Source organism: Amycolatopsis sp. NPDC043885 (genome assembly GCF_056435685.1).
This window is the reverse complement of the sequence record NZ_JBWKEA010000019.1, coordinates 1-56,678: the sequence shown is the minus strand read 5'-3', so window position 1 is coordinate 56,678 and position 56,678 is coordinate 1. Positions and strand designations below refer to the sequence as shown.

At 69.2% G+C, this 56,678-nt stretch carries 55 protein-coding genes (1 of these 55 running past the window's edge); 32 read left to right on the top strand and 23 right to left on the bottom strand.

Features of this window, described 5'->3' with window-relative positions; all coding sequences use genetic code 11:
• Both AC069I_RS36370 and AC069I_RS36365 read right to left on the bottom strand, forming a co-directional pair.
• Positions 1–241, bottom strand: partial view of a CoA transferase subunit A gene (locus AC069I_RS36370; protein WP_478227771.1) — the 5' end (the start) only. The gene continues 620 nt to the left of window position 1, outside the view; the window shows 241 of its 861 coding nt (coding positions 1–241); the start codon lies at positions 239–241; its stop codon lies off the left edge, out of view.
• Positions 241–990 (bottom strand): enoyl-CoA hydratase family protein, encoded by a 750-nt coding sequence (locus AC069I_RS36365; protein ID WP_478267406.1) that lies wholly within the window; start codon positions 988–990, stop codon positions 241–243. Before AC069I_RS36365 ends, AC069I_RS36370 begins: the two co-directional genes overlap by 1 nt.
• 91 nt (positions 991–1,081) lie before the next feature.
• Between AC069I_RS36365 and AC069I_RS36360 the strand changes: the two genes are divergently transcribed.
• Both AC069I_RS36360 and AC069I_RS36355 read left to right on the top strand, forming a co-directional pair.
• On the top strand, positions 1,082–1,879 hold the full coding sequence (locus tag AC069I_RS36360) for an SDR family oxidoreductase (protein WP_478227773.1): 798 nt from the start codon (positions 1,082–1,084) through the stop codon (positions 1,877–1,879).
• Positions 1,876–2,781 carry an SDR family oxidoreductase gene (locus tag AC069I_RS36355; protein WP_478233705.1) on the top strand — a complete coding sequence of 302 codons (906 nt, stop codon included), beginning with the start codon at positions 1,876–1,878 and terminating at the stop codon, positions 2,779–2,781. The genes AC069I_RS36360 and AC069I_RS36355 overlap by 4 nt, the downstream gene beginning before the upstream one ends.
• A gap of 146 nt (positions 2,782–2,927) precedes the next feature.
• Here AC069I_RS36355 and AC069I_RS36350 read toward each other — a convergent pair whose 3' ends face one another.
• Positions 2,928–3,797, bottom strand: coding sequence for a GNAT family N-acetyltransferase (locus AC069I_RS36350; RefSeq protein ID WP_478267405.1), 870 nt, complete (start codon positions 3,795–3,797; stop codon positions 2,928–2,930).
• A 63-nt stretch (positions 3,798–3,860) separates the two neighbouring features.
• Here AC069I_RS36350 and AC069I_RS36345 point away from each other — a divergent pair, with 63 nt between their 5' ends.
• On the top strand, positions 3,861–4,706 hold the full coding sequence (locus tag AC069I_RS36345) for an SCO6745 family protein (RefSeq protein WP_478267404.1): 846 nt from the start codon (positions 3,861–3,863) through the stop codon (positions 4,704–4,706).
• A 40-nt stretch (positions 4,707–4,746) separates the two neighbouring features.
• The gene (locus AC069I_RS36340) at positions 4,747–5,232 is read left to right on the top strand and encodes a pyridoxamine 5'-phosphate oxidase family protein (protein ID WP_478227777.1); all 486 of its coding nucleotides are present in this window, start codon (positions 4,747–4,749) and stop codon (positions 5,230–5,232) included.
• Here the strand turns inward: AC069I_RS36340 and AC069I_RS36335 are convergent.
• Positions 5,229–6,392, bottom strand: a complete 1,164-nt coding sequence (locus tag AC069I_RS36335) for a steroid 3-ketoacyl-CoA thiolase (RefSeq protein ID WP_478227778.1) — start codon at positions 6,390–6,392, stop codon at positions 5,229–5,231. The two genes, AC069I_RS36340 and AC069I_RS36335, sit on opposite strands and share 4 nt — an antisense overlap.
• Positions 6,393–6,635: 243 nt before the next feature.
• Between AC069I_RS36335 and AC069I_RS36330 the strand changes: the two genes are divergently transcribed.
• From AC069I_RS36330 to AC069I_RS36315, 4 genes are all read left to right on the top strand, one after another.
• Entirely contained in the window at positions 6,636–7,862 is a 1,227-nt protein-coding gene (locus tag AC069I_RS36330) for a cytochrome P450 (protein ID WP_340685168.1), read from the top strand.
• Positions 7,863–7,903: 41 nt separating this feature from the next.
• Positions 7,904–8,692 (top strand): transglutaminase-like domain-containing protein, encoded by a 789-nt coding sequence (locus AC069I_RS36325; RefSeq protein ID WP_478233710.1) that lies wholly within the window; start codon positions 7,904–7,906, stop codon positions 8,690–8,692.
• A gap of 223 nt (positions 8,693–8,915) precedes the next feature.
• Positions 8,916–9,938, top strand: coding sequence for a YhjD/YihY/BrkB family envelope integrity protein (locus tag AC069I_RS36320; protein WP_478227781.1), 1,023 nt, complete (start codon positions 8,916–8,918; stop codon positions 9,936–9,938).
• A 15-nt stretch (positions 9,939–9,953) separates the two neighbouring features.
• Positions 9,954–10,160 carry a hypothetical protein gene (locus AC069I_RS36315; protein ID WP_478227782.1) on the top strand — a complete coding sequence of 69 codons (207 nt, stop codon included), beginning with the start codon at positions 9,954–9,956 and terminating at the stop codon, positions 10,158–10,160.
• Between the two features lie 7 nt (positions 10,161–10,167).
• Here AC069I_RS36315 and AC069I_RS36310 read toward each other — a convergent pair whose 3' ends face one another.
• Genes AC069I_RS36310 through AC069I_RS36300 form a run of 3 tightly spaced genes read right to left on the bottom strand, consistent with a single transcriptional unit; the run spans position 10,168 to position 13,417 of the window.
• Positions 10,168–11,328, bottom strand: coding sequence for a thiolase domain-containing protein (locus AC069I_RS36310; protein ID WP_478267403.1), 1,161 nt, complete (start codon positions 11,326–11,328; stop codon positions 10,168–10,170).
• The gene (locus AC069I_RS36305; protein ID WP_478267402.1) at positions 11,325–12,380 is read right to left on the bottom strand and encodes a thiolase domain-containing protein; all 1,056 of its coding nucleotides are present in this window, start codon (positions 12,378–12,380) and stop codon (positions 11,325–11,327) included. Before AC069I_RS36305 ends, AC069I_RS36310 begins: the two co-directional genes overlap by 4 nt.
• Positions 12,381–12,388: 8 nt before the next feature.
• On the bottom strand, positions 12,389–13,417 hold the full coding sequence (locus AC069I_RS36300; protein WP_478267401.1) for a Zn-ribbon domain-containing OB-fold protein: 1,029 nt from the start codon (positions 13,415–13,417) through the stop codon (positions 12,389–12,391).
• Positions 13,418–13,470: 53 nt separating this feature from the next.
• On the opposite strand from AC069I_RS36300, the gene AC069I_RS36295 reads away from it, so the two are divergent.
• Complete coding sequence (locus tag AC069I_RS36295) at positions 13,471–15,030, top strand: acyl-CoA synthetase (protein WP_478267400.1); 1,560 nt, start codon at positions 13,471–13,473, stop codon at positions 15,028–15,030.
• 68 nt (positions 15,031–15,098) lie between these two features.
• Here AC069I_RS36295 and AC069I_RS36290 read toward each other — a convergent pair whose 3' ends face one another.
• Entirely contained in the window at positions 15,099–15,887 is a 789-nt protein-coding gene (locus AC069I_RS36290; RefSeq protein WP_478233715.1) for a crotonase/enoyl-CoA hydratase family protein, read from the bottom strand.
• A 70-nt stretch (positions 15,888–15,957) separates the two neighbouring features.
• On the opposite strand from AC069I_RS36290, the gene AC069I_RS36285 reads away from it, so the two are divergent.
• Both AC069I_RS36285 and AC069I_RS36280 read left to right on the top strand, forming a co-directional pair.
• Entirely contained in the window at positions 15,958–17,574 is a 1,617-nt protein-coding gene (locus AC069I_RS36285) for an acyl-CoA synthetase (RefSeq protein ID WP_478233716.1), read from the top strand.
• A gap of 8 nt (positions 17,575–17,582) precedes the next feature.
• Complete coding sequence (locus AC069I_RS36280; RefSeq protein WP_340685176.1) at positions 17,583–18,689, top strand: NAD(P)H-dependent flavin oxidoreductase; 1,107 nt, start codon at positions 17,583–17,585, stop codon at positions 18,687–18,689.
• Positions 18,690–18,918: 229 nt separating this feature from the next.
• On the opposite strand, the gene AC069I_RS36275 is transcribed toward AC069I_RS36280, so the two are convergent.
• Entirely contained in the window at positions 18,919–19,725 is an 807-nt protein-coding gene (locus AC069I_RS36275; RefSeq protein ID WP_465452166.1) for a S1 family peptidase, read from the bottom strand.
• 349 nt (positions 19,726–20,074) lie between these two features.
• Here AC069I_RS36275 and AC069I_RS36270 point away from each other — a divergent pair, with 349 nt between their 5' ends.
• The 9 genes from AC069I_RS36270 (at position 20,075) to AC069I_RS36230 (ending at position 27,624) form a co-directional block, all read left to right on the top strand.
• Positions 20,075–20,851: a GntR family transcriptional regulator gene (locus tag AC069I_RS36270; protein ID WP_007033614.1), complete on the top strand. Its 777-nt coding sequence runs from the start codon at positions 20,075–20,077 to the stop codon at positions 20,849–20,851.
• 182 nt (positions 20,852–21,033) lie between these two features.
• Positions 21,034–22,146 (top strand): TIGR03364 family FAD-dependent oxidoreductase, encoded by a 1,113-nt coding sequence (locus AC069I_RS36265; protein WP_478227789.1) that lies wholly within the window; start codon positions 21,034–21,036, stop codon positions 22,144–22,146.
• Complete coding sequence (locus AC069I_RS36260) at positions 22,140–22,814, top strand: phosphonatase-like hydrolase (RefSeq protein ID WP_478267437.1); 675 nt, start codon at positions 22,140–22,142, stop codon at positions 22,812–22,814. The genes AC069I_RS36265 and AC069I_RS36260 overlap by 7 nt, the downstream gene beginning before the upstream one ends.
• A 16-nt stretch (positions 22,815–22,830) precedes the next feature.
• The gene (locus AC069I_RS36255) at positions 22,831–23,850 is read left to right on the top strand and encodes a 2-aminoethylphosphonate ABC transporter substrate-binding protein (RefSeq protein WP_478227790.1); all 1,020 of its coding nucleotides are present in this window, start codon (positions 22,831–22,833) and stop codon (positions 23,848–23,850) included.
• The gene (locus AC069I_RS36250) at positions 23,847–24,908 is read left to right on the top strand and encodes an ABC transporter ATP-binding protein (RefSeq protein ID WP_478233719.1); all 1,062 of its coding nucleotides are present in this window, start codon (positions 23,847–23,849) and stop codon (positions 24,906–24,908) included. Before AC069I_RS36255 ends, AC069I_RS36250 begins: the two co-directional genes overlap by 4 nt.
• Positions 24,905–25,759, top strand: coding sequence for a 2-aminoethylphosphonate ABC transporter permease subunit (locus AC069I_RS36245; protein WP_125675330.1), 855 nt, complete (start codon positions 24,905–24,907; stop codon positions 25,757–25,759). Before AC069I_RS36250 ends, AC069I_RS36245 begins: the two co-directional genes overlap by 4 nt.
• The gene (locus AC069I_RS36240; protein ID WP_478233721.1) at positions 25,737–26,534 is read left to right on the top strand and encodes an ABC transporter permease; all 798 of its coding nucleotides are present in this window, start codon (positions 25,737–25,739) and stop codon (positions 26,532–26,534) included. The genes AC069I_RS36245 and AC069I_RS36240 overlap by 23 nt, the downstream gene beginning before the upstream one ends.
• A gap of 36 nt (positions 26,535–26,570) precedes the next feature.
• Positions 26,571–27,041 carry a hypothetical protein gene (locus tag AC069I_RS36235; protein WP_478227793.1) on the top strand — a complete coding sequence of 157 codons (471 nt, stop codon included), beginning with the start codon at positions 26,571–26,573 and terminating at the stop codon, positions 27,039–27,041.
• Between the two features lie 172 nt (positions 27,042–27,213).
• Positions 27,214–27,624, top strand: a complete 411-nt coding sequence (locus AC069I_RS36230; protein ID WP_478227794.1) for a hypothetical protein — start codon at positions 27,214–27,216, stop codon at positions 27,622–27,624.
• A gap of 75 nt (positions 27,625–27,699) precedes the next feature.
• On the opposite strand, the gene AC069I_RS36225 is transcribed toward AC069I_RS36230, so the two are convergent.
• From AC069I_RS36225 to AC069I_RS36210, 4 genes are all read right to left on the bottom strand, one after another.
• On the bottom strand, positions 27,700–29,358 hold the full coding sequence (locus tag AC069I_RS36225) for a fumarate hydratase (protein WP_125675324.1): 1,659 nt from the start codon (positions 29,356–29,358) through the stop codon (positions 27,700–27,702).
• A gap of 587 nt (positions 29,359–29,945) precedes the next feature.
• A complete protein-coding gene (locus AC069I_RS36220; RefSeq protein WP_255632714.1) occupies positions 29,946–30,977 on the bottom strand; it encodes a sigma-70 family RNA polymerase sigma factor in 1,032 nt (343 codons plus the stop codon).
• A 246-nt stretch (positions 30,978–31,223) separates the two neighbouring features.
• A complete protein-coding gene (gene dtd, locus AC069I_RS36215) occupies positions 31,224–31,649 on the bottom strand; it encodes a D-aminoacyl-tRNA deacylase (RefSeq protein ID WP_478267399.1) in 426 nt (141 codons plus the stop codon).
• Complete coding sequence (locus tag AC069I_RS36210; protein WP_478267398.1) at positions 31,649–33,145, bottom strand: DUF7782 domain-containing protein; 1,497 nt, start codon at positions 33,143–33,145, stop codon at positions 31,649–31,651. The genes dtd and AC069I_RS36210 overlap by 1 nt, the downstream gene beginning before the upstream one ends.
• A 27-nt stretch (positions 33,146–33,172) precedes the next feature.
• Here AC069I_RS36210 and AC069I_RS36205 point away from each other — a divergent pair, with 27 nt between their 5' ends.
• Positions 33,173–34,438: an amidohydrolase gene (locus AC069I_RS36205; protein WP_478267397.1), complete on the top strand. Its 1,266-nt coding sequence runs from the start codon at positions 33,173–33,175 to the stop codon at positions 34,436–34,438.
• Between the two features lie 17 nt (positions 34,439–34,455).
• Positions 34,456–34,809 (top strand): DUF3099 domain-containing protein, encoded by a 354-nt coding sequence (locus AC069I_RS36200; RefSeq protein WP_340688462.1) that lies wholly within the window; start codon positions 34,456–34,458, stop codon positions 34,807–34,809.
• Positions 34,810–34,889: 80 nt separating this feature from the next.
• Here AC069I_RS36200 and AC069I_RS36195 read toward each other — a convergent pair whose 3' ends face one another.
• From AC069I_RS36195 to AC069I_RS36180, 4 genes are read right to left on the bottom strand one after another with little or no spacing between them, the layout of a single operon-like run.
• The gene (locus AC069I_RS36195; protein WP_340685186.1) at positions 34,890–35,762 is read right to left on the bottom strand and encodes a carbohydrate kinase family protein; all 873 of its coding nucleotides are present in this window, start codon (positions 35,760–35,762) and stop codon (positions 34,890–34,892) included.
• A complete protein-coding gene (locus AC069I_RS36190; RefSeq protein ID WP_478227798.1) occupies positions 35,759–36,676 on the bottom strand; it encodes a pseudouridine-5'-phosphate glycosidase in 918 nt (305 codons plus the stop codon). Before AC069I_RS36190 ends, AC069I_RS36195 begins: the two co-directional genes overlap by 4 nt.
• Before the next feature lie 9 nt (positions 36,677–36,685).
• Complete coding sequence (locus tag AC069I_RS36185; RefSeq protein ID WP_478227799.1) at positions 36,686–37,330, bottom strand: HD domain-containing protein; 645 nt, start codon at positions 37,328–37,330, stop codon at positions 36,686–36,688.
• Positions 37,330–38,136 carry a sporulation protein gene (locus AC069I_RS36180; protein WP_478227800.1) on the bottom strand — a complete coding sequence of 269 codons (807 nt, stop codon included), beginning with the start codon at positions 38,134–38,136 and terminating at the stop codon, positions 37,330–37,332. The genes AC069I_RS36185 and AC069I_RS36180 overlap by 1 nt, the downstream gene beginning before the upstream one ends.
• Before the next feature lie 58 nt (positions 38,137–38,194).
• On the opposite strand from AC069I_RS36180, the gene AC069I_RS36175 reads away from it, so the two are divergent.
• Positions 38,195–38,437 (top strand): DUF3039 domain-containing protein, encoded by a 243-nt coding sequence (locus AC069I_RS36175; protein WP_007033595.1) that lies wholly within the window; start codon positions 38,195–38,197, stop codon positions 38,435–38,437.
• A gap of 120 nt (positions 38,438–38,557) precedes the next feature.
• The gene (locus tag AC069I_RS36170) at positions 38,558–39,394 is read left to right on the top strand and encodes a hypothetical protein (protein WP_478227801.1); all 837 of its coding nucleotides are present in this window, start codon (positions 38,558–38,560) and stop codon (positions 39,392–39,394) included.
• A 218-nt stretch (positions 39,395–39,612) separates the two neighbouring features.
• Here AC069I_RS36170 and AC069I_RS36165 read toward each other — a convergent pair whose 3' ends face one another.
• Complete coding sequence (locus tag AC069I_RS36165; RefSeq protein ID WP_478267396.1) at positions 39,613–42,741, bottom strand: efflux RND transporter permease subunit; 3,129 nt, start codon at positions 42,739–42,741, stop codon at positions 39,613–39,615.
• Between the two features lie 121 nt (positions 42,742–42,862).
• Positions 42,863–43,987, bottom strand: coding sequence for a YihY/virulence factor BrkB family protein (locus AC069I_RS36160; protein ID WP_478227803.1), 1,125 nt, complete (start codon positions 43,985–43,987; stop codon positions 42,863–42,865).
• 264 nt (positions 43,988–44,251) lie between these two features.
• Here AC069I_RS36160 and AC069I_RS36155 point away from each other — a divergent pair, with 264 nt between their 5' ends.
• The 5 genes from AC069I_RS36155 (at position 44,252) to AC069I_RS36135 (ending at position 50,994) form a co-directional block, all read left to right on the top strand.
• Positions 44,252–46,006 (top strand): DEAD/DEAH box helicase, encoded by a 1,755-nt coding sequence (locus AC069I_RS36155; RefSeq protein ID WP_478233730.1) that lies wholly within the window; start codon positions 44,252–44,254, stop codon positions 46,004–46,006.
• A 324-nt stretch (positions 46,007–46,330) separates the two neighbouring features.
• Complete coding sequence (locus AC069I_RS36150; protein WP_192745403.1) at positions 46,331–47,464, top strand: sugar ABC transporter substrate-binding protein; 1,134 nt, start codon at positions 46,331–46,333, stop codon at positions 47,462–47,464.
• A 79-nt stretch (positions 47,465–47,543) separates the two neighbouring features.
• The gene (locus AC069I_RS36145) at positions 47,544–48,317 is read left to right on the top strand and encodes an ATP-binding cassette domain-containing protein (RefSeq protein WP_005164482.1); all 774 of its coding nucleotides are present in this window, start codon (positions 47,544–47,546) and stop codon (positions 48,315–48,317) included.
• Positions 48,318–48,340: 23 nt separating this feature from the next.
• Positions 48,341–49,801, top strand: a complete 1,461-nt coding sequence (locus AC069I_RS36140) for a sugar ABC transporter permease (protein WP_478267395.1) — start codon at positions 48,341–48,343, stop codon at positions 49,799–49,801.
• A gap of 11 nt (positions 49,802–49,812) precedes the next feature.
• The gene (locus AC069I_RS36135; RefSeq protein ID WP_051972592.1) at positions 49,813–50,994 is read left to right on the top strand and encodes an ROK family transcriptional regulator; all 1,182 of its coding nucleotides are present in this window, start codon (positions 49,813–49,815) and stop codon (positions 50,992–50,994) included.
• Between the two features lie 57 nt (positions 50,995–51,051).
• On the opposite strand, the gene AC069I_RS36130 is transcribed toward AC069I_RS36135, so the two are convergent.
• The 3 genes from AC069I_RS36130 to AC069I_RS36120 form a co-directional block, all read right to left on the bottom strand.
• Positions 51,052–51,657, bottom strand: a complete 606-nt coding sequence (locus tag AC069I_RS36130) for a TetR/AcrR family transcriptional regulator (RefSeq protein ID WP_478227807.1) — start codon at positions 51,655–51,657, stop codon at positions 51,052–51,054.
• The gene (locus tag AC069I_RS36125) at positions 51,638–52,501 is read right to left on the bottom strand and encodes an alpha/beta fold hydrolase (RefSeq protein WP_478227808.1); all 864 of its coding nucleotides are present in this window, start codon (positions 52,499–52,501) and stop codon (positions 51,638–51,640) included. Before AC069I_RS36125 ends, AC069I_RS36130 begins: the two co-directional genes overlap by 20 nt.
• A gap of 104 nt (positions 52,502–52,605) precedes the next feature.
• Positions 52,606–52,785: a DUF7455 domain-containing protein gene (locus AC069I_RS36120; protein WP_016332937.1), complete on the bottom strand. Its 180-nt coding sequence runs from the start codon at positions 52,783–52,785 to the stop codon at positions 52,606–52,608.
• 339 nt (positions 52,786–53,124) lie between these two features.
• Between AC069I_RS36120 and AC069I_RS36115 the strand changes: the two genes are divergently transcribed.
• From AC069I_RS36115 to AC069I_RS36105, 3 genes are read left to right on the top strand one after another with little or no spacing between them, the layout of a single operon-like run.
• Positions 53,125–53,919, top strand: coding sequence for an EamA family transporter (locus AC069I_RS36115; protein ID WP_478227925.1), 795 nt, complete (start codon positions 53,125–53,127; stop codon positions 53,917–53,919).
• Positions 53,920–53,965: 46 nt separating this feature from the next.
• Positions 53,966–54,382, top strand: coding sequence for a GNAT family N-acetyltransferase (locus tag AC069I_RS36110; protein WP_478227809.1), 417 nt, complete (start codon positions 53,966–53,968; stop codon positions 54,380–54,382).
• Positions 54,382–55,050 (top strand): DUF6885 family protein, encoded by a 669-nt coding sequence (locus AC069I_RS36105; RefSeq protein WP_340688464.1) that lies wholly within the window; start codon positions 54,382–54,384, stop codon positions 55,048–55,050. Before AC069I_RS36110 ends, AC069I_RS36105 begins: the two co-directional genes overlap by 1 nt.
• Here the strand turns inward: AC069I_RS36105 and AC069I_RS36100 are convergent.
• A complete protein-coding gene (locus AC069I_RS36100; protein ID WP_478227926.1) occupies positions 55,025–56,464 on the bottom strand; it encodes an APC family permease in 1,440 nt (479 codons plus the stop codon). The two genes, AC069I_RS36105 and AC069I_RS36100, sit on opposite strands and share 26 nt — an antisense overlap.
• Between the last annotated feature and the right edge of the window lie 214 nt (positions 56,465–56,678).

Here is a 56,678-nt window from a genome sequence, read left to right as displayed (position 1 = left end):
AGGGGATCGAGTCCAGCGTGACGAAGCCGAAGACGAGATGCTTGATCTTGCCCGCCGACGCCAGCAGGCCGACGTCCGGGCCGCCGTAGGAGACCACGGTGAGATCCTTGACCGGAGAACGCAGGATCGCGCGCACCAGCGCCATGGGCTTGCGCCGCGAACCCCAGCCGCCGATCCCGATCGTCATGCCGTCCTTCAGTTCGGCGGCGATCTCGTCCGGCGTCATCCGCTTGTCGGCCATCACTTCCCCTTACCGTCCAAGAACTCCTGGCGCGCGCCGTCCGAGACGCCCGCCAGGTTGAGTTCGAAGGTGAATCCCTGCTCGAAGCGGTAGCTTCGGTGCACGGGCTGGACGTCGATTCCGTTGATGGCCTGTTTCGCGGCGCGGATCACGCGGGTGTCCTTCGCCGCGATCTGCCGCGCGACGCCGAGCGCGGTTTCGTCGAGTTCCTCTCGCGGGACGACGGCGTAGACCGAACCGTGGTGGTGCAACTGAGCCGCGGTGATCGTCGAAGCCGTGTAGTACAAGGCCCGCATCAGATGCTGGGGGACCAGACGCGCGAGATGGGTCGCCGCGCCCAGCGCGCCGCGATCGACCTCCGGGAGCCCGAAGGTCGCGTCCTCACTGGCGATCACCACGTCCGCGTTGCCGACCAGGCCGACCCCGCCGCCGAGGCAGAAGCCCTGCACCGCGGCGATCACCGGGACGGCGCAGTCGTACACGGCGGAGAACGCCGCCGCGCAGCCCTCGTTCGCGCCGATCAGCGCGCCGTACCCCGGGTCGCGCTGGATCTCCTTGATGTCGACCCCGGCGTTGAACCCGCGGCCCTCCGCGCGCAGCACCACCACGTGGGTCGCCGGATCGCGTCCGGCGTCGGTGACGGCGGAGGCGAGGGCGAACCATCCCTTCACTCTCAGCGCGTTCACCGGGGGCGCGTCGACCGTGACCACGGCGATGCCGGGCTCCGGTGAGTGGGTGGAAATGGCCATCGTGCACCCTTCGCCGCTACCAAACCTAGCACTTGCTTGGTACGTTAGCAGGACGTCCGGCCTGGGTACAGCGACGTGAAGGAGGCCCGGCATGGCACTCGAACTCCGGCTCGACGGCGCCGTGGTGCTGGTGACCGGCGGGGTACGCGGCGTCGGCGCCGGTGTCACCAGGACTTTTCTGCGCGCCGGAGCCGAAGTGGTCACCTGTGCGCGCACCGAACCCGAGCGGCCCGTCCGCGCCGGGGACAGGGCGTCGACGTTCATCTCCTGCGACGTCCGCGACCCGAAAGAGGTCGACGCGCTCGTCGAAGAGGTCGTCCGGCGGCACGGCGGGCTCGACGTCGTGGTCAACAACGCGGGCGGCGCGCCGTACGCCGAGGCGGCGAACGCGTCGCCGCGGTTCCACGAAAAGATCGTCGCGCTGAACCTGCTGGCACCGTTGAATGTCGCCCGTGCGGCGAACGCGATCATGCAGCAGCAGGAAAGCGGCGGCGTCATCGTGAACATCAGCAGCGTCAGCGCGACGAGACCGTCGCCGGGCACGGCGTCCTACGGCGCGGCGAAAGCGGGACTCGACAACCTGACCGCGTCGCTCGCCGTCGAGTGGGCGCCGAAGGTGCGGGTCAACGGGCTCGACGTCGGCATGGTGCGGACGGAGCACTCGTATCTGCACTACGGCGACGAGGCGGGTCTCGCCGCGGTGGGCGCGACTGTCCCGTTAGGACGGTTGGCCGACCCGGACGAGATCGGTTCCTGCGCGGTGTTCCTTGCTTCTTCGCTGGCTTCCTACGTCAGCGGCGCCTGCCTGACCGTACACGGCGGGGGAGAGGTGCCTGCCTTCCTCGCCGCTTCCAATTCCCTGGTGAAAGAACGAAAGGAGCCGGTGTGAGCGGGATCGCCGACGGCCGGATCGTGGTGGTGACCGGAGCCGGTCGTGGCATCGGGCGGGCGCACGCGCTCGCGTTCGCCGCCGAGGGCGCGCGGGTGGTGGTGAACGACCTCGGCGCCGGGATCGACGGAAGCGGAGGATCGGCCGGGCCGGCGCAGGACGTCGTCGACGAGATCGAGGCGCTCGGCGGCAAAGCGGTCGCGAACACCGACGACATCGCCTCGTGGGACGGCGCCGCGGCGCTGGTGCGGACGGCCGTCGAAACCTTCGGCGGGCTGGACGTCCTGGTCAACAACGCGGGTTTCCTGCGCGACCGGATGCTGGTGAACCTCGGCGAGGACGAATGGGACGCGGTCATCCGCGTCCACCTGAAAGGGCATTTCGCGCCGACGCGGCACGCCGCCGAGTACTGGCGAGCCGAGGCGAAGGCAGGCCGGACGCGGGCCGCACGGGTGATCAACACCAGTTCGGGCGCGGGTCTGCTCGGCAGCGTCGGGCAGGGGAATTACGCGGCCGCGAAGTCCGGGATCCTGGGGCTCACGCTGGTCGCCGCCACCGAATTCGCGCGCTACGGCGTCACCGTGAACGCGATCGCCCCGGCCGCCCGCACCCGGATGACCGAAGTCGCCTTCGCCGACGACATGGCCGCGCCGGAGGACGGTTTCGACGCCATGGCACCGGAAAACGTGTCGCCGCTGGTGGTGTGGCTCGGCAGCGAGGAATCGTCCGGGGTCACCGGCCGGGTGTTCGAGGTCGACGGCGGACGCGTCTCGATCGCGCAGGGCTGGCGGCACGGCGCGGTACGGGACAAGGGTTCCCGGTGGTCGCCGGGTGAACTCGGCCCGGTGGTGGCGGAGCTGCTGGCGGAGGCTCCGGTGCCTGAACCCGTTTACGGGGCTTAGGGTTTCGGTCCTGTCTCGTGAGTGGTAAAGACCGTTCTAACCGCCGCTGGTGCCTAAGACCCGGTCGGCAGTTAGTGAAGGCCTCCTTACCAACCCTGAGGGTAGGCAAGGAGGCCTTCACGGACAGTCTCAACCGTCCTTGCCACTCACGAGGCGTCCCGTGCCAGGTCCCGGACCTCGGGAAGCCGCTGGAACCCACCCGATTCGTACGTCGCGACGGCGGCGACGTTGGAACTCGGCGTGTTCACGCCCGCGCTCGACGAGCCGAGCTCCCGGAGCGCGGCCGCCGCGGCGACGGTGATCGCCCTGCCATGACCATGCCCGCGATGGTCCCGGTGCACGCCCATCGGCTCGAGTATCCCGGGCTTACCCGGACCTGCCGACCACACCGCGACCGCCGCGACGGCGTCGCCCCGCTCGTCGTACCCGACCAGGCACCGGCCGTCGGCGTACGGCGCACTCGCCGCCATCGTGCGCCACTTCTCGGGGGTGAACTTCGAACCGTCGAACGCCCCTCGCATCACGTCGGCCCATACGTGGCACTCGTCCGGCCCGATGGTCTCGATCCGCAGGTCCGGGGCCTTCACCGGTTCGGTGAGATCGCGGCGCAGCGGGGTCCACGGTTCGTCGGCGCGCCAGCCGTGCTCGGGCAGGACGTCCTGGAGCAGCGCGTCCATCGGGGCCTCGACGGCCACCTTCCCCACCGGCAGCACACCGCGTTCCGGCGCGACGATGTCTTCGGTCATCCGCCGCGCCAGGTCTTCGTCCCGGCGGACGCCGGGTGCGGTCGTCAGGCGCAGCAGATCGGCCCCGTCCAGGAGCCCGACGGCGAGAATCCGCCCGTCCCGGCGCCAGATCCGGACCGCCGCGGCCGTCGCCTCCGCCCCCGAGCGCCAGAACCAGCCGAGGTCACCGGGATGCAGCTGCCAGGCCACGCCCTCGGCTTGCCACTCCCGCAGCGCGTCCACGGCCTCGGGCAGTCCGTCGGGTCCCGGCTTCTCCGCGGTGATCGCCATGCCGTGATCACACACCACGCCGCGCTCGGCCGCATCCGGTTTTCGCCACGGCAAGATGGAGCCGTGAAGTCACTTCAGCGCCGTCTCTGGGAAGCGGTCGAGCCGCTGCACGCCGTCGTCTACTTCGCCCCGGAAACGGCGGCCGCGGCCAAAGCGGTGGGCCTGCCGAGCTGGTGGATGGGCTACTTCGCCGGCCGGGTCGCGCCGCTCGGGCCGCTGCCGGAACCGCCCGCGACCGCGATGCTCTTCGGGTTCGCCCCGAGAATGGTCGCGCGGTCCTTGCCCGACGCGTGGAAATACGCGGAGCCCGCGGCCGTGCTCCGGAGCCGGATGGACGCCGTCGAGGAAGCCCTGAACCGGATCTTGCCCGCCGACGCGCCTTTCGCTGAGCTCGCCGACCTCCTGGAAAAGGCCGTCGCCGGTGCCGACTACGCGGCCAGGCCGCTCGCCGCCGCCTGGTCCTCGGTCACCAGGCCCGCCACGGCGGCCGGCCGGGTGTGGCTCGCGGCGACGGTGTTGCGCGAGCATCGCGGGGACGGTCATGTGCTCTCCGCCGTCGCCGCCGGGCTGCGCGGGCTCGACACCACGCTGACCCATATCGGCAGCGGAGCGGTGACCCGCGAGGTCGTCCAGATCAACCGCGGCTGGTCCGACGACGAGTGGGACGAGAGCGTCGCGCGGTTGTCCGAACGGGGCATCCTCGACAGCGATCTGAGGCTCACCGGCCTGGGAATCGCGCTGCGCCAACGGATCGAGGACGAGACCGACCGTCTCGCCGCCGGCCCGCTCGAAGCACTCGGCGAGGACGGGGTCGCCGAAACCGTGCGGATCGCCGTCCCGCTGAGCCGCCGCATCTTCGACGCCGGGGCGATTCCGCTGCCGAACCCGATGGGGGCGCCGCGGCCCTGATCGCTCGAAAGTGTCGGACCCCGGTGGGACGCTGTTCCGCATGGCGACGTGGCAGCAGTTCAGTGAAGAGGCACCCGCGCTGGCGGGGAAGATCAAAGAGCGGTTCACCGCGGCGAAGTCGCATGTGCTGGCGACGGTCCGGCGGGACGGCTCGCCCCGGGTCAGCGGCAGTGAGGTCGATTTCCGTGAGCGGGACCTGCTGATCGGTTCGTTGATCGGCGCGATGAAGGCGAAAGACCTGCAGCGCGACGGCAGGTTCGCGATCCACGCCGCCTCGGCGATCGACGAGGGCGGCGCGGACGCGAAGGTGTCGGGAAAGGCCGTCGAGATCACCGATCCGGCGGAGGTCGCCCGCCTGCAGGGCGATGACGGGGAGGCGCACGTCTTCCGGCTCGACCTCACCGAGGCGGTGCTGACCTGGGTCGAGGGCGACACCGTCTATTTCGACTTCTGGAAGGAGGGTCAGGGGAGCAAACGGCTCGCGAGGCCGGACAACGGTCCGGTGGTCGAGGTCGGCTTGGGCTAGATCCGTTCGATGATCGTGCCGGCGGAAAGCGCGCCGCCGGCGCACATCGTCACCAGCGCGGTGCTCGCGTCCCGGCGTTCCAGTTCGTGCAACGCCGTGGTCAGCAGGCGGGCGCCAGTGCTGCCGACGGGATGCCCGAGCGCGATCGCGCCACCGTTCACGTTGACCTTGTCCTCGTCGGGCCGGTGCACCCGCTGCCACGACAACACAACCGAAGCGAACGCCTCGTTGACTTCGAAGAGGTCGAGGTCGCCGATCGACATCCCCGCCTTGGCCAGGACACGTTCGGTCGCCTGCACAGGGCCGTCGAGGTGGTAGTACGGTTCCGCGCCGACCAACGCCTGCGAGACGATCCGCGCTCGCGGCTTGAGGCCCAGTGCCTTGGCCCGGTCCGAGTCCATCAGGAGGAGCGCGGCCGCGCCGTCGGAGATCTGCGACGAAGTCCCGGCCGTGTGCACGCCGCCTTCGAGGACGGGCTTGAGCCTGGCGAGGCCTTCGACGGTCGTCTCACGGAGTCCTTGGTCGCGGGACACCAGCCGTGTCTCGCCGGTCGGCGCGCCGTCTTCGCCGAGCACGGGGGCCTTCACCGCGACGACCTCGCGGTCGAAATGGCCCGCGGCCCACGCGGCGGCGGCCTTGGCCTGGGACTCGGTGCCGAACCGGTCGACGTCGTGGCGGGTGATCCCGCGGCGTTCCGCGATCCGCTCGGCCGCGCCGTACTGGTTGGGCATGTCGATCGACCACGATTCCGGACGGGGCGTACCGATGCCCTCACCGCGGTTCGCGCCCAGCGGGACGCGGCTCATCGCCTCGACTCCGCAGGAGACGCCGGCGTCGATGGCACCGGCCGCGATGAGCCCGGCGATCAGGTGCGTCGCCTGCTGCGCCGAGCCGCACTGGGCGTCGATGGTGGTCGCGCCCGTGGTCTCGGGAAGCCCGGCGTGCAGCCACGCGGTGCGCGTGACGTTGCCCGCCTGCTCGCCGGCCTGGGTCACGGCGCCGCCGATCGCCTGCTCGACCAGCGCGGGATCCAGTCCCGCGCGTTCGAGCAGGGCGCGCTGTGCCGCGCCGAGGATCTCGGCGGCGTGCAGCCCCGCGAGGTGACCCCTGCGCTTGCCGATAGGGGTGCGGACCGCCTCGACGATCACCGGACTACCCACGTTCGCCTCCTGGGAAACACCGTTCACTACCTCAAAAAGTAGAACACGTTCTTGATTTGGGCAAGTCGCCGCAGGATCGTCTCGATTTTGATCACTGGTCGCCGTTCCTGCTCCATGCTGCGGTCGCGCGATCCGCGGCAGCCGAGTTAACAGGTTTCACTGAAACTCTTCACTTGGTAAACGCCGTATGCTTCAATCGGCTCTAGAACGTGTTTCATTGGCGAACCGCGTAGGAGGTAGCCCGTGGCCGCTCCCCTGATCCCCGCCGGTTTCGATTTCACCGATCCGGATCTTTACGCCACCAGACTGCCTCTGGAGGAGTTCGCCGAACTCCGCCGCACGGCACCGGTCTGGTGGAACCCGCAGCCGCACAACACCGCGGGCTTCCGCGACGACGGCTATTGGGTGGTCAGCCGGCTCGAAGACGTCAAGGCGGTGTCGAGGGACAGCGAGCTGTTCTCCTCCCGGGAGAAGACCGCGATCATCCGGTTCGACGAGAACATGACCGACGATAGTCTCGAAGCCAACCGTCTGGTCCTGCTCAACATGGACGCCCCGCAGCACACGAAGCTGCGGCGGATCGTGTCGAAGGGCTTCACGCCGAGGTCGATCGCGAAGCTCGAGGACACCCTGCGTGATCGCGCGGAGCGCATCGTCAGCGAGGCAAAGAAGAAGGGCTCCGGCGATTTCGTCGTCGACGTCGCGTGCGAACTTCCCTTGCAGGCCATCGCCGAACTGATCGGCATCCCGCAGGAAGACCGGCTCAAGGTCTTCGACTGGTCCAACCAGATGGTCGCCTACGACGACCCCGAGTACGAAGTCGAACCGCTGGCCGCGTCCGCGGAGATCGTCGGTTACGCCTGGAACATGGCCGAAGAACGGCGCAAGTGCCCGATGGACGACATCGTCACGAAGCTGGTACAGGCCGACGTCGACGGCGAGTCGCTGGCCTCTGACGAGTTCGGGTTCTTCGTCATCCTGCTCGCCGTCGCGGGCAACGAGACCACGCGCAACGCGATCACCCACGGGATGAAGGCGTTCCTCGATCACCCCGATCAATGGGAGCTGTACAAGAAGGAGCGGCCGAAGACCGCCCCGGACGAGATCGTCCGCTGGGCCACCCCGGTGGTCGCCTTCCAGCGCACCGCGACCCGGGACACCGAACTCGGCGGGCAGCACATCCGCAAGGGCGACCGGGTCGGGATGTTCTACAGTTCCGCGAACTTCGACCCGGACCATTTCGACGAGCCGGAGAAGTTCGACATCCTCCGCGAGGACAACCCGCACGTCGGCTTCGGCGGCACGGGTTCGCACTACTGCATCGGCGCCAACCTCGCGCGGCTGGAGATCGACCTGATCTTCAACGCCATCGCCGATGTCATGCCGGATATCGCCGAAGTCTCCCCGCCGGACCGGCTCCGGTCGAGCTGGCTCAACGGGATCAAGCACTACCAGGTCCGCTACGCCTGACCTGATCGGCCGGACGCGACCCCGTGGGGCACCATGGGGCCATGGGTCCCCACGTTCAGGTCGATGTCGAAATGTCCTTCCGGGTCACGAAATCCGGCCCCGCCGCGTTCGTGGTCGCGCTCGCGGGCGGGGCCGCTCAGGAGGAGTTCGCCTACCCCGCGCCGCCGCGCCAGGTGGCGTTCGAACACCGGACCCGTGCTCAGGTCGTCGACCTGCCGTCCGGGGAGCACGTCGTGCGATACCGGGCCGAACGCGCACTCGATCCGGCCGACGCCGAGCCGGTCGGCCAAGACGATCTGATCCGCTACACCAGGCCCAGCCGGTACTGCCCCTCGGACCGGATGGGCGGGCTCGCGTTGTCCCGCTTCGGTGGTTTGCCCGGCGCGCGCGCCAAGGTGGAGGCGATCGTCCGGCATGTGCGCGAGCACCTGTCCTATGTGGTCGGTTCTGGCTCGCCGACCGATGACGCCGTCGACACCTACCTCGCCGGGGAAGGGGTTTGCCGCGACTACGCGCACGTCTGCATCTCGCTGTGCCGCGTGCTCGACATCCCCGCCCGGTTCGCGGCGGTCTACGCGCCCGGACTGTCCCCAATGGACTTCCACGCCGTGTTCGAGGCCGCGATCGACGGCCGCTGGTACGTGTTCGACGCCACCGGCCTCGCGCCGAGGCAGAGCCTGTGCCGGATCGCGACCGGGCGGGACGCCGCCGACACCGCGTTCCTCTCCACCCTCGGCTGTGAGCTGGACTTTCTCGGCAACACCGTGCTGGCGACCGCGGGCCCGTCGCTGCCGGAGGACGACGGCTCGGAGCTGATCGCGCTCGCTTGATCGCGTGTTGACCACGAGCCGTGACCTCGCTGAGTGTCTGGTGGTGAACCCGCGTCCGCGATCGACGTCGGCAGGGCACGGCTGGGTGGTCACGTCACGATGGGTGAACGGGTGCCCTGCCACCGCGATAGCGGGGCCTTCGGCCGGGGCGGGTTCACGCGTTCGGCCGCTTTTGAGGTGAGCCTTCAGCTCCGCCAACAGGCTCTGAGGTAGACATGGGCGTGTGAGGGAGAAGCAAGCACCGACGAAATGGCAGCGGCTGCGTGCCCGCTACCGCTGGCTGGACCACGTGGCCCGGGCGGTGAACCGCTACATCGAGTACGCCGGTTACCACTACGTCGCGTCGATCACCTACTTCAGCCTGTTCTCGCTGGTGCCCATCCTCATGGTCGCGGTGTCGGTGGCCGGTTTCGTGCTGGCGAGCCAGCCGCAGCTGCTCGAGTCGATGCTGGGCGCGATCACCGGCACCCTGCCCGGGGGACTCGGTGACAAGGCCGGGGAGCTGCTCACCGGGTTCGTGGAGCAGCGCACCAGCGTCGGGGTCATCGGTCTGATCATCGGGTTGTACTCCGGCTGGAACTGGATGAACTCGCTACGCGACGCGCTGACCGCGATGTGGGGTCAGAACCGGTCGGACCTCCCGCTGCTGCGCACGATCGCCGCGGACCTGCTCGCGCTGCTCGGCCTCGCCAGCGCGCTGCTGGTCTCGTTCGCCATCACCATTTCCGGGTCGGCGCTCGGCCGGTATCTGCTGGGGCTGGCTGGGGTGGACGACACCGCCTGGGGGCACAACGTGCTGTCGGCGATCTCGATTCCGTTGGCGCTGCTGGCCAACTGGCTCGTCTTCCTCTGGGTGCTCACCCGGCTGCCGCGGAAACCGGTCGGGGTCCGTAGCGCGATGCGCGGTGCCGTCGCGCTGGCACTGGGTTTCGAACTGCTGAAGCAGGCCGGTGGGATCTACCTGCGCTTGATCGGGAACTCGCCGACCGGGGTCGCGTTCGGCTCCATCATCGGTCTGATCTTCTTCATCTCGCTGGTGGCTCGTATGCTGGTGTTCGTCACGGCCTGGACGGCGACCGCGCGGGACGCGCCGCCGGACCCGGTCCGGCCGCCACCTCCCGTGGTGGTCCGGCCGGTGGTGGCCCAGCCCGATCGGCATGGTCTCAAGCCGATGCTGGTGGGCGCGGTGACCGGGGTGGTCGCGACCCTGGCCGCGCAACGCCTCCGGCCGCGCCGGCGCCCCTGACCAAAGGAGAAGGCGATGTCCGGTGATCGAGCACCGTCGTTCACGCTGACCGAACTCGTGGGTTCCCGGGCGGACGAGGCGCGCTCGCGATGTGAGGCCGACGGCTTCGAGGTTCAGGTCGTCGACCTGGAAGGACACGGAGCCGTGACACTGGACTACCGGCCGAACAGAATCCGCCTGTACACCCGGCGAGGGAAGGTCGAGGAAGCCAAACGCGGCTGAATCGCGGTCAGCTCGGTTTGGCCGATCCCACCACCCACATCGAGAAGAACTGCGAACCGCCGCCGTACGCGTGCCCGAGCGCGATCCGCGCGCCGTCGACCTGGTAGTCCCCGGCCCGGCCCATCACCTGCTTGGCCGCTTCGGAGAACCGGAGCATCCCGGAAGCCCCGATCGGGTTCGACGAGAGCACGCCGCCCGAAGGGTTGACCGGCAGGCGTCCGCCGAGCGCGGTTTCGCCGGCTTCGGTGAGCTTCCAGCCCTGGCCCTCGTCGGTGAACCCCAGGTTCTCCAGCCACATCGGCTCGAACCACGAGAACGGCACATAGATCTCCGCGGCGTCCACTTCGGACAGTGGGTCGGTGATGCCCGCGTCCCGCCACAACGCGGCCGCGGCGTCCCGTCCGGCCTGAGGGTTCACCTGGTCGCGTCCGGCGAACGTGGTCGGCTCGGTGCGCATCGCGGTCGCGTGGATCCACGCCGCGCCACCGGGAACTGCGTCGCCCGAGGCTTCGTCTCCGATCACCATCGCGCAGGCGCCGTCCGAAGACGGGCAGGTCTCGTCGTAGCGGATCGGGTCCCACAGCATCTGCGACGCCTGCACCGACTCCACCGTGATGTCGGACTGCCGCAGATGGGCGTACGGATTGAGGGCGCCGTTGCGGCGATCCTTGGCCGCGACGATCGCGCCGACGTGGTCGGGCGCGCCGGACCGCCGGATGTACGAGCGCACGTGGGGTGCGAAGTAGCCGCCCGCCCCGGCGCCCACCGGCATCTGGAACGGCGGCAGGATCGACAGGCCCCACATGGCGTTCGATTCGGACTGCTTCTCGAAGGCCACGGTCAGCACCCGCTTGTGCACGCCTGCCTGCACGAGCGACGCCGCGACGAGCGCGGTCGAGCCGCCGACCGAACCGGCGGTGTGCACGCGCAGCAACGGTTTCCCGGTCGCGCCGAGCGCGTCGGCGAGGAACAGTTCGGGCATCATCACGCCCTCGAACAGATCCGGCGCCTTGCCGAGGACGACGGCGTCGATGTCGTCCCAGCCGGTCCGGGCGTCGTGCATCGCCCGGTCGATGGCCTCCCGGAGCAGACCGGGCATGGACACGTCGGTGCGTTTGGCCTTGTGGTGGGTCTGGCCGGTTCCCAGTACGGCGGCGAGGTGCTTCACGAAAGGACCTCCAAGGTCGCGACCAGGTTCTGCTGGAGGACGGGGCCGCTGGTCGCGTGGGCGAGGGTCTTGCGCGCGCTGCCGTCGAGGATGCGGTTCGCCGCCTCGCCGATCCGCGCCAGCCCCGCCGAGAACATCGGATTGCCGGTCAGGACGCCGCCGGAGGGGTTGATCCGCACCTGGTCGCCGAGGCCCAGCGCGTCGCGCAGGATCAGTTCCTGATGCGTGAACGGCGCGTGCAGTTCCGCGACTTCGACGCCGTCGAGGTCGAGCGCCCGCCCGGCGGCCGCCGTCGAAGGCGACTTGGTGAGGTCTCGGACGCCGAGCGCGGGGGAGTCGACGCGGTGTTCGATCCCGGAGATCACCGCCGGGCTGTCGACGAGGTCCGCGGCCCGCTCGGCCGACGCGAGCACGAGCACGGCGGCGCCGTCGGTGATGGGAGCGATGTCGTGGGCCCGTAAGGGATCCGCGAAGTAAGGGGCGTCCAGGAGCTCGGCGACCTCGACCGTTCCGGAGAGCTGCGCGGCCGGGTTCCCGGCGGCGTCCGCGCGGCTGCGCGCGGCGACCTCGGCGAGATCCTTTTCGGACCAAAGGCCGGATTCGAGCCCCAGCCTCGCCTGGATCCCGGCGACGCTCACCGAGTCCGGCCAGAGCGGCGCGACGACGTACGGGTCCATTTGCAAGGCCAGCACCCGGCGCAGTTGCCCGGCGGAAGACTTGCCGAAGCCGTAGACGAGCGCCGTGTCGACCTCGCCCATCCGGATCTTCAGCCAAGCCTCGTACAACGCCCAGGCGGCGTCCATCTCGACGTGCGATTCGTGGATCGGCGGGAAGGCGCCGATGGCGTCGACCGCGGCGATGAACGAGAACGCGCGGCCGGCGAGGTAGTCCGACGAACCCGAGCACCAGAACCCGATGTCCTCTTTGGACAGACCGGTCCGCTCGAAGACCTCGGCGAAGATCGGCACCAGCATTTCCACGCCGTTGGTGGTGCCCGGGGTGCTGCGGACGTTGGGGGCCTGCGCGAAGCCCACGACTGCTACATCTGGCACTGTGGTCCTCACAGATGGTGGGCGAAGGATTCGTACGGTGCGTCGGGCTCGCCGGTCGGCTCGAAATGGCCGATGTTCTCCAGCGACGTCCACCATTCGTCCCGCGGTTTCCAGGCGGCCCGGACCCGCATGCCCATCCGGACGTCGGCGGCGTCGCAGCCGAGGACCAGATGCAGGAACGCGATGTCCGCGCCGTCGAGCAGGATGTACGCGGCCACGTAGGGCGGTTTGATCTTCTGGCCGAGGAACGGCACGTTCACGATGCAGAACGTCGTGACGATGCCGGTGTCGGGCAGTTCGACCTCATCGGTGGTCGGGATGCCGTCGGTCGGGCAGGCGCCACGCGGCGGGATGTAGACCTTCTCGCAGGACGGGCAGCGCTGGCCGATCAGTTTTCCCTCGGCGAGCCCGCGCAGGTACCGGCTTTCCTCCGGTGACGCGGAATGTTCGTAGCGCAGGTGGATCGGTGTGATCACCACGCTGACCGGCGCGCCCTCTTCGCGTTTCGCGACCGGCGGAGGCGCCTCGGTGGCTTCTGTGCCGGGGCCGTCGGCGGGGACGAAGTAGGCGATGTCGCGGATGTGGCCGACGGTCTCGTCCGCCCAGCGGATCCGGACCCGTTGTCCGGTGTGGACGCTCGCGGGGGAGCCGGCGTCGACCGCGTGCAGGATCGAGGTGTCGGCGCCGTCGAGCCGGATCAGCGCCCACGCGAACGGCCGCGACAACGGCTGGCCGTCGACGGGTTCGGCGATCCAGGACCAGGAGACGATCACGCCCTCGGAAGCCACCGGCACGAATTCGGACAGCGCCTCGGCGGTCACGGGATCGTATTCCAGCGGCGGCACGTGGACGCGGCCGTCGCTGCCCCGGACGCCTTCGACTCGGCGCTCGCGCAGGGCGTTGACGAACCGGCCGAGCACCGGGCCGACCGAACGCGTGTAGTCGAAGCCCACGTTGAGCGGGGCCGACAGCGGGAGTTCAGGTGCGCTCACATTCTGAGTGAAACACGTTCTCGATTTTCCGGCAAGACGGCTCATCTTGGCCTCGCTGACGGTTGCTCTTGAGTGGAACGCGTTCTAGATTTGCGGGTATGTCGACTGCCACCGGGACACTAGGGGTCTGGAACATCGCCGCGCAGGAGCCGGAGCGGGTCGCACTCGTCGATCCGGACGGCCGCTCGATCGGATACGGAGAGCTCGCCGCGAAAGCGAACGCTTACGCGCGGGGCCTGCAAGCCCTCGGGCTCGAAGCCGGTGACGTGGTCGTCGTCCTGCAGCCCAACGGCGACGAACTCGTCGCGGCCTATTTCGCCGCCATCCAGTCCGGCCTGTACATCGTGGTGGTCAACTGGCATCTTGTCGGGCCGGAGGTCGCCTACATCCTCTCTGACAGCGGTGCCAAGGCTTTCTTCGCGCACGAACGCTTCGCCGACGTCGCGATCGCGGCCGCGGACGAGGCGGGCATCCCGGAGCGCGGGCGGTTCGCCGTCGGCGACGTCGAGGGCTTCCGCCGGATCGAGGAACTCGGCTCCGGCGAGGGCGACGGACGTCCGGAGCGGCGCACGGCGGGCTCGCCGATGCTCTACACGTCGGGAACCACGGGGCGGCCCAAGGGTGTCCGGCGGCCACTGACCGGCGCCGACCCCGACTCCGTCCCGGGCGCGTCGACGTGGTTCTTCGGTATCTTCGGGCTCGCGCCGCACGACGACCACGTGCACCTGTGCGGGTCGCCGCTCTATCACACGGCGGTACTGAACTTCGTCGCGATTTCCCTGCAGCTGGGGCATACCGCGGTGCTGATGGACCGCTGGGACGCCGAGGACATGCTGCGGCTGATCGAGCGGCATCGCGTCACGCACAGCCACATGGTCCCGACGCAGTTCCGCCGTCTGCTCGCGCTGCCGGACGACGTCCGCGCGGCCTACGACCTGGGTTCGCTGCGCGTGATGATCCACGGCGCCGCGCCCTGTCCGCTTGAGGTCAAACGCCGGATGCTCGACTGGTGGGGCCCGGTCGTCACCGAGTACTACGCGGCCACCGAAGGCGGCGGGACGGCGATCTCGGGGGAGGAATGGCTCAAGAAGCCGGGTTCGGTCGGGCTGTCGTGGCCGGGTTCGACGATCAAGATCCTCGACGACGAGGGCACGGAACTGCCCGCCGGCGAGACCGGCACGGTGTACATGAAGATGGGCGACTCGAAGTTCGAGTACCACAAGGACCGGGCCAAGACGGACAAGGCGCGGGTCGGGGACCTGTTCACCCTCGGCGACGTCGGGCATCTCGACGAGGACGGCTACCTCTTCCTGCACGACCGCAAGGCGGACCTGATCATCTCGGGCGGGGTCAACATCTACCCGGCGGAGATCGAGGGCGAACTGGTGATGCACCCGAAGATCGCCGACGTCGCGGTGTTCGGCGTCCCGCACGAGGACTGGGGCGAGGCGATCAAGGCCGTCGTCCAGCCCGCGGACGGTGTCGAGCCCTCCGAGGAGTTGACCGCGGAGATCCTCGAGTACGCGGCGTCGCGTCTCGCGAAGTTCAAACTCCCGCGTTCCGTCGACTACTTGCCCGAACTCCCGCGCGACCCGAACGGAAAGCTCTACAAGCGCAAGCTCCGCGACCCCTACTGGGCCGGTCACCGCGTCCCCTGACGCATTTCGTCCTCTGAATGCGATAGTTCGCCGACGAACTACCGCATTCAGAGGACTAAACGCAGGGGTCAGCGGCCCCGAAAGACGGGCTTGCGCTTCTCGGCGAAGGCGCGGGGGCCTTCCTTCGCGTCTTCGCTCGCGAAGACCTCGATGCCGTACTGGGCGTCGAGCTTGAAGGCCTCTTCCTCGTGCGTGCCTTCGGTGTCCCGCATGGTCTTGAGGATCGCGCGGACCGCCAAGGGACCGTTCGCGGAGATGAGGCCCGCGAGTTCGAGTGCCTTGTCCAACGCCTTCCCGTCCGGGACGACGTGGCCGATCAGGCCGATCCCCAGCGCCTCGGCCGCGGTGATATGCCGTCCGGTCAGCAGGAGGTCGGCGGCGACGGTGTACGGGATCTGGCGGGGGAGCCGCACGGCCGAACCGCCCATCGGGAACAGGCTCCACCGCGCCTCGGACACACCGAACTTCGCGCTCTCACCCGCGACGCGGATGTCCGTACCTTGCAGGATCTCCGTGCCGCCGGCGATCGCGGCGCCTTCGACGGCGGCGATCAACGGCTTCGTCAGCCGGCGGCCCTTGAGCAGGCCCTCGATCCGGCTGGGATCGAACGTGCCCTTCTCGAACGAGTCCGACGGCGAGTTCTTCGACATCGACTTCAGATCCGCGCCCGCGCAGAACGCGCCACCCGCGCCGGTGAGCACGCAGCACCGGATGTCGTCGTCCTCGTCGACCCTGTTCCACGCCTCGACCATGATCCCGAGCATCTCGCCGCTGAGCGCGTTGCGGGCCTCCGGCCGGTTCATCGTGACCACGAGGGTGTGTTCGATCTTTTCCACCAGCGCGTGCGGTTCGCCCACCGGGACCTCCACTGACTTCACTGAAAGAGCGGCCATTGCCCAGAACGATAACATGTTCTACTTTGAGGGAGTGGCACTCAACATCGCGGATCTACTCGAGCACGCCGTCGACGCCGTGCCGGAGCGCATCGCGGTCGTCTGCGGCGATCGGCGGGTCACCTTCGCCGAATTGGAAGAGCGCGCCAACCGGCTGGCGCACCATCTCGCCGCACACGGCGTGGGACCCGGATCCCACATCGGTGTCTATTCCCGGAACTCGATCGAGGCCCTGGAATCGATGATCGCCGCGTACAAGCTGCGCGCGATCGCGGTCAACGTCAACTACCGCTACGTCCACGGCGAACTGCGGTACCTGTTCGACAACGCCGACCTCGTGGCGCTGGTCCACGAGCGCCAGTATTCGGACAAGGTGGCGGCCGTCCTGCCGGAGACGCCGAAACTGAAACACGTTGTCGTTGTCGACGACGGAAGCGACGGCGACTACTCGTCCTATGGAGGCGTGGATTACGAAGCCGCGCTCGCCGAAGGCTCCCCCGAGCGGGACTTCGCCGAGCGCAGCGCCGACGACATCTACATCCTCTACACCGGCGGCACCACCGGCTATCCCAAGGGCGTCCTGTGGCGCCACGAGGACATCTGGCGGGCGCTCGGTGGCGGCATCAACTTTGTCACCGGCGAGTACGTCCCGGACGAGTGGACGCTCGCTGAGCAGGGCAAGTCGGGCAGCCTGGTCCGGCTCCCGGCCGCGCCGCTGATCCACGGCGCCGCGCAGTGGGCCGCGTTCGGCGCGCTGTTCACCGGCAGCCCGGTCGTGTTCGTCCCGCGGTTCGACGCGCACGAGGTCTGGAAAGCCGTGCAGGACAACAAGGTCCAGGTGCTCACCATCGTCGGTGACGCGATGGCTCGGCCGCTGATCGACGCCTATCGCGAGGGCGACTACGACGCGTCGTCGATCGTGGCGGTGTCGAGTCACGCCGCCTTGTTCTCCCAGTCGGTGAAGCAGGAATTCCTGTCACTGCTCCCGCATGTGGTGATCACCGACGCGATCGGTTCGTCCGAAAGCGGGTTCACCGGCATCGGCATGGTCAGCAAGGACAGCGATCATTCCGCCGGTCCTCGGGTCAACTTCGGCAAGGACGCGATCCTGGTGGACGACGACGGCGCGCTCGTCGAACCGAAACCGGGCGCGATCGGCCTGATCGCCCGGCGCGGGCACGTCCCGCTCGGATACTACAAGGACCCCGCGAAGACCGAGAAGATCTTCGTCGAGGTCGACGGCAAGCGGTACGTCGTCCCGGGTGACTACGCGCGTTACGAGGAAGACCTCACGGTGACCCTGCTCGGACGGGGGTCGCAGTGCGTGAACACCGGCGGCGAGAAGGTGTACCCGGAGGAAGTGGAGGGCGCGCTCAAGTCGCATCCGGACGTCTTCGACGCGCTCGTCATCGGCATCCCCGACGACCGGCTCGGCCAGCGGGTGGCCGCGGTCATCCAGCCGCGCTCCGGCAAGGATCTCGACGTCGCCGCGCTCGAAGCGCACGTACGGACCGAGATCGCCGGCTACAAGGTGCCGCGCAGTCTCTGGCTCGCCGAGGAGATCGGGCGGTCACCCAGCGGGAAACCGGACTATCCCTGGGCGCAGCGCTACGCCGCCGAGCACGAGCCCATCACCATTCAACCGGCGTAAGGAGTTTCATGCGGACGTCTCTGTGCGACCGGCTCGGGATCGAACTGCCGATCGTCGGGTTCACCCCGTCCGAGCACGTCGCCGCGGCGATCAGCCGGGCGGGCGGTCTCGGCGTGCTGGGCTGCGTGCGGTTCAACGACGCCGCCGAGCTCGACGCCGTCCTGTCCTGGATGGACGAGAACACCGGCGGAAAGCCCTACGGCGTCGACATCGTGATGCCCGCGAAGATCCCGGCCGAAGGGACGTCGATCGATCTCGCGAAACACATCCCGCAGGGGCATCGCGACTTCGTGGAGCGGACGCTGCGCGATCTCGCGGTGCCGCCGCTGCCCGACGACACCGACGAACGCGCGGGAGTGCTGGGCTGGCTGCATTCGGTCGCCCGGTCCCATGTCGAGGTCGCGCTGAAACACCCCATCCGGCTGATCGCCAACGCGCTGGGGTCGCCGCCGGTGGACGTCATCGAGCAGTGTCACGCGAAGGGCGTGCCGGTCGCGGCCTTGGCGGGCAAGGCCGAACATGCCGTGCGGCACGTCGACAACGGCGTCGACATCGTTGTGGCGCAAGGCTATGAGGCGGGCGGGCACACCGGCGAGATCGCGTCGATGGTCCTGCTGCCCGAGGTGGTGGACGCCGTCGGCGACCGCGTCCCGGTGCTCGCCGCCGGCGGGATCGGCTCGGGCAGGCAGGTCGCGGCGGCGCTCGCGCTGGGCGCGTCCGGGGTGTGGATGGGTTCCTTCTGGCTCGCCACCGAGGAATACCTCCAGACCATGGGGGAGTCCGAGGCGATGCAGCGCGCGCTGGTCGCGGCGGGTTCGTCCGACACCGTCCGGACGCGGATCTACACCGGTAAACCGGCGCGGCTGCTCAAGACGCGGTGGACCGAGGCGTGGGCCGCGCCGGACGCGCCCGAACCGCTGCCGATGCCGCTGCAGAACCTGCTCGTTTCCCACGCGCACAACCGGATCCACCACGCGGCCGATCCGAGCGTGGTCTCGATGCCGGTGGGGCAGATCGTCGGGCGGATGGACCGGGTGCGCCCGGTCGCCGACGTGATCTCGGAGCTGGTGTCGGGGTACGAAGAGACACTGTCGCGTTTGGACAAGACCCGCTGAGGTTGCCGCGAAGTCCGTGAAGGCCTCCTTGCCTACCTTCAGGGTAGGGAAGGAGGCCTTCACGGACTTCGCCGGTGAGGTGAGGCTGGGTCACAGTGGCTTTCGCGACACGGTGGCAGGGCGGCCGAGAACTGCCCTCGCCGCGACACGGCAGCCCCTTGAAACGAGAAGGTCCCCTTCACCTCGTCGCTGTGGTGAAGGGGACCTTCAGGGCATGCCGTGCGAGAGACTAGAGACCGGCGGCCGCGTTCTTGATCGCGGTCGCGAAGGTGCTCACCTCGGTGTAGACGCCGGGAGCGTGCGCCCGCGCGCAACCCTCGCCCCAGCTGGTGATGCCGACCTGGATCCAGGCACCGGCGCTGTCGCGACGGAACATCGGGCCGCCCGAGTCACCCTGGCAGGTGTCGACGCCGCCGGAGTTGACGTTGCCCGCGCAGATCTCGGCGCTGTCGATCAGGTCGGCGTAGCTGCCGCCCTGCGCCTTGCAGGTCGAGTCGGAGACGAACGGAACGTTGGCCTTGAGGAGGTAACGCTGCTGCGCCCCGCCCTCGGTCGCGGCGCCCCAGCCGGCGACGGTGAACGTGCCGCTGTTGTTGGCGGTCGTGGTGGCGATCGGCAGCGTCGGGATGCCGCTGACCGGGCTGGCGAGCTTGATCAGCGCCCAGTCACCGCCGGTGGAGGTGGGATAGGTCGGCGACCGGTACACGTAGGTCGACTTGACCTTCTTGGCCGCCGTGCTCTGCAGGTCCACGACGCCGAGGGTGGCGGTGATCCCCGTGTTGGCCCCGGTCCGCGACACGCAGTGCGCGGCCGTCAGCACGATCTGCGGGGTGTAGAGCGCACCACCGCAGCCCATGGAAAGCCTTACCATCCAAGGAAATTCGCCCTGAGCGGCGCGGGTGCCACCGACCACGTCGGTGGACGGCGGCTGCGCGGCCGCGGCTTGCGGAGCCGTGGCGAGACCCGCCAGGGTTCCGGCCGCCGCGACGGCGATCAGGGTCTTTTTGAGCAGGCTGAACCGACGCTTGATGTTCAAGGGTTCATTCCTTCCGGCTGTCCACAGTGGAGGCAGGGAGACTGACTGCGGCCAACTGACTACAGCAGGTGGGCATACGCCGGGACAACCAACTTTCTTCGGATCTTTCGGCCGATGGTGGTGATTAACGGACGTCCGGGCCTGACTGCCGACGAATGGCGTGGTCCGGAGCGCCCAACGCCTCTACTCCTGGACCGGCGAGCGCCGGAACCGCCGGAAGGCTGAACGCTCCGTCACACCTGCCCGATCCGCCGAACGAGGTGCCCGTTTCGTCCACGAGTGTGAGCGTGGCATGAACACTTCGTTCGGGTCAGTACAGGCATGGGGAAACGGGCCTAGGATCTGGATCGTGAAAGCGCGTTCGCCAAGACTTCATCCACCCGCCGACGGCCCGGTTCGGGACGGAATTCCCGAGCACGGCCGCATTCCCCGCTATTACGCGGTCAAAGTCGATCTGCTCGACGTGATCTCCGAATTAGGGCAAGGAGCGGTACTTCCCACCGAAAGGGAACTGTCCGAACGATTCGAGGTTTCCCGCGCGACGGTCCGCCAGGCCGTCGGTGAACTCGTGCTCGAAGGGCGGCTGAGCAGGCGGCAGGGGAGCGGCACGTACGTCGCGGGCCCCAAGCTCGTCCAGCCGCTCGCCTTGGTGAGTTACACCGAAGGACTCAGGAGGCAGGGCATTCAACCAGGGCGGAATCTGATCTCTTTGGAACGCCGGGAAGCGGGCCCGTCGCTGGCTTCGGAACTGGAAATCGATCCCGAAGACGACGTCATCCACATCGAACGGGTGCTGCTCGCCGACGACGAGCGGGTCGGGCTGGAATCGACCTATCTCACCGCCGCGCGATTCCCGACGCTGATGGATGTGTTCGATCCCACACAGTCGCTCTACGCCTGTTTGCGGGAGCGGCTCGGGGTCGTCTTCGACGGCGCCGAGGAGCGGGTCGAGACCGTGCTCGCCACACCCCGGGAGGCCCTGCTGATCGGGACGAACCCGGCGCTGCCGATGCTGCTGATGCACCGGACGTCGTGGGGGCCCGACGGGATCCCGTTCGAGCGCGTCCGGTCGCTGTTCCGCGGCGACCGGCTCTCCTTCGAGACCCGACTGGGCCGCGTGGAGTAGCCACCTGCCGCATTTGGTCCTCTGAACGCGGTATTTGCGGATTCAACGACCGCATCGAGAGGACGAAACGCGAGGTAATGTAACGCGAAGATAACAGGTCTGGTCCACATTTCGGAGGCACTTCACCTGCGGTTAGGGCGGGTGTCACGGAGCGTTGGTGCGCGCAGGCGAGCGTCTGCGGTGTGCGAATCCTCATCATCGGCGGCGGAGTGCTCGGCACCCAGCACGCCTGGCAGGCCGTCGAACGCGGCCACGACGTCGTCCAGATCGAACGGGAACCCGAGGCCAGGGGCGCGTCCGTGCGCAACTTCGGCCTGGTCTGGGTCGGCGGCCGCGCCAGTGGCCCCGAACTGGAGACGGCCGCGCGGGCGCGAGTGCTGTGGGAGCGCATCGGGGAACGGGTCGAAGGGATCGGCTTCCGGCCGAACGGCTCACTCACCGTCGTCCGCACGGAGGCCGAACTCGCCGTCGCCGAGGCCTCGGCCGCGAGCACGGAGGACCGCGGCTTCAAGCTGCTCGACGCAGCCGAGACCAGGGAGCTGAACCCGGCCCTGCGCGGTGACTTCCTCGGCGCGCTCTGGTGTGACCGCGACGCCGCCGTCGAACCGCGCGTCGCCCAGCCCGCCCTGCGCGCCGAGCTGGCGAAATCCGGCCGATACACCTGGATGCCCGGCCGTGAGATCCGCGACCTGGCCGATCGCGGCGTCGTCGACGACGCGGGCGAAACCCACGAAGGCGACGTCGTGGTGCTGTGCACCGGTGCCTGGACCGGTGGCCTGGTCAAGGAACTCGCCGGGCAGCCCCCGGTCCGCCGGGTGCGGTTGCAGATGGCGCAGACCGAGCCGCTCGGGGAAACCCTCACCACCACGGTCGCCGACGCGGACAGCTTCCGGTACTACCCGGCGTATCGCGGCGAGGCGCTCGACGGTCTCAACGCGAGCCAGCCCCAGGGAGAGATCGCCGCGGCCAACGCCATGCAGCTGCTCATGGTCCAGCGCCTCGACGGGTCGCTGACCATCGGCGACACCCACGAATACGACGAGCCGTTCTCGTTCGACACCACCGAAGACCCGTACGACCACCTGGCCGAGGTCGCCGGCGAGCTGCTCGGACGGCCGCTCCCGCGCATCGCCCGCCGTTGGGCCGGCGTCTACGCCCAGACCGCCGACACCACCCGGATCGTGCATCGCGCCCGCGTCGCGGACAACGCGTGGCTCGTCACCGGACCGGGCGGCCGGGGGATGACCTGTTCCCCCGCCATCGCCGAGGACACCGCAGAGGAGCTGTCCTGGTGAACACCGAACTCGTCGTCCTGGACATGGCCGGGACCACCGTCGCCGACGACGGCCTCGTGATCCGCGCCTTCACCGCGGCGATCGCCGCCGCCGGAGTGTCCGAAGAGGACAGTCGCTTTCCCGGAATGCTCGACTACGTCGTCGAAACGATGGGGCAGTCCAAGATCGTCGTCTTCCGCGCACTGCTCGACGGAGACGAAGAACTCGCCCGGCGCGCGAACATCGCCTTCCAGGACGCCTACGAGAAACTCGTCGCCGACGGCCACTGCGAGCCGATTCCCGGCGCCGAGCAGACGATCCAGGAACTGCGCGCCCAAGGGGTGAAGGTCGCGCTCACCACCGGCTTCGCACCGGCCACGCAGAACGCGATCCTGGACGCGCTGGGCTGGCGCGGCCTCGCCGACGCCGTGCTGGCCCCGGGCGAGGGTGTCCGAGGCCGCCCGTACCCCGACCTGGTCCTCGCGGCCGCGTTGCGGCTCGAAATCACCGACGTCCGCAGGATCGCCGTCGCCGGTGACACCGCTTCGGACGTCCAGACCGGGCTGCGGTCCGGCGCCTCGATCGTCGCCGGCGTGCTCACCGGATCGGCGAAGAAGCCGGAGCTCGAAGCCGCCGGCGCTACCCACGTCCTCGAATCCGTCCGCGACCTCCCCGCCCTGCTGTCCTAAAAGGAGCTTTGACGACATGAAGAAACTCGCGGCCACCGCCCTCGCCGGGCTGCTCGCCCTCACCCTGGGCGCCTGTGGCGGAACCGCCGGTGGCGCTTCCGGCGACCAGACCGTCACGCTGTACACAGTGGACGGTCTGGAAGACTGGTACGCCCAGCGCTTCGAGGAGTTCAAGGCCAAGACCGGGATCACCGTCCAGGCGGTGACCGCCGGATCGGGCGAGGTCGCCTCGCGGGTGGAGAAGGAGAAGGCCAACACCCAGGCCGACATCCTGGTCACGCTCCCGCCGTTCATCCAGCGGGCCGCGTCGCAGGGCTTGCTCGCCACCACGGCCCCCGCCGGTATCGACCAGGTCGCCGCCGGGCAGAAGGACGGCCAGGGCCGCTACTTCGCGATCATGAACAACTACCTCAGCTTCATCCGCAACCCGCAGGTCTCGCCCAAGACCTGGGACGACCTCCTGTCCCCGTCGCTCAAGGGCAAGCTCCAGTACTCGACCCCCGGCGAGGCGGGCGACGGCACCGCGGTCCTGCTGCAACTCCAGCACGTACTCGGTGACCAGGGCGCACTCGACTACCTCGCGAAGCTCGAAGCCAACAACGTCGGCCCGTCGTCCTCCACCGGCAAGCTGCAGCCAAAGGTGGCGAAGGCCGAGATCCTGGTGGCCAACGGCGACGTCCAAATGAACCTGGCCGCGATCGAGAAGAGCGGCGGCTTCGAGGTCTTCTTCCCGGCCGACGCGCGAGGCAAGCGCTCCACCTTCGCCCTCCCGTACTACGCGGGCCTGGTCAACAACGCGCCGCACGCCGAAAACGCCAAGAAGTTCCTGGACTTCCTGCTCTCAGCCGAGGTGCAGGGCAAGGTCGTCGACGCCTTCGGTGCCCCGTCGCGGACCGACGTCACGCCGTCCGGCCCGCGGGCGGACAAGGTGAAGGCCGCTCTCGACGGCGTCGAGATCTGGCAGCCGGATTGGGACGCCGTCCTCGCGAAGCTCGACGCCGACCTGGCCGCGTACAAGAAGGCCGTGGGCCGATGACCCCGGCGGTCGAATTCCGCGGCGTTTCCGTCCGCTTCGGCCAGACGACGGCCCTCTCACCACTGGATCTCACCGTGGCGAGAGGGGAGACGCTGGCGATGCTCGGCCCGTCGGGCTCCGGCAAGTCGACGGCCCTGAAGGCACTCGCGGGTTTCGTCGTGCCGAGCACCGGCCGGGTCCTGCTCGATGGCGAGGACGTCACCGATCTGCCGCCGCACCGGCGCGGCCTCGGCGTCGTCGTCCAGAGTTACGCGCTGTTCCCGCACATGCGGGTCGAGGCCAACGTCGCTTTCGGCCTCAAGGCGCGGAAAACGCCTCGCGCCGAGACGGCGAGCCGGGTCGCCGAAGCGCTGGAGCTGGTCGGGATGGGCGAGTACGCCCGTCGCTACCCGCGTGAGCTTTCGGGCGGGCAGCAGCAGCGGGTCGCGCTCGCGCGGGCGCTGGCGATCCGGCCCCGTGTGCTGCTGCTCGACGAACCACTGTCCGCTTTGGACGCCGCCCTGCGCGAGGACATGGTCGCGGAACTCCTGCGGCTGCGGGCCGAGCTCCCCGACACCACGCTGATCTACGTCACCCATGACCAGGGCGAGGCACTGGCGCTGGCCGACCGGATCGCCGTCATGCGCGACTCGAAGCTGGTCGAACTCGGCCGGAGCCGCGAGCTCTACCAGCGTCCCTCGACGGAATTCACCGCGAGCTTCCTCGGCGCTTCCAATCTCATCCCGGTCGAGCTGATCCACCCCGACGGCACCAGGGTCCGGCTCGGCGACCGCGAGCTGGCCGCGGATCCGGCAGGCACGATCCGGACGGGGCAGTCCGTCGCGCTCGGCGTGCGGCCGCACCGGATCGGGATCACCGCGGTGGACGCCCCCGGCGCGCTGCCCGCGGTGCTGCGCGGTGTCCAATGGCGCGGCACGGGCTTCCGGCTCGACCTCGAGCTCGCGCACAACGGGGACGAGGTCCGCGCCGAAGTGCCGGACATCGACGGACTTCCGAGTGTGGGGGAGCGGGTCGGAGTGTCCATTCCGGACGGTTGCCCGCTGGTGGGCGTCGGATGACCGGCCTCGCACTGGCCGCGACGGCCGCACCGGCGCGGCGGCGGGAGAAACAGCCCGGACGCGGCTGGCTCCTGCTGCCGCCGGTGCTCGTCCTGCTCGGGTTCTTCGGCTATCCGCTCGTACTGGTCGTTCTCCAATCACTGGAGTCGAAGACCGGCGAGGTCGGGCTGTCGGTCTGGCTGGACGTGCTGGGCTCGGCGGAATTCCGGGACGCCGCCTGGAAGACCGTCGCGCTCGCGCTCGGCGCCACCGCGGGGTGTGTGGTGCTGGGGACGTTCCTCGCGCTGGTGATCGCTTTCGTGCCGTTCCCCGGCGCGCGAACGCTTTCGCGGCTGGTGGACACCGTGCTCGCGTTCCCGTCGTTTCTCATCGCGCTCGCGTTCACCTTCATCTACGGCAGCGCGGGCATCCTGGGCGCGGGCGGGTTCCTGTACTCGCCGTTCGGGATCCTGCTGGCGGAGATCACCTTCTACACGCCGTTCGTGATGCGGCCGGCGCTCGCCGCGTTCGGCCAGGTCTCGTCGGCGCAGATGGAGGTCGCGGCCAGCCTCGGCGCCAAACCCGGCCGCGTGCTGCGCCAGGTCATTCTCCCGGAAGCCTTGCCGTCACTGGCATCCGGCGCCTGCCTGACCATGTTGCTGGCGATGAACGAGTTCGGCATCGTGCTCTTCCTCGGCGCGAAGGACGTCACGACGCTGCCGATGCTGGTCTACGGCAAGGGGATCGTCACCTTCGACTTCCCGCAGGCCTGTGTCATCGCGGTGGTCAACGTGGTCTTCTCCCTCGCCCTGTACGGAACCTACCGGCGACTGACGAAGGGAGGCCGTCGTGCTGCTGTGGACCAGGCGTAGCCGTGTCCTGCTGTGGGCGGTGTTCGCGGTGTTGTTCACCGCGATCGTGCTGGCGCCGCTGTTGATGATCGCGCTGGCGTCGGTCGCCGGGAACTGGACAGGACTGCTGCCGGGGGCGCTCACCGGCTCGCATTTCGCGCAGGCGCTGTCCGGGGAGACGTTCGCGAGCCTCTCCGTGAGCATCCAGACCGGTGTCATCGCGTCGCTGGTGTCGGTACTGCTCGGCACGTGGGCCGCGCTCGCGTCGCAGTCGGTGCCGCCGAAGCTGCGGAAGGCCGTCGACACCCTGTTCCACCTGCCGATCGCGGTGCCGTCGGTGGTGCTGGGGCTGGCGCTGCTCGTCGCGTTCAGCCGTCCGCCGCTCGCCTTCAACGGCACGCGCTGGATCGTGCTGCTGGGGCACGTGATGATCCTGCTGCCGTTCTCCTACAGCACGGTCTCCGCCGCGATCGCGCGGATGGATCCGCTGCTGGCACAGGCCGCCGCGAGCCTCGGCGCCTCGCCGGTCCGGGTGCTGCTGCGGGTGCGGCTGCCGGTGCTGCTGCCGTCGATCTCGGCGTCCGCGAGCCTCGCGCTGGCGATGTCGATGGGCGAACTGGGCGCGACGATGATGCTGTACCCGCCGGACTGGCGCACGCTGCCCGCGAGCATCTTCGCGCTCACCGACCGGGGCCAGGTGTTCCTCGCGTCGGCGAGCACCGTGCTGCTGCTGGCCGTCACGCTCGCCGGGGTGGTGCTGCTCGGGCTGGCCCGGGGCCGCGCGGCCCAGCGGTGATGCAACCGTTCGCGAGGTTCGTTCCGTCTTGACACCATGATGAACGCAGCGAAGACGCTGGGCGCGGGGCTCGTGCTCGCCGCGACGACGGCGGCCTGCGGCGCGGGCGGCCCCGGAGCGCCGGCGAACACGAGCACCCCTCCGGTCGTCACCACATCTTCGGATCTGCCCACCTCGCTCCCGGCGAGCCCGCCGGCGGCGAAACCGCCGATGTCACGGCCGACCGTCGGCCCGCCTCCCTCGGACAAGATGCTGCCGCCGTCCCAGGTCGACACCGAACTGCCCGCGCAGGTCAGCGCCGAGAACGGCGGCCTGAACGTGCACCTCGAACTGAGTGGCTGCGACCAGGCGAGGGCGAACCTCGCCGAAGAGAACGCGCAGCGGGTCGTGGTCCACGTGACCATCGACCACGGGAAGCCGGGGCAGATGTGCCCGCAGGTGATCCGCTACGCCGTCCTGCCGGTGAAACTCGCCGAGCCGGTCGGGGCCCGGACCGTCGTCTTGTAAGCGGGTTGAGATCATGTGCAACCCCACCGCGGCCTCGTTCCGTCCTAGCCACATGAGGTACTTAACGAATGTCATCGGCCTTGGCCTGATCGTCGTTGCGGTATCCGCTTGCGGGGCGCAGAACCAGGCAGCGGAACCCGCGGCCGGACCCGGGAGCGGAACCCTGAGTACCGTGCCGCCGTCGCCGACCGCACCGTCGACCGCGCCGCCGTCCTCGTCCCCGACGCCCGCGCCGGGGAGCCAGCCGGGTGTGCCGGGCGCGCCTCGCCAGGAGGTTCCGGAAGGCAGCACCAAGCTGCCGGACAAGCAGCTCGACGCGTCGGCGCTGCCCGCGGACTACCCGCGCGAGGTGTACACCAGCAACGGCGGGACGATCCTGAACATCCGCGGCCAGGAAGGCGGCTGCGGGCACGCGACGGCGGAGGCCGCGCAGCAGGACGGGACCAGGGTCACCGTCAACCTGACCGAACTGAAGGGCCAGACCGGCCAGATGTGCACGATGGACATCCGGCATCCGGTGATCTCGGTGGCGCTGTCGGCGCCGCTGGGGGAGCGGACCGTGGTCCTGAAGCAGATGCGATAACGCCAGGACGTGCCATGAGGTCCGTGAAGGCCTCCTTCCCTACCTTCAGGGTAGGGAAGGAGGCCTTCACGGACGTCAGCGGAAGCTGATCTGCAGCACCGGTTCCGAGGTGGCCTCGAAGAAGTCGTTGCCCTTGTCGTCGATGACGATGAACGCGGGGAAGTCCTCGACCTCGATCTTCCAGACCGCTTCCATCCCCAGCTCGGCGTACTCGAGGACGTCGACCTTCTTGATGCAGTCCTGCGCGAGCCGCGCGGCCGGGCCGCCGATCGAGCCGAGGTAGAACCCGCCGTGCTCGTTGCACGCGGCGGTCACCTTCTTGGACCGGTTGCCCTTCGCCAGCATCACCAGCGAGCCGCCGGCGGCCTGGAACTGCTCGACGTAGGAGTCCATGCGGCCTGCGGTGGTCGGCCCGAACGAGCCCGACGCGTAACCCTCGGGCGTCTTCGCCGGGCCCGCGTAGTACACGGGGTGGTCGCGAAGGTACTGAGGCATCTCTTCACCCGCGTCGAGCCGCTCGGCGATCTTCGCGTGCGCGATGTCGCGGGCGACGACGAGCGGACCGGTCAGCGACAGGCGGGTCTTCACCGGCAGCTGCGAGAGCTGCGCGCGGATCTCGGCCATCGGCCGGTTCAGGTCGACGGTCACCACCTCGTCGGACAGATCGTCCTCGGTGACGTCCGGCAGGAACTGCGCCGGGTCGCGCTCCAGCTGCTCCAGGAACACGCCGTCGGCGGTGATCTTCGCCTTCGCCTGGCGGTCGGCCGAGCACGAGACAGCGACACCGACCGGGCAGGACGCGCCGTGACGCGGCAGGCGGATCACCCGGACGTCGTGGCAGAAGTACTTTCCGCCGAACTGCGCGCCGATCCCGAACTGGCGCGTCATCTCCAGCACCTGCTGTTCGAGGTCGACGTCGCGGAAACCGTGGCCCAGCTCGGAACCCTCAGTGGGCAGGTCGTCGAGATAGCGGGCGGAAGCGAGCTTCGCGACCTTCAGGTTGAACTCCGCCGACGTGCCGCCGACGACGATCGCGAGGTGGTACGGCGGGCAGGCCGCGGTGCCGAGGCTGCGCAGCTTCTCGTCGAGGAACTTCGCGAGCCGCTTCGGGTTCAGGACGGCTTTCGTTTCCTGATAGAGGAACGTCTTGTTCGCGCTGCCGCCGCCCTTGGCCATGAACAGGAATTCATAGCTCGGGTCGCCTTGGCCATCTTTGTGATAGAGCTCGATCTGTGCGGGCAAGTTGGTGCCCGTATTGCGCTCATCCCAGAAATTCACCGGCGCCATCTGTGAATAGCGCAGATTCAACTCCTGATAGGCGTCGAAAATACCGCGCGACAGCGCACGCTCGTCGTCGGCGCCGGTGAGCACGCCCTCGCCGCGTTTGCCGATCACGATCGCGGTGCCGGTGTCCTGGCACATCGGGAGGACGCCGCCGGCGGAGATCGCCGCGTTGCGCAGCAGGTCCATCGCGACGAAGCGGTCGTTGCCGCTGGCCTCGGGGTCGTCGACGATCGCGCGCAGCTGCGCCAGGTGTGACGAGCGCAACAGATGCTGGATGTCGGTGATCGCGGTCTTGGCGAGTTTGGTCAGCGCCTCGGGCTCGACCTTGAGGAACTTCCGGCCCGCGGCTTCGACGACCTCGACACCTTCGGTGCCGATCAGCCGGTACTCGGTGTGGGTGTCCTTGGCGAGCGGAAGGACTTCGGTGTACTGGAACGTGGTGGGCGCCACTGCGCGGGCTCCTTTGCCGGCATCGGGAACCCGCTCACGGTACCCAAGCCCGGCCAAGGCGTCCGCGAGGCCACGGCTGACGTAACCGAGGCCACTGCCGGTGGGCGCCGACGCCGGCGGGCCGAGGGTGTCTTAGGTACGTACTGCCGGTGCGTGGGTGGCGGTTTCGCGTGACTGGACGGACGACACGCGTGTTTAGAGGGACGACACGCGTGTTCGGGCGGACGACTCTCGGCGGAACCCGGCCGCGGTCGTGTCGTCCATCCAGTCACGCGTGTCGTCCGGTCGGTCACGTGACATCGCCGGTGCTGGACCTCGTGAGTGGCAAGGACGGTGAGAACACGAAATCCCACTCACGACCCACCGGGCCGGCTGCAATTCGCACTCCGCATTTTGTCGCCGGGCCCCACAAATTAGTTCGGGAGGCCGGGCCCACCCCGACGGACCCGACCTCCCGGGGAAAGCGATCCGGGCGCGCACGCCCGACCGCGAAGACTTATTGCCTGCTCGACGGTCTCGTGACGCAGGTCATAAGTCAACGCTGCCGAACGGGTGTTGCTTTTTCCGCGCCGAAAGGTGTCGTGGCATTACGAAGCGTAGGCGCGCAGGCGGTCCGCCCGCTCACCCTGACGCAGCTTCGACATGACCTCTCGCTCGATCTGCCGAACGCGCTCACGGGAGAGCCCGAAGTGCTTGCCGATCTGGTCGAGCGTGCGCGGCTGGCCGTCGTCGAGGCCGTAGCGCAGGCGGATCACCTGGGACTCGCGGTCGTCCAGCGTCGCGAGCACGCGGCGCAGGTCGTCCTGGAGCAGACCGGAGATCACGGCGCTCTCGGCGTCGGTCGCCTCCGAGTCCTCGATGAAGTCACCGAGCGGGGCGTCCTCCTCGGTGCCGACCGGCATGTCGAGGCTCACCGGGTCACGCGAGTGGTCGAGCAGGTCGGAGATCTTGTGCGCCGGGATACCCGACTCGGCGGCCAGCTCCTCGTGGGTGGCGTCCCGGCCGAGCTGCTGGTGCAGGTCACGCTTGATGCGCGCCAGCTTGTTCACCTGTTCCACCAGGTGGACCGGCAGCCGGATGGTGCGTCCCTGGTCGGCCATCCCCCTGGTGATGGCCTGGCGGATCCACCAGGTGGCGTAGGTCGAGAACTTGAACCCCTTGGAGTAGTCGAACTTCTCCACCGCGCGGATCAGACCCAGGTTCCCCTCCTGGATCAGGTCGAGCAGCGGCATCCCCCGGCCGGTGTAACGCTTCGCGAGCGAGACCACGAGGCGGAGGTTGGCCTCCAGCAGGTGGTTCTTCGCGACGTGGCCGTCACGCACGAGAGCGGACATCTCCGAACGCCGCTTCGGCGTGAGCCCCTCGGCCGTGTCGAGCATGTGCTGGGCGAACACGCCCGCTTCGATGCGCTTGGCCAGCTCGACCTCGTCGGCGGCGGACAGCAGTGCCGTCTTGCCGATTCCGTTGAGGTACACGCGAACGAGGTCCGCGGCCGGGCTCTGGGCGTCGAGGTCGGCGTCGGTGAGCGCCCCCGTGCTCACCGGCTCCTGGGTGGATTGCGCCGGGATACGGCGCTCGCGAATCCCGCGCGCTTCGCGTTCGAGAGTCTGGACTGACATTCTGCCTCCCCGGTCACGGGCTGAACGTGCTGCGGTTGTCCGCCGGGTCCGTCTCGGCGTAGCAGGCCCTGTGGAAAACCGGCTACTCCTCGTCGGCCCAGCTTGGCTGGACACTTGGCTCAACGCCGGGAGGTCCGAAAACGTTCCCGGCGGCTACAGAGGAGACGGGCGGCTGACCTGGGGCGTTGCTCCACCAACCCTGAGCTTTTCCTGAGAATGCTCGTGCCGAGGAGAAAGAATCGTGGTCTAGACCTCTAGGAGGACGGTGAACGGACCGTCGTTCACGCTCCGGACCGCCATCATGGCCCCGAAGCGGCCGGTTTCGACCCACGCGCCGCGTTCGCGCAGCGCGTCGACGACGGCTGTCACGAGGGGCTCGGCGACCTCGGGCCGGGCGGCCGCCGTCCAGGACGGACGGCGGCCTTTGCGGGTGTCGCCGTAAAGAGTGAACTGGCTTACGACGAGCAGGGGAGCGCCGGTGGTGGCGCAGGATTCCTCGTCGCGAAGTATGCGAGCTTCGTGCAGTTTGCGGGCCATCGTCGCCACCTTGGACACGTCGTCGTCGACGTGGATTCCCAGCAGCACCAGCAAACCCGGCTCGTCGATGGCGCCGGTCACCTCGTCGCCGACGGTCACGCTCGCTTCCGTGACCCTCGCCACCACCGCCCGCATCAGACGGCGGGGAGGAGCATGCCGTGCCGGACCAGTTCCCGGACGACGGGCAGCGCGGCTTCGGCCAGCTCCTCCGGTTCGAGACCCTGAGCGGCCGCCAGGAGCACGATCAGGTCCTCCAGGGGAAGCGCGCCCTGGCAGCCCGCGAGCAGCCGTGTCGCGAGTTCGTCCACTTCGTGCGACCACCCGGGCCCGTCGGTGCGGTGCAGCCGCTGGACGGTCGTGGCCCAGCCCTCCTCGCCCGGCTCGGCGACGCTCTCCAGAAGCACCGTTTCCGGCACCCGGAACCGGACATCGAGGAGCGAATCACCATTGGCGCGAAGCCATTCCACCCGATCCAGCCAGTTCGCGGCCTCGGCGCCCAGCGGATCGTCGTAAGCCTGGCGCAGGTCTTCGCACACGATCGTCGGAGTCGCGCCGTCCGCCCGCCGGAGGGTGACGAAGCCGAACCCGATCCCCTGGACGTCGTTTTCGTCGAACCAGTCGAGCCACGCTCCGGATTTCGCGCGGCCTTCGGGGGAACGGGGATCGATGCCCGCGTCCCGCAGCCACGTGCCGACGTACAGGCCCGGGTCCGCGATGTCCCGCTGGACGAACCACGCGTCGGTCTCGGCGGGCAGCCAGCGGGTCACCCGATCGCCCCAGTCCTCACCCTTCACGTGCAGCCAGGACGCCAGGAGCTGACCCGTGCCGCCGTCGTTGAGGAACCCGGGCAGCTGGCGCACCACGAGCGCGCTGGCGTCGTCACCCGCGAGCCCGGAGTCGCGGTAGGTGTAGTCGACCCGCGGCGGGCCGACCACGAACGGCGGATTGCACACGATCTGGTCGAACCGGCGCCGCGCGACCGGCGCGAACCATTCGCCACGGACGAGTTCGACGTCCAGTTCGTTGAGCCGGAACGTCGCCGCCGCCAGTGCCAGCGCGCGGGCCGAGACGTCGGTCGCGGTGACCTTCTTCGCGTGCCGGGTGGCGTGCAGCGCCTGGACACCGTTGCCGGTGCCGACGTCGAGCAGGCTGCCGACCTCGCGGCGGCTGGTGGCCCGGATCAGGCTGAGCGAGGCGTGTCCGACGCCGAGCACGTGGTCTTCGGGCACGGTCGTGCCCAGGACGTCGGCGTCGAGGTCGGAGACGACCCACCACGAGCCCTCGTCGTCGCCGTGCGGGCGGACGTCGAGTCCGGCCCGGTAGCCGTCGGCGGCGGGCACGAGCAGCGTGGCGGCGACCGCGTCATCGAGAGACAGTGGCGCGAAAGCGGCCTCGACGTCCTTCGCCGGTTCGGTCGACCCCAGCAGGAAAAGGCGGATCAGCGTGCCGAGCTCACCCACGTCGCGGGTCGCGCGGTAGGCGAGTTCCGGTTCGCCGCGGCCGAGGGCGGCGTGCGCGGAGCCGAGGGCGCCGACCACGCCGTCGGTGTCGTACCCCGTCCGGCGGAAGGCGTCCCGCAGCCTCGCGCAGGCGTCGTCGGACAGGTCGGGGAGGGCCGCTCGTGTGCTCACGTTCGGTAATACTGCCAGGATGGCGTGGTGAGCCTCGAACGTGTCCTGGCACCGCTGCAGGCGGCGCTGCCCGGATTGGAAGACCTGTACACCGACCTCCACCGGCATCCGGAGCTGTCGTTCGCCGAAACCCGCACCGCGGCCGAACTGGCGAAGCGCCTGGAGGCCGACGGTTACGAGGTGCACACCGGGATCGGACGCACCGGTGTCCTGGGCGTGCTGCGCAACGGCCCCGGCCCGAAGGTGATGTTGCGCGCCGACATCGACGCGCTGCCGGTCGAGGAGAAGACCGGCCTTGCGTACGCGAGCACCGCGCGCGGTGTCGACGCCGACGGCCGCGAAGTCCCGGTGATGCACGCCTGCGGCCACGACATGCACGCCACCTGGCTCTCCGGTGCCGCTTCGCTGCTCGCGGCCGGACGCGAGCACTGGTCCGGCACGTTGATGGTCGTGTTCCAGCCGGGGGAGGAGGCCGGGGATGGCGCCGTCGGCATGGTCCGCGACGGGGTCTTCGGGCCCGCCGGCAAACCCGACGTCGTGCTCGGCCAGCACGTCGTGCCCGGTCCGGCGGGCTGGGTGCTGACCAGGCCGGGCGTGATCATGGCGGCCACCGACGCGCTCCGGATCACCCTGCACGGCCGCGGCGGGCACGGCTCGCGCCCCGAGACCACGGTGGACCCCGCGGTGCTCGCCGCGTCCGTGGTGCTCAAGCTCCAGACCATCGTGTCGCGGGAGATCTCGGCGACCGAGTCGGCGGTGGTGACCGTCGGGTCGCTGCACGTCGGCACGGCGCACAACATCATCGCCGACCACGCCGTCCTCGAGGTCAACATCCGGTCGTTCGACCAGGCCGTGCGGGAGAAGGTCGTCGCGGCGGTCGAGCGGATCGTCCAGGGCGAGGCGGCCACCGCGGGTGCGCCGAAACCGCCGGAGATCGAGCGGATCGGCGCGTTCCCGGTCACCGAGAACGACGACGCAGCCACCGAGGGGCTCACCGCCGCCTTCCGTGACCACTTCGGCGAAAGCCGGGTGATGCCCGCGCCGCTGGTCACCGGCAGTGAGGACTTCAGCGAGTTCGGCCGCGCGGCCGGCGTCCCGTCGGTGTTCTGGCTGGTCGGCGGTCTGGACGAGGGCAAGGTGATCGCCGCGATGACCGCCGGTCGCTTCGAACAGGACATCCCGTCGAACCATTCGCCGCTCTTCGCGCCGATCCCGCATCCGACGCTTTCGGCCGGCGTCGAGACGCTCGTGGTCGCGGCTCTGCACCGGCTCACCCACCCGGCTGTCGGATGAGCCGGGCGAGTGGGAGCATGGAAGCCGGAGGTGGTGCTGTGAACGCGCCCGCCCACGGTCCCGAGCCGAGGGAACCCGCTCCGGTGCTGATCACCGAAGCCGCCCCGTCCTACGAAGACCAGCTGGCCAAGCGGAAGCGGAAGTACATCATCATGATGTCGTTCCGCATCCCGTGCCTGATCCTGGCCGGGATCTTCTACCAGACCTGGTGGCTCGCGCTGGCACTGATCGCGATCTCGATCCCGCTGCCCTGGGTCGCCGTCCTGATCGCCAACGACCGGCCGCCGCGCAAGAGCGAGAAGGTCAACCGCTACCAGGCCGAACCGACCCGCATCGAAAGCGGCGGCCATCGCGTCATCGACGGCGGCTGACCCGTTTCGCGCGTGCTATGAAAGGTCCTTTCCTTGCAAATTTCGCAAGGAAAGGACCTTTCATAGCGTTCGGTGAGGGGCTACGGCTGCGGCCCGACCTTCGAAACCGCGCGTGCACCCAGCCGGGTACCCGCCCGGAGCACCTCCACGGTGGACTCGCCGCGCAGCCACGCCGCGAGCACACCGGCGTCGAACGCGTCGCCGGCGCCGGTGGAGTCGACGCACTCCGCGGGCTGGGACGGCACCGAGGTGATGGTGCCGCTCGCGTCCACCCAGCTGGCGCCGTCGAGACCGGCGGTGACCACGACCTCGCCGACGTAGTCCAGCAGTTCCTTCGCCGCCTCGGGATCGCTCGACCCGGTCAGCGCGACCAGTTCGCTGGTGTTCGGCATCAGCAGGTCGACGCCGCGCACGTCGTCGAGGAAGGCCGCGGGATCGGTGATCAGCGTCGCCGCCTGCGGGTCGACCGACGTCGTCAGCCCGGCCTTCTTCGCCGCCGCCAGGGAGGCGAGCGCGGCCGGCCGTGACGACGGGTACAGCAGGACGTAACCCGAGAGGTGCAGGTGGCTCGCCCCGCTCAGGGCCGCCTCGGTGATGTCTGAGGGACTGAACTTCGCGTTGGCGGCGCGGTCGGCGAGCATGCTCCGCTCACCGGCGCCGTCGACGAGCACCACGACGCAGAACGTCGGTTCCTCGGGGTCCACCGCGAACTCGCAGCGGACGCCCGCCGCTTCCAGTTCGCTCTTCACCATGCGGCCGCCGGAATCGTCCCCGATCCGCGCGACCAGCGTGGTCTCCGTGCCCTCGGCCCGCAGCCACAGCGCGGTGTTCGCGCCCGCGCCGCCACTGGTGAAGTGGACCTTCGCACGGATGTCGCCGCCGTGCGGGATGGGGCCTTCGTGCCGCGCGACCACGTCGAGGCCGACGTCGCCGACGACGACGATGCCGCTCACGCGCCGTTCCCGGCGAGCGCGACGGCCACTTCGGTGGCCAGTTCCGCGTTGGACAGCACCAGCGCCTCGTTCGCGTCGAGGCTCACGCCTTCGCTGGCGGTGTGGAAGTGCTCCAGCAGCACCGGGGTGACGTCCTTGCCGTGCACCCCTCGCGATTTCAGCAGTTCCAGCCCTTCGGCGAGCAGCCGGTCGTGCAGTTCCTTGTCCATTTCGGACGCTTCCGGGATCGGGTTCGCGAGCAGGACACCGGAATCCGCGTGCGCCCGGTGGGCGGCGATGACCGAGGCGGCCTGCGCGGTGTCGTCGACCCGCCACGGCACCTCGAAGCCGGACGAGCGGAGGTAGAACGCGGGGAACTCGCCGGTGCGGTAGCCCAGCACCGGTACGGAGTTGGTCTCCAGCACTTCGAGTGTCGCGGCGATGTCGAGCACCGACTTCACCCCGGAGCAGACGACCGTGGTCGGCACCTTCGCGAGGACGCCGAGATCCGCCGAGACGTCCCAGCTCCGCGCCGCGCCCTGGTGCACGCCGCCCAGCCCGCCGGTGGCGAACATGCCGATTCCGGCCGCGGCGGCCAGCGCCGCGGTGCTCGCGACCGTCGTGGCCCCGGAGCGCCCGAGGCCGACGGCCGGGCCGATGTCGCGCAGGGAGAGCTTGTCCAGGTCCGCGCCGGGCGCGCAGACGCGTTCAAGCTGCTCGCCGGTGAGGCCGATCAGCGGGACGCCGTCGAGGACGGCGATGGTCGCGGGGACGGCGCCGCCGTCGCGCACGATGTTCTCCAGCCGCCGGGCGACGTCGAGGTTGCGGCCGGGCGGGAGACCGTGGGAGAGGATGGTGCTCTCCAGCGCGACGACGGGGTCACCGGCGGCGAGGGCGGAGGCGACCTCTTCGTGAAGGGACAGTTGCGGAGTCACGAACGAACATCATCGGTGATGTGGGTCCGCGTCACGCCATCGGGTCAGTTCGTTCGCGAGGTTCTCGCGCGCCTTGCTCTCCCAGCGTGCCCGCGCGATGTCGCTGCGATACAGCCGCGGCCTGGCCAGCAGGTTCTCCAGCACCGTCGCGCGTCCCGCCCGCCAGTCCTCGTCGGAGTAGATCGAGTACTCCTCTCGGACACCGCTCGCGTACTCCTCGTAACGCTCCGGTGTGGCGCCGAGGATCGCGAGGTCGGCGTCGAGCAGCGCCGTGGCGAGGAGGTCGTCGTCCGGGGCGGCGTGATGGATCGTGCTCAGGACCAGCTCTCCGGCGCGCTCGACATCCGCTTCGGGGACGCCGGCGTTGGTGAGTTCGTCCCGCGTCCAGGCCGCGCTCGCCCGTTCGTCCTCGCCGGGACGGGCGTCGTACACGACATCGTGCGTCCAGGCGGCGATGGCGACGAGGGCGCGTTCGCGGGCGCCCAGGCCGAAGGCGACGGCGAGGTCGCCGCTGTCGTGGGCGACGGCCGTGACGTGCCGGAGATCGTGGTATCGGCGATGTGGTTCGGCGTAGCGGGTTTCGAGGTCGTTCCACGCGACGGCGGCGATCCGGTGATCGCCGCCGAGCCTCGTGATCGCGGTGGGCCAGTCCATCAGTCGAAGATCCCGCGCGCCTTGGCCACCTCGTGCAGCCATCCTTCGAGCTGTGGCTCCCAGTTGACCCGGTCGAGCGCCGCGTGGTCGACCTTGAACAGGCCGAGGAACTCCTGGCCGCGTCCGCCGAACCCGCCGCTCTTGGACACCCGGACCCGTTTGGTCACCTCCAGCACGACCTGCGTCTCCGACGGCGAGGACAGGAAGGTCACCGCCACCGAGGTGAAGACGGGCGCGAACCGCGGCGAAGGGGTGAAGCGGATCTCCTGGAAGAACGGGAGCTGCTGGACGGCGCCGTTGATCCGGCCGCGTTCCAGCACGGCCTCGCGGAAGACGAAGCCGATCCGGCTGAAGGCGTCCAAGATCCGTTTCTGCGCGGGCAGCGGCTCGATCGCGGCGCCGTCGACGTCGACCGGGTCGGTCACGGAGTTGGCGATGTCGAGGCAGGTCTGGAGGCCGACGGCCATCCCGTTCAGTGGCTTGCCGAAGACGCTGGAGATCGGTGTCTCCCAGGGCAGGGCCACCTCGAACGGGATGCGGACCTGCTGCCCAGGCCCGATCCGCTCGTTGCCCGCCAGCTGCTGAGTGCCGAACTCGAGGTCCTCGACGCCAGGGCGGCGTTCGTCCGGGAGGGTGACCCTGGCGAGCAGCTTCACCGAGAGGCCGTTGATCTCTTGATCGACTTCGCCGCCGAGCAGCAGGACCTCGCCGCGCAACGGGCGGCCGGGGGAGACCGTGCGGTCGAGCAGCCGGGCGTCGATCTTCGCCCCGCCCGAGCCGAACGTCGCGAGCACCTTCTGGAACATGGGCGAGATCCTGCCAGGTCGTCGGTGTGCGCAGGAGGATTTGGGGCATTATGGAGGGGTGAGTACACAGACCCTTCCGAAGCCGGATACCCGTCCCGAGGGCACCGACGGCACCGACGACGATTCGCCGAAGATGTTCCACTACGTGCGCAAGAACAAGATCGCCGAAAGCGCGGTCATGGGCACGCACGTGGTGGCGCTGTGCGGTGAGGTCTTCCCGGTGACGAAGTCGGCGAAGCCCGGTTCGCCGGTCTGCCCGGACTGCAAGAAGATCTACGACGGTCTCAAGCCGGGCGACTGAGTGTCCGTCCGGTGTCCGAAACCGGACAAAATCTGAAAATCCTTCACATGGTGGCTGCCCGTCCCGGTCTTCGCTGGTAATCAGTACGCGCCAGCGAAAACCCGCCGGGACGGAGCCTTCATGCGTAGAACCGGGATCGTGCTCGCCATCGCCGCGTTGGTCGCGGTGTTCTCACCCGCCGCCGCCCAAGCCGTCACAGGCTGGACCACTGTCGGCTCGGACAACGCCCGCCCGCTCGACGAGGGCCAGGGCCTGGCCACCATCGAACGGCCGTCCGGGACGATCTACCGCTACACCGGGATCGCGACCGTTCCCGTGAACCTGTCGTCCCAGGGCTGGAACCACGTCGGAGACCCTGGCTCCGCGCGGGGCTGGTACGTCGAGCCGTACCAGCGCGACGACAGGGGAGCGAAACTCTTCCGCGTCGAGTCGCCCGACGGGACCTGGGCGAACTACACGCACACGCTGGAGTCGTGGGAGGCGAACAACAACTCGTTCGCCGCCGTGACCCCTGACGCCCGCTGGATGGTGGCCGGTGAGTGGGGCACGATGGACCGGCTCCTCGTGCACCCGATGCCCGGCGTCGCGCATACGAACCCGTCGGCGAACCTGCCGTACGCGTCCGCGATCCGGCTCGACAAGCCGGTGCGGGACATCCAGGGCTGCGACTTCGTCACCGCGACCCGGCTGCTGTGTGCGTCCGACGACCCCGAGGGCGCACTGTTCGGGACCACGAAGCCGCTGCTGCAGGTCGACCTTTCCGGCGCGCTGTCAGGTTCGGATGTGACCGGGCGGGTCACGTCGCTGGGGCAGCTCCCGCTGAAGAGCATGTGCAGCGGGAACTTCGAGACCGAGGGCATCGACGTCGCCGCCGACGGCACCCTGCGGGTCGTCATGCTTTCGCCCTCGTGGTGCGTGGCCTTCGACAGCAAGACGTGGCGGTTCCGGAAGGCGTGACACCCGTGCTCGGAGCCGGAACTCGCGTGCTTGAAGGCGGAACTCGCGTGCTTGGACGCGTACCGGCTCCAAGCACGCGAGTCACGTCCCCAAGCACGCGAGTTCCGGCTCCAAGCACGTGACCGGTGGCATTTAGCCGGCTAAGTGCGAAGCGGCGAAAGGCACGCCGGGCGCCCACCCAGGCCCCGGCGTGCCTTCCTCCCCCCACCCCCCCAGGTCTACGAAGCCGGCTCCGGGGTCAGCGTCTCGGTGGCCGGGGCCGAGGACCGCCGGGCGTCCTTCTTCGCGCGGCGCTTCTCTTTCCGCGTCTCGACCATCGTGTACAGCGTCGGCACCAGGATCAGCGTCAGCAGGGTCGAGCTGACCAGCCCGCCGATGACCACGATCGCCAGCGGCTGCCCGATGAACCCGCCCTGTCCGGTCAGCCCGAGCGCCATCGGGACCAGCGCGAAGATGGTCGCCGCCGCGGTCATCAGGATCGGCCGCAGCCGTCGCCTGCCGCCTTCGACGACGGCGTCGGCGACGCTCATCCCCGAAGCCCGGTACTGGTTGATCAGGTCGATCAGCACGATCGCGTTGGTCACCACGATGCCGACGAGCATCAGCATCCCGATCAGCGCGGGCAGCCCCAGCGCGGTCCCGGTGGCCAGCAGCAGCCCGATCGCGCCGGTCGCCGCGAACGGGATCGACACCAGCAGGATCAGCGGCTGGATCAGGCTGCGGAACGTCGCCACCATGATCAGATAGACGATCGCGACCGCGGCCAGCAGCGCGAGGAACAGGTTCCCGAAGGCCTCCTGCTGGTCTTCGCTGACCCCGCCGAGCTTGTACGCCGCGCCGCCGGTGAAGGTCAGTCCGTCCAATTTGGACTGGATGGCCCGCGTGGTGGCGGCCAGGTCCGCGCCGGTGTTCTTGGCGGTGACCGTGGTGCTCAGCTCGCCCGAGGTGCGGTGCACCGCGGCCGGCCCGTCCACTGTGGACACGGTGGCGACGGAGTCCAGCCGCACCACGCCGGTCGCGCTCGGGATGGGCAGCGCCTTGACCGCGTCGACCGACACCGGGGCCGTGCCCGCGCGCAGCACGATGTCCGTGCGCTGACCGTCGACCGGCAGCTGGGTCACCGTGCGGCCGGCGATGGCCTGGTTCGCGATCTGGCCGATCGTGGTCGCCGAAAGCCCGCTCGCGGCGGCCTTGGCGGCGTCGACCTCGACCTGCACGCGCGGCGAACCCTGCGCGAGGTCACTGGTCACCTCGGTCAGGTCCGGAACGCCGGACAGCGCCTGGCGGACCTGCTCGGCGGCCGGTTTCAAGGCGGCCTCGTCGGGAGCGGTGACGGTGATCGAGACCTGGTCCGAGTTGAACCCGCTCGCCTCCGCACCGATCTTGACCTCGCCGAGCTCCGGCTTGTCGAGCTTGCCTCGCAACCGCACGGAGAGCGCGTCGAGGTCGGTGTCCTTGGCGACGGTGACCTGGATGCCGGTCGCCGTCCCGCCGCCACCGAAGAAGCCGCCTCCGCCGATGCTCACCTGGTAGGTCTCGACGGCGGGTTCGGCGGCGAGCGCCTGCTCCACCGCGCCGGCGGCCTTCTCCTTGGCCTCGGAACTGGTGCCGGGCGGGAGCTTCTGCGAAAGGCTCAGCGTCGTCGAACCGGACTGGTCGAGGAAGTTGGTGTTCAGCTGCGAGGCCAGCCCGACCGTGCCCCCGAAGATGATCAGTGCCAGCAGGACCACGGTGACGCGGCGCCTGGTGGCGAACCGGATCACCGGAACGTACCCGCGCTGCAGCAGCCCGCGGCGTTCCTTGTCCTCGGCGGCCTGGCGCGTGAGCTCGGCCTCGCGTTCGTCCGCCGGCGCCTTGGGCGGCTTGAGGAACCAGTACGCGAGCACCGGCACGATCGTCAGCGACACCAGGAGGGACGCCAGCAGCGCCACGGTGACCGTGATCGCGAACGGCGAGAACAGCTCGCCGACGAACCCGCCCACGAAGGCGATCGGCAGGAACACCGCGACCGTGGTGAGGGTGGACGACGTCACCGCGCCCGCGACCTCGCGCACGCCGTCGAGGACCGCGCGCTGCTTCTCCTCGCCGTACGCCAGATGTCGTTTGATGTTCTCCAGCACCACGATCGAGTCGTCGACCACCCGTCCGATGGCGATGGTGAGCGCGCCGAGGGTGAGCAGGTTCAGCGAGAGATCGCCGGTCCACAACGCCAGCAGCGCCACGACCACCGAAAGCGGGATCGACACCGCCGTCACCAAGGTGGAGCGCACCGACATCAGGAACAGCAGGATGACCACGACCGCGAACGCCAGCCCGAGCAGCCCTTCGGTGGTCAGGCCGCTGATCGCGTCCTTGACCGGGGTGCCCTGGTCGAACACGACGCTCATCTCGGCGCCGATCTTCTTCGACAGCTCGGGCAGCCTGTCCCGCACCGATTCCGAGATCGCGACCGCGTTCCCGTTCTCCACCATCGTGATCGAGAGCCCGAGGCTCGGCTTGCCGTTGGTGCGCGTGATCGAGGTCGGCGGCGCGAAGCCGGCCTGGACGTCCGCGACATCACCGAGCTTCACCGGCTTGCCCGCCGGCGCCCCGGGACGCGACGGCTGCGACGGCGTCAGGTAAAGGTTCTTGATCGTGTCCACTGTGGTCGGTCCGCCGCCGACCTGGACGGTGAGCGTCTTGTCGCCTTCGGTCAGCGTCCCGGCCGGGACGGCCGCACCGGCGGTCTGCAGCGTGGTGGCGATCGACGACGGGTCCACCCCCGCGGCGGCCAGTTTCGCGTAGTCCAGCGCGATGGTGACCCGCGGCTGCCGCGCACCGGTCACCTCGACCTCGCGGACACCGTCGATCTTCCGCAGTTCCGGCGCGACCTCCCCGGTCAGCGCGGGCGCGAGCGCCTGCGGGTCACCGGTGGTCCCGGCGGCGAGCAGCACGACCGGGAGATCGTCGGTGGATCCCGCCGACACCGATGGCTCGCTGTTCTGCGGCAGCCGTGCCTTCAGCCCGTCGACGACGCGCTGGATCTGCCCGACCGCCGCGTCGATGTCCGTGCCGAACTCGAACTGCGCGGTGATCCGCGACAGCCCCTCCGACGACGTCGAGCTCAGCTCCTCGAGCCCCTTCAACCCCTGCAGCCCGCCTTCGAGCGGCTCGGTGACCTGACGGTCCACCGCGTCCGGTGACGCGCCCGCGTACGGCGTGATGATCTGCGCCTGCGGGAACTGCAGTGACGGGAACAGCTGCTGCTTCAGCTGTGGCAGGGCGAAGGCGCCGAAGCCGATCACCACCAGGGCGAGCAGCCCGATGAGACTTCGGTTGCGCAGGCTGAGTCTGGCCAGCGTGGACATGGCGGTATCCCCCAGGAAATGGCTCGGGACGGGCGGGTTACCGCGAGCCTTTCATGGCGGGGGGTGGAGTGGATTCACACCACGGGTGGAATCGGAGTACGACTTCGGGATGAGGTCCCGCTCAATTTCGCCGTTCCGTCACCTGATCGGCTTCGCTCTGCGTTTCTTCGTTCACCGATTGTTCCCGCACGTGTTCGGCGTCACTGTCCGGGGAATCGCCGTTCTGGCGGGGACGGCGGAGCGGGACCGTCGTCCGTTCCCACAGTTTGCGGCCCTCTTCGGCGCGGATCCGTTCGTTCGCGCGTTCCATTTCCAGCCGCCGCCATTTCCGGCGCTGCCGTTTCGTCGCCTTGGCGGGCCACAGTTCCTGGATCGCGCTGTTGAAGTACGCGCCGCCGACCACCGCGAGCCCGATGAAGAACATCAGCAACAGGAACGCGATCGGCGCGGCGAGCGCGCCGTAGGTGTAGCCGGTCTTGGTGATCCAGTTCAGGTAGATCCGCAGCCCGATACTGGAGAGCAGGAACACGACCATGGCGAGCATCGCGCCCGGCAGCCCCCGGTGCCACGGCAGCCTGCGCGGCAGGGCGAGCTTGTACAGCGTCGTCAGCGCGAGCACGATCATCACGGCCAGCACCGGGTAGTACAGCGTGCCGACCCAGTACGACACCGTGTCGCGCCAGTCGGTGGGGAAGAACTGGGGGAGCAGGTCCGGCCCGATCGCCAGCAGCGGCAGCCCGACCACCAGGATGACCAGCCCGGCCAGGTACAGCAGCAGCGCGAAGATCCGCTGCCACACGTCGTTGCGGACGCCGTACTGGTCGTGTGCCACGGTGATGGCGTCGACGAACGACGACATCGCCGACGAACCCGCCCACAGGGAGATCAGGAAGCCGACGGAGACGATTTCGCCCTTGCCGACGAACAGGATGCTGTTGACCGTCGGCTCGATGATGTCGTGGACGGCGTTGTCGCTGAAGATCGTCTTGCTGAAGGTGATGATCCGATCGTGGACCGCGGTCACGACCTCCTGGCCGAACCAGTCGCCGACGAAGCCGAGGCAACCGAGGAGTCCCAGCAGCAGTGGCGGCAGGGAGAGCGTCTGCCAGAACGCGGCTTCGGCGGCCTCGGAGAAGATGTTGCCGTCCCACGCCTTGCTGAGCGTGCGGCTGAGCAGGCGCAACGGACCCCTGCGGCCCTTCGCGACCTCGGCGGCCGTGTCCGGACGGCCGTTCTCCTCGCTCATGCAGCTCCTCCGACGGCGCCGAGCGCCCTTGACGGTGTCCAGCATGGTCCATGCCGCGCCATTCGGCTCGCCACCCCTGGGTTTTCGGGTGAGTAACCCGACAACGGGGGTGGCGCTTCCGGCGTTCCAGTGGCCCGCGAGGTAGGCTCCCCCGAGTGCCCTCACCTCAGGCGCCGGCGTCGCGGCCGGATACCCAAGTGGGGGTTTTCGCTTGTGTCAGGGTGGATGACCAGGCGTTTCGGGTGAGGGAGGAGGGGAACCTGCATGTCGGAAACGGTTGAACGCGATCGGGGCGAGCTGGGCGCGCCTCCCGCGGCGAAGGACAGCACCGCCCGGCCGCTGCGTGCCTGGCAGCGGCGTGCGCTGACGAAGTACCTCACGAAGAAACCGCAGGACTTCCTGGCCGTCGCGACGCCGGGCGCGGGCAAGACGGTGTTCGGTCTCCGGATCGCCGCCGAGCTGCTGAGCGACCGGACCGTCGAGCGGATCACCATCGTCGCGCCGACGGAACACCTGAAGCACCAGTGGGCCGCCTCGGCCGCGGCCGCCGGTATCGCGATCGACTCGAACTTCCGCAACGGCACCGGCGTCACCTCGCGTGACTACCAAGGTGTAGCGGTGACCTACGCGCAGGTCGCCGCGCATCCGACGCTGCACCGTGTGCGCACCGAGAACCGCAAGACCCTGGTCATCCTGGACGAGATCCACCACGGTGGTGACGCGAAGTCCTGGGGTGACGCGGTCCGGGAGGCGTTCACGCCCGCCGTCCGCCGTCTCGCGCTGACCGGGACGCCGTTCCGCAGCGACGACTCGCCGATCCCGTTCGTCACCTACGAACCCGACGGCTCGGGTTTCCAGCGCAGCAAGGCCGACCACTCCTACGGTTACGCCGACGCGCTCGCCGACGGCGTGGTGCGGCCGGTCGTCTTCCTCGCCTACTCCGGCGAGGCCTCCTGGCGCACGAGCGCGGGGGAGGAGTTCACCGCGCGGCTCGGCGAGCCGCTGACCGCGGAACAGAACGCGCGGGCCTGGCGCACGGCGCTCGACCCGGCGGGCGAGTGGATCCCGTCGGTGCTGCAGGCCGCCGACACACGCCTCACGCAGCTTCGCGCCAACGGCATCCCGGACGCGGGCGGTCTGGTGATCGCCACCGACCAGGACTCCGCGCGCGCCTACGCCAAGATCCTGCAGCGCATCTCCGGCCAGAACCCGACGGTCGTCCTCTCCGACGACCCCAAGGCGTCCGGCCGGATCAAGGAGTTCTCCGATTCGACCGACCGCTGGCTGGTCGCGGTCCGGATGGTGTCCGAAGGCGTCGACGTGCCGCGGCTGGCGGTCGGCGTCTACGCCACGAGCGCGTCGACCCCGCTGTTCTTCGCGCAGGCCATCGGCCGGTACGTGCGTTCGCGCAAGCCCGGCGAGACGGCTTCGGTGTTCCTGCCGAGTGTGCCGGTGCTGCTGGAACTGGCCAGTGAGCTGGAGGCGCAGCGCGACCACGTCCTCGGCAAGCCGCACCGTGAGAAGGAGGGCTGGGACGACGAGCTCCTGGCCCAGGCCAACCGCACCGAGGACGAGCCGGGCGAGGAGGAGAAGGCGTTCACCTCGCTGGGCGCCTCCGCCGAGCTCGACCAGGTCATCTACGACGGCAACTCCTTCGGCACCGCGGTGTTCTCCGGTTCCGACGAGGAGCAGGAGTACCTCGGCCTGCCGGGGCTGCTCGAACCGGACCAGGTCCGCGCCCTGCTGCGGAAGCGGCAGGAGGAGCAGCTCTCCGACGAGAAGCGGCGCAAGCCCAAGGCCGAGGAAGCCGCGCCGATCGCGCGGCCGCAGTCGGTCAGCGAGCGGCTCGGCAGCCTGCGCAAGGAGCTGAACGCCCTGGTGGGCGTGCACCACCACCGGACGAAGAAGCCGCACGGCGCGATCCACAACGAACTGCGCCGGGTCTGCGGCGGGCCGCCGACCGCGATGGCCTCGGTGGAGCAACTCGAAGAGCGGATCGTCACGCTGCGTTCCTGGTAGTAGTCCCGTAGCAAGCGCTATGAAAGGTCCTTTCCTTGCAAAATTTGCAAGGAAAGGACCTTTCATAGCGTTCGGGGCAGAGAACCCGAGCCGCTCCGATCACGCTGGGTGAGTGGTGGCGGTCACACCGTCAGCGCACCTAGACTTCATACGTCTTGCTACGGCCACGTTGCCAAACCGTGTCCATTTGATGAGGCTTAATCGATTCAGCCGTCTTCCGCGAAACCCGTTCGGCGGCATATGTTGTCGCCCACAACATATGCGCGATGGTGCGACCGGTCCCTCGGGATCGCCGCCCGCGAGCAAGATCCGGAAGGAACGAGGATGCGCAGCAGAACCCTTACCCTCCTCGCCGCGACGGTGGGCGCCGGCCTGGTGCTCTCCGCCTGTGGTGCCAACACCGCAGACTCGGGCAGCGGCAACTCCTCGCAGTCCGCCCCCGCCCCGGGCGGCGCCGCCGCCGGCGGCAAGGTCGGCGTCATCCTGCCGGAGACCGCCACTTCGGCGCGCTGGGAGTCCTTCGACAAGCCGTTCCTGACCAAGGCGCTCAAGGACGCGGGCTTCGACGCCGACGTCCAGAACGCCCAGGGCGACGTCCAGAAGTTCACCACGCTGGCCGACGGCATGATCGCGCAGAACGTCAAGGTCCTGATCATCGCCGCCATCAACGGCGAGGTCGGCGCGGCGGTCGCCCGCAAGGCGCAGGCCGCGGGCATCCCGACGATCGACTACGACCGCCTCAACCTCGGCGGCAGCTCCGACTACTACGTCTCGTTCGACAACGAGAAGGTCGGCCAGCTGCAGGGCCAGGGCCTCGCCGACGCGTTGAAGGACAAGAAGGGCGCCGAGGTCGTCATGATCGAGGGTGCCCCGACCGACAACAACGCGACGCTGTTCGCCAACGGCCAGAAGTCCGTGCTGCAGCCGAAGTTCGCCAGCGGCGACCTGAAGCTCGTGCGGGAACAGGCCATCGACAACTGGGACAACCAGAAGGGCGGCCAGACCTTCGAGCAGATCCTGACCGACAACAAGGGCAGGGTCGACGGCGTCGTCGCCGCGAACGACGGTCTCGCCGGCGCGGTCATCACCGTGCTGAAGAAGAACGGCCTCAACGGCAAGGTCCCGGTCACCGGCCAGGACGCCACCGCGGACGGCCTCATGGCGATCCTGCGCGGTGACCAGTACATGACCGTCTTCAAGCCGATCAAGGAAGAGGCCGAAGCCGCGGCGAAGCTCGCCGTGCTGCTGGCCAAGGGCGACAAGGCGGGTGCCGACGCGCTGGCCACCGGCAAGGCGAAGGACCCGAAGGGCAACCGCGAGGTCAAGTCCGTGCTCCTCGAGCCGAAGATGACCACCAAGGACGGTGTCAAGGAGGTCGTGACGCAGGGCTACGTCAAGGCGGCCGAGATCTGCGGCGGCGACCTGGCCGCGGCGTGCACGCAGCTCGGTATCTCCTGACCCGTTCAATCCAGACGACCGGGCCGGTGCGTTCTCCCGACAGCGCGCACCGGCCCGGTACCCAGCCGGGAGAACCCCCATGAGTGAACCCATCCTCGAACTGAAGCAGCTGAACAAGAGCTTCGGGCCGGTCCACGTCCTCCACGACGTGGACTTCAACGTGCGCGCCGGCGAGGTCACCGCGCTGGTCGGCGACAACGGTGCCGGCAAGTCCACTTTGGTCAAGTCGATCGCCGGGATCCACGGCTACGACTCGGGAACGGTGACGTTCCAGGGCAAGCAGGTGAACATCCACGGCCCGCGTGACGCCGCGGATCTGGGGATCGAGGTCGTCTACCAGGACCTCGCGCTGGCCGAGAACCTCGACATCGTGCAGAACATGTTCCTCGGCCGCGAACGCGGCAGCAAATGGCTGCTCGACGAGGCCAGCATGGAGAAGGCCGCCCGCGAGACGCTCGCGTCGCTGTCGGTCCGCACCGTGAAATCGGTCCGTACGCCCGTTTCGGCCCTCTCCGGCGGGCAGCGGCAGACCGTCGCGATCGCCAAATCCGTCCTGTGGGACTCGAAGGTCGTCCTCCTCGACGAGCCGACCGCCGCGCTCGGTGTCGCGCAGACCCGCCAGGTGCTCGACCTCGTCCGCCGCCTCGCCGAACAAGGTCTCGGCGTCGTGCTGATCAGCCACAACATGGCCGACGTCTTCGAGGTCGCCGACCGTATCGCGGTGCTCTACCTCGGCCGTCTCGTCGCCGAGGTGCACACCAAGGACGTCACCCACGGCCAGGTCGTGGAACTGATCACCGCCGGTCGCTCCGGCGACCTCGGCCTTGCCCGCCCCGAAGCCGCCGTCCTCTGATCCGAGGCGAGAAAGAACCGGAAATGACTGAGACACCTGCAAAGCCCGCCTCGCCGGAGGGGGGCAAGCCGGCGGCCGCCGCGCTCAACCCGTCGGCGGCCATCACGGACTTCGGCATCGACACGACATCGATGTCGACACGCGAGGCCGTCGGCGACTACCTCTCCCGGCTCAAGGCGGGACAGCTGGGGTCGCTCCCGGCGCTGCTCGGCCTGCTCGTGCTGGTGATCGTGTTCGCCTCGCTGTCGGACACCTTCCTGACGATGAACAACATCGCGAACCTGATGGCCCAAGGCGCAGGCAAGGCGATCATCGCGATGGGCATCGTGTTCGTGCTGCTGCTCGGCGAGATCGACCTTTCCGCGGGCACCGCGTCCGGGGTCACCGCCGCGGTGCTGGCGATGCACTACGTGCGCAACGGAAACCTGTTGGGCGGCATGGGGAACGGCGTGTTCATCGCGTTCCTCGTGGTACTCGCGATCGCCGCGTTGCTCGGTGTGGTCCTGCGGATCTGGGCGGGTGTCGGATTCGCCGTGCTCGCCATCGCGCTCGTGCTCTCGGGAACCGCGGCGAACCCGTGGATCGAGATGCTGCTCGCGATCAGCGTCGGTGGCGCGATCGGTGTCCTCACCGGTTTCCTCGTCTCCAAGATCGGGATGCCCTCGTTCGTGGTGACGCTGGCGCTCTTCCTGGCCTGGCAAGGGGTCATCCTCCAGTTCATCGGTGAGGGCGGCACGCTCGGCATCAGCACCTCGGACGTGCTGTTCAAGGTCGCCAACGGCAATCTGTCCACTGTGGGCAGCTGGGTCCTCTTCCTGATCGCCGCGGGCGGGTTCGCCGCGGTGACACTGGGACAGCACTTCTCGCGGCTCAAACGCGGCCTGGTCACGCAGCCGACGCCGATGGTGCTGTTCAAGGTCGGCGCTATCGCCGTGGTCGCCGCGATCGCGACCTATCTGCTGACGCTGAACCGCGCGCCGAACCCGAACATCGTCATCTCCGGTGTCCCGTACGTCGTGCCGATCGTGCTCGGCCTGCTGGTGCTCGGCACGTACGTGCTCAACCGCACCCAGTACGGCCGTCACATCTACGCCGTCGGCGGCAACCGCGAGGCGGCCCGCCGCGCCGGTATCAACGTCGAGAAGATCCGCGCTTCGGTGTTCGTCATCTGCTCGGCGGTGGCGGCGGTCGGCGCGATCGTCTACTCGTCGAAGGTCGGTTCGGTCGACCCGCAGGCCGGTGGCCTCAACACGCTGCTGTTCGCGGTCGGCGCCGCCGTCATCGGTGGCACGTCGCTGTTCGGCGGCAAGGGCCGGGTCGTCGACGCGGTGATCGGTGGCCTCGTGCTGGCGGTCGTGGAGAACGCGCTCGGCCTGCTGAAGCAGTCGGCGGCGGTGGTCAACATCGTCACCGGTCTGGTGCTGCTTCTCGCGGCCACGGTCGACGCGCTGTCCCGGCGCCGCGCGGCTGCGTCGCCGCGCTGAGTCCGCATGGAATGATGAAGCCCGTGACCAGCACACCCGTTGCACGACCAGACGAGGTGCGCAGGCACAACCGCACGACCTTGCTCCGGTTGCTGCACGTCAGCGGCCCGAGCACCAGGGCGACCCTCGCCACCGAGCTGGGGCTCAACCGCAGCACCATCAAGACCCTCGTCGACGGCCTCGCGGAAGCGGGTGTCGTCGAGGAGCGGGTCCCGAGGCCGGGTCGAGGGGCGGGCCGCCCCTCGCTCCTGGTCCTGCCGCAGCCGCACGCGGCGGTGGTGCTCGCGGTCGACCTCCAGGTCGAACACGTGGCGATCGCGCTGGTCGGGTTCGGCGGCCAGATCCTCGGGCGCAACAGCTGGAACCTCCACGGCCGGACGCGGGAAGCCGACGAGGTGATCACGCACGTGATCGAGTCGACCACCGTGCTGGCGGGCGACCTCGGTGTGCAGCCGATCGCCGCGGGGGTGTCCGTGCCCGGCGTCGTCCGCCGGGCCGACGGGCACGTCCACGAAGCGCCCAACCTGCGCTGGACGGATGTGGCGCTGGGGGAACGGCTCGGCGGTGTGCTGCGCATCCCCGTCCTGGTCGGCAATGACGCCGAACTCGGCGCCATCGCCGAACACCTGCGCGGCGCCGCGCGGGGCTCTTCCGACGCCGTGTACGTCTCCGCCGACGTCGGTGTCGGGGGAGGGATCATCGCGGACGGTTCGTCGCTGCGCGGCGGCGCGGGCTACGTCGGCGAGATCGGGCACATGGCGATCCGGCCGGGCGGCCGTCCCTGCTACTGCGGATCCAGCGGCTGCTGGGAGACCGAGGTCGGCGAGGCGGCGTTGTGCCGCGCGCTCGACCTGCCGGAGGACACCCCGCGCGGGGCGATCCTGTTCGAACTGCGCGAACTGGGCCGGGATCCGCACGCGGCCGAGGAGCGGCTGTCGGAGTTCGCGGAATGGCTGACGCTGGGCCTGGTGAACGTGGTCAACCTGCTCGGCCCGCAGTTGGTCGTGCTCGGCGACCTGCTCACCGTGCTGCCCGACTCGGTCGTGAAGTCGGTGGCGGCCGAGGTCCGGCGGCGGAGCCTGGTCAGCCGGGCCGTGGGCGGGACGCAGATCGTGAGCTCCGCGCTCGGGGCGGACGTGAAGCTGCTGGGTGCCGCCGAAGCCGCCTTCGAGATGATCCTGGACACCGTCTAGCTCGCATTTAGTCCTCTGGATGCGGTAGTTGCACACGCAAGGACCGCATCCAGAGGACTAAATGCGTTCTTGCGCGAGGCCGGACAGCAGGGCCACCAGGGCAGCGAGGGACTTCTCCTTGGCGGCGGCGGGGTCTTCAGCGTGCGCGATCATCAGCGCCGCCTCCGCGCAGGCGCTCAGCGCCAGCTGCGCCAGTTCCGGGATCGGCGCGTCGATCAGCAGCCCGTCTGCCGCGGCGGCCTCCAGGATCTCCGTGATCAGGCCCAGCCCGTACCGGCTCTCCAGCTCCCGCCATTCCTGCCAGCCGAGGACGGAGACGGCGTCCGTGAGCGCGATCCGCACCACTTCGGGCCGCAGGCACAGGTCCAGGAACCGGCTCAGCACGCCGAGCGCCCCCGCCCACGGGTCGTCCGTGGCGCGCAGGACGGTCTTCAGTTCCTCGGTGATCTCCGTTTCGATCTGCTCGATCACGGCACGGAACAGGCCCTGTTTGTCCCCGAAGTGGTGGTACAGCGCGCCGCGGGTGACGCCCGCCGCCTGGACGATCTCGTCGGCGGGCACGGCGGCGTAACCCTGTTCGGCGAACAGCGTCCGCGCCGCCGCGATCAACGCGGCCCGCGTCGAGTGCGATCGTTCGGTCTGGCTACGTCGTGGCGTGGGCACGCAGGAATTCCACCATCATGCCGCTCAGCCGCTCCGGCTGGTCCTCCGGCACGAAGGCGTAGGAGTCCTCGATCGTCTTCAGTTCGGCGTTCGGCAGGACCCCGGCGAGTTTGCGGCCCAGCCACAGCGGGAAATGCCGGTCTTCGGGCGCCCAGGCCAGCAGCACCGGCTTGGTGAACGCGGGCAGCCGCTCGGCGGCGGTCAGCGTGTACCGGTTGTCGATGCTCGCGGTGAACCGGCGCAGATCGTCGCGGATCTCCGCGCTCCGGCGGCTGGGCAGGAGGTACGCGTCGAGGATATGGTCCGGGACCGGGTGTTTGGCCAGCCAGAGGAAGTCCGTCGTCTTCAGCAGCCACCGCGAGCGCAGCGCCAGGATCATCAGCCCGACGCCGCCGGGAATCCGGGCCAGCGGGCTCAGCCCCGCGAACAGCGGCGGCAGGAAGCGCTCGTAGGAGTCCGACGGGGTCAGCACGACCCGGCCCACCCGTTCCGGGTCCGTGGTCATGAGCAGTTGCGTGAGCGCGCCGCCGGTGTCGTTCGCGACCACGGTGACGTCGGCCAGGTCGAGCACTTCGAGGAACCGCGCGATGAGCGCGGCGACCCCGGGCGGGCTCAGATCGGCGTTCGGGACCGGGATCTCGTGCGACCCCAGCGGCCAGTCCGGCGTGAGGCAGCGGAAGCCGGCGTCGGCGACCGCCGGGGCCACCTTGCGCCAGAGCAGGCCGTTGGTCAGCAGTCCGTGCACGAAGACCACGGGAGGGCCTTCGCCGCGGTCGCGGTAGCGGATGCGGGCGCCGCCGAGGTCTGCCTCGTGCACCTCGCCGAGAAGGTCGCTGGTCGTCATGGCAATAAACATACGTTCTGTCTGTATGTTTTTGAAGCGTAAAAAAGGGCGGCCGGCTCTCTCCCTGGGGAGTAGCCGGCCGCCGGTGGTCGTGGACTGGTGGGCTACCGCTGAATGTCCGCGGACATTTCCTTGAGCTTCGTTTCGTGTGCGCGGGCGTGGTGACCACAGAAGAGCAACTCGCCACCGGTGCTGAGAATGGCTCGAACCTGGGCTGCAGCTCCACACCGGTCGCATCGGTCGGCAGCGGTCAGTTCGGGGCGGGTGAGCGTCGGTGAAGTCATTGGAGTCTCCCTCCGTCCCGGCACCGGTGGCCCGGTGCCATCGATCCAGCTACGACCACTTCGGCACTGATGCCGGCAACGTTCGTTCCCGGCCCCGCCGTGTTCGTGCTTCCACTCTTCCAGACGTTTGGCGACCCGCAAGTGTTCCCGTGCGGGTGTCTCATTTGTCACTGGTAATTACCTCGGATGCCGTAGCGTAATCACGCAACGTGGGAGACGACTCCCCGTGGAACCGTCTTTTCCCACGTCAGGCACCATGCGAGGGTGGGTATCGCAGTCGTCCGGAACCGTCTTCCGAGCGTGCCGTCGCCGGTCTTGTTCGTTCTCAGCGGAATTTCCATGTACGCCGGTGCGGCCATCGCCGTAGGTCTCTTTTCGGTCGCCTCCCCCGCGGGGGTGGCCTGGCTCCGCTGTCTCGGGGCGGCGGTGGTCCTCCTGGCGTGGCGCAGGCCACCCCGCTCGGCGTGGACCGGGCGCGCGTTCCTGCTCGCGGGCGCCTTCGGCATCGTCACCGCCGGGATGAACGTGCTCTTCTACGAGGCGATCGCGCGGCTGCCCCTCGGCACCGCGGTCGCCCTCGAGTTCGCCGGGCCCGTGGTGGTGGCGGCGTTCGGTTCGCGCACGCGCCGTGACGTCTTCGCGCTGCTGCTGGTGGCGGCCGGGGTGGTCGCCATCGCGGACGTCCGGCTCGAAGGCAGCCTGCTCGGCGTGCTGTTCGCGCTCGGCGCTGCGGCCGCCTGGGCCGGGTACATCCTGCTCGGGAAGCGGGTCGCGGTCGGCGGGAACGGGATCGACGGGCTGGCCGTCGGGTTCGCCGTGGGCACCGTGGTGCTGTCGCCGCTGGCGCTCGGCACCGGCGCGGTATGGGGTTCGCCACGTTTGCTGCTGCTCGGCATCGGGGTCGGGGTGCTTTCGACCGTCGTGCCGTACGCGCTCGACCAAGTGGTCCTGCGCAAGGCCGGGCGGGCGCGGTTCGCGCTGCTGCTCGCGTTGCTGCCGGTCACGGCGGGACTGGTCGGCTTTCTGTGGCTCCGGCAGGTCCCGACCCTGCCCGAGGCGATCGGCACCCTGGCCGTCGTCGCCGGGGTCGCGCTGCGGTCGCCGGGCAAACGTGATGGCCCGGCGCCTCCCTGAGCGGGATACTGACCAGCCTGTGGCGTTGCGAACACCGGGAGGACACGTGGCCGAGATCCGGCGGGCAGTCACCGTCGAGGAGGTCGTCGCCGCTCAGCATCTGTTCGACGGGCCCGCGCAACGGGACGCGTCCGAGAAGTTCCTGGCGGGGGCGGAGAACCATCTCCTGATCGCCTACGAAGACGGCGAACCCGCGGGGATGATCACCGGCACCGAGGTGACGCATCCGGACAAGGGCACCGAGATGTTCCTCAACGAACTCGACGTCAGCCCGGACTACCAACGGCGCGGCATCGGCCGCGACCTCGTCGACGCGCTGGCCGGGATCGCGCGGGAGCGTGGTTGCCGGGGGATGTGGGTCGGGGTCGAAACGGACAACAAGGCCGCGCTGGCGACCTACGCTTCGGCCGGGGCGTCGAACGACGGGCCGTTCGTCATGCGGTCGTGGACGTTCGAAGACTGATGTCCTCCGGAATCGACGGCGACCGGACGGGGCTGTCCGGGCGGCGCTGGCTGCCCGGCGGCGAGCACCTCGTCGCCGTCGCGCGGGCCGAACTGCCGCAGAAGGACGGGCTCGCCGGGCCGTTCACGGCGCTGGCCGCCCTGCGCGCTGCGGGGTTCGACGTCGCGGGACAGGACGAGGTCGCGGCGCTGTCCGGCACCACGACCGAAGGCCTGTCCCGGGCGATCGGGGCGCTGTCGGGCGGACGGCTCGCCGCCGTGTCCGCCAGCGGGAACTGGGCACCGCAGTCGTTGTTCATGCTCCTGGCCGCGCTGTGGCATCTGCCGCGCGTCGCGTTGATCGCGGAGGTCGACCCGGCCGAATTCGGCGCGCACGACACCCCGGCGCGAGCGCTGCTCGACTACCTCGACACGGGGATCCCGCCGCTGTGGTCGTCCCGCTGGCGCCCGTCCGCCGCTCACCACGTGCTGGCGACCGGCATGCGGATCGGTGCCGAAGGAACCCTGGTGTCCATTATGGACGGTTATCCGTCCTTGGGGGACAACGGATTGCACGACCAGCCGGTGGAATGGGTGGCCGCGGCGCTGAAACGGATGCTGGTCGTGGTGGACGACGGCGACGCCGAGGCCGCCGTCGCCGCGATCACGACGGCCGGTCTGTGGAGCTGATCTCGTCCTTCGCGAACCGGGAATGCGTGCGTCCGTAGAAAACGTAGATCAGCAGGCCGAGCAGCAGCCACGCGGCGAACCGCAGCCAGGTCATCACGTCCAGGTTCAGCATCAGGTAGAAACACGCCAGCGCCGCCACGATGGGCAGGTAGGGCGAAAACGGCACGGTGAACGGGCGTTCCAGGTCCGGACGGCGTTTCCGCAGCACCGGGACGGCCACCGCGACGATGATCATCGCCGACAACGCGCCGATGCTGACCATATCGGCGAGTTCGGAGATCGGCACGAACGCGGCCAGCGCCGCGATCAGCACCGCGCCGGCGATGGTCATCCGGTGCGGGGTGCCCCAGCGCGGATGCACCGTGCCGAACTTTTTCGGCAGCAGGCCGTCGCGGCCCATCGCGAACCCGATTCGGCCGATCGTCACCAGTTCCACCATCATCACCGACGTCAGCCCGGTGACCGCGCCGAGCGAGATCAGCGCGCCCACCCAGTGCTGCCCGACGCGGTCGAAGGCGTCGGCGAGCGGGGCGCCCGCGTCGATCTCGGTGAAGGGCACCATCCCGGTCAGCACCAGCGAGACCCCGATGTAGAGCAGCGCGCAGACGCCGAGCGCGCCGAGGATGCCGACGCGCAGATCGCGTTTCGGGTTCACAGTCTCCTCGCCGAGGTTGGCGAGTGCCTCGAAACCGGTGTAGGCGAAGAAGACGACGGCGGCGGCCGTCACCATCCCGGCGACCCCGTAGACGGACTGTTCGAGCCCGAGCACGGCTTGCACGATCGGCTGATGCAGGGGCCCGGCCATCTCCGTCGGCGCCTGGGCGGGCGGGATGAACGGGGTGAGGTTCTCGCCGCGGACGTAGAACACGCCGACCGCGAGGATCAGCACGCAGACCGCGACCTTGACCAGCACGAGCAGATTCGTCACCCGCGCCGACTCCTTGATCCCGAGGACGGCGATCACGGTCAGCACGGCGATGATCGCGACCGCGCCTATGTTCACCTTCGCGTCTTCGCCGAACCACTCGGGGGAGAGCCCCATCAGATTCGCGAGATAGCCGGACCAGCCACGCGACACGACGGCCGCGCCGAGGGCGAATTCGAGCAGAAGATCCCAGCCGATGATCCAGGCGAAGGTCTCGCCGAGGGTCGCGAAGGCGTAGGTGTAGGCGCTTCCCGCCGTCGGCACGCTGGACGCGAGCTCGGCGTAACAGAGCGCGGCCATCCCGGCCACGACGGCACCGAGCACGAACGACAACGTAACCGACGGGCCCGCGTGGGACTTCGCCTCGACCCCGGCGAGGGTGAAGATCCCGGTGCCGATGATGATGCCGACCCCGAACCCGATGAGATCGCGCCCGTGCAGCCGGCGTTTCAGCTCACCCGAGTCCTGCCGTTTCAGGACCGCGTCCACGTCCAGAGTTCGCCGCATGAAGGGTCACGCTAGAAGATCACCGTCCACCTCGCAGATCGGTGGGTCCAGGTGGTCGTGGGTGGGGGGTTTGGGTTTTCCCCCCACCCCCCCCCCCCCCCCACCCCCCCCCCACCACAACACCAACCCCTTTTCTTTCCCTCCCTCTTCCTACCGCAATCCCCCCCAATCTCTCTCCTACCACACCCTCCGCTTC

What these genes read in the sequence shown, in the direction of transcription:
- AC069I_RS36155 (WP_478233730.1), top strand. Translation starts at nt 44,252, where the DNA reads ATGTCGGAAACGGTTGAACGCGATCGGGGCGAGCTGGGCGCGCCTCCC.
- AC069I_RS36280 (WP_340685176.1), top strand. Translation starts at nt 17,583, where the DNA reads ATGCGGACGTCTCTGTGCGACCGGCTCGGGATCGAACTGCCGATCGTC.
- AC069I_RS36105 (WP_340688464.1), top strand. Translation starts at nt 54,382, where the DNA reads ATGTCCTCCGGAATCGACGGCGACCGGACGGGGCTGTCCGGGCGGCGC.
- AC069I_RS36165 (WP_478267396.1), bottom strand. Translation starts at nt 42,741, where the DNA reads ATGTCCACGCTGGCCAGACTCAGCCTGCGCAACCGAAGTCTCATCGGG.
- AC069I_RS36250 (WP_478233719.1), top strand. Translation starts at nt 23,847, where the DNA reads ATGACCCCGGCGGTCGAATTCCGCGGCGTTTCCGTCCGCTTCGGCCAG.
- AC069I_RS36120 (WP_016332937.1), bottom strand. Translation starts at nt 52,785, where the DNA reads ATGACTTCACCGACGCTCACCCGCCCCGAACTGACCGCTGCCGACCGA.
- AC069I_RS36200 (WP_340688462.1), top strand. Translation starts at nt 34,456, where the DNA reads ATGGAAGCCGGAGGTGGTGCTGTGAACGCGCCCGCCCACGGTCCCGAG.
- AC069I_RS36295 (WP_478267400.1), top strand. Translation starts at nt 13,471, where the DNA reads ATGTCGACTGCCACCGGGACACTAGGGGTCTGGAACATCGCCGCGCAG.
- AC069I_RS36300 (WP_478267401.1), bottom strand. Translation starts at nt 13,417, where the DNA reads ATGAGCCGTCTTGCCGGAAAATCGAGAACGTGTTTCACTCAGAATGTG.
- AC069I_RS36140 (WP_478267395.1), top strand. Translation starts at nt 48,341, where the DNA reads ATGACTGAGACACCTGCAAAGCCCGCCTCGCCGGAGGGGGGCAAGCCG.
- AC069I_RS36185 (WP_478227799.1), bottom strand. Translation starts at nt 37,330, where the DNA reads ATGGACTGGCCCACCGCGATCACGAGGCTCGGCGGCGATCACCGGATC.
- AC069I_RS36340 (WP_478227777.1), top strand. Translation starts at nt 4,747, where the DNA reads ATGGCGACGTGGCAGCAGTTCAGTGAAGAGGCACCCGCGCTGGCGGGG.
- dtd (WP_478267399.1), bottom strand. Translation starts at nt 31,649, where the DNA reads ATGCGGGCGGTGGTGGCGAGGGTCACGGAAGCGAGCGTGACCGTCGGC.
- AC069I_RS36170 (WP_478227801.1), top strand. Translation starts at nt 38,558, where the DNA reads ATGCGTAGAACCGGGATCGTGCTCGCCATCGCCGCGTTGGTCGCGGTG.
- AC069I_RS36160 (WP_478227803.1), bottom strand. Translation starts at nt 43,987, where the DNA reads ATGAGCGAGGAGAACGGCCGTCCGGACACGGCCGCCGAGGTCGCGAAG.
- AC069I_RS36180 (WP_478227800.1), bottom strand. Translation starts at nt 38,136, where the DNA reads ATGTTCCAGAAGGTGCTCGCGACGTTCGGCTCGGGCGGGGCGAAGATC.
- AC069I_RS36365 (WP_478267406.1), bottom strand. Translation starts at nt 990, where the DNA reads ATGGCCATTTCCACCCACTCACCGGAGCCCGGCATCGCCGTGGTCACG.
- AC069I_RS36235 (WP_478227793.1), top strand. Translation starts at nt 26,571, where the DNA reads ATGATGAACGCAGCGAAGACGCTGGGCGCGGGGCTCGTGCTCGCCGCG.
- AC069I_RS36325 (WP_478233710.1), top strand. Translation starts at nt 7,904, where the DNA reads ATGGGTCCCCACGTTCAGGTCGATGTCGAAATGTCCTTCCGGGTCACG.
- AC069I_RS36135 (WP_051972592.1), top strand. Translation starts at nt 49,813, where the DNA reads ATGATGAAGCCCGTGACCAGCACACCCGTTGCACGACCAGACGAGGTG.
- AC069I_RS36360 (WP_478227773.1), top strand. Translation starts at nt 1,082, where the DNA reads ATGGCACTCGAACTCCGGCTCGACGGCGCCGTGGTGCTGGTGACCGGC.
- AC069I_RS36115 (WP_478227925.1), top strand. Translation starts at nt 53,125, where the DNA reads ATGTACGCCGGTGCGGCCATCGCCGTAGGTCTCTTTTCGGTCGCCTCC.
- AC069I_RS36125 (WP_478227808.1), bottom strand. Translation starts at nt 52,501, where the DNA reads ATGACGACCAGCGACCTTCTCGGCGAGGTGCACGAGGCAGACCTCGGC.
- AC069I_RS36245 (WP_125675330.1), top strand. Translation starts at nt 24,905, where the DNA reads ATGACCGGCCTCGCACTGGCCGCGACGGCCGCACCGGCGCGGCGGCGG.
- AC069I_RS36350 (WP_478267405.1), bottom strand. Translation starts at nt 3,797, where the DNA reads ATGGCGATCACCGCGGAGAAGCCGGGACCCGACGGACTGCCCGAGGCC.
- AC069I_RS36255 (WP_478227790.1), top strand. Translation starts at nt 22,831, where the DNA reads ATGAAGAAACTCGCGGCCACCGCCCTCGCCGGGCTGCTCGCCCTCACC.
- AC069I_RS36145 (WP_005164482.1), top strand. Translation starts at nt 47,544, where the DNA reads ATGAGTGAACCCATCCTCGAACTGAAGCAGCTGAACAAGAGCTTCGGG.
- AC069I_RS36150 (WP_192745403.1), top strand. Translation starts at nt 46,331, where the DNA reads ATGCGCAGCAGAACCCTTACCCTCCTCGCCGCGACGGTGGGCGCCGGC.
- AC069I_RS36315 (WP_478227782.1), top strand. Translation starts at nt 9,954, where the DNA reads ATGTCCGGTGATCGAGCACCGTCGTTCACGCTGACCGAACTCGTGGGT.
- AC069I_RS36220 (WP_255632714.1), bottom strand. Translation starts at nt 30,977, where the DNA reads ATGTCAGTCCAGACTCTCGAACGCGAAGCGCGCGGGATTCGCGAGCGC.